We start from the raw sequence: 57,671 nt of genomic DNA, 5'->3' as shown, positions 1-57,671 counted from the left end.
TGTTTGCAATAATTGTTCAATTTGTTCTAATTTTTCGTTATTCATTATTCTCTTTCTCCTCTGTGTTTGAATTATGGAGTCGATTAGGATTGTATCTTCGTGAATCTAGGTATTTAGCGAAGAAATATGTACGTTCAATGATAAGCCCTAATAAATTGGTATTGTTTGCTCGGGCATACCAGACCAATTCTTCAAATTCGGTAAAGTCGTTCTCTTCGATAATATCAACTACTTCATGTATAAAATCCGAGGAGTTCATCTCCATCAAGAATTTTTCTAAATTAAAGCCGCAACCGACTTCAATATCCTCAATGTTGTAGGGGGTCTTATCTGGATTTTCCGCATGGGTAAAGTAGTCAAATAAACCAGTGGGAGACATAACTACCTCCACATGTGCTGGACCGTTTAGTTTGTCACTGATGATATTTGATACTTGTGAATAGCTTTTCAGTGAATCAAAGAAGAAAGCACCGTGTTTGTGCGATTTCTTGAACTCTCCCGTCTGTCTATTAACGTCCTTATCGTGCCAAGGACTAAGAATAAACGGAATATGGAGTTCCTCTAATATATTCAAGTAGTTCTCTGGGGCGCTTTCCTCGTAGAAGAGAAAAGTCCATTTGGTTGAGCGCTGTTCTTTTGCCATAGGCAGTTACCTCATTTCTTTTGGGTTCTATTACTAAGGAGAAATGACAGGTCGTATGCAAAGTTTTTTTGAAAAAATTGAATTTTTTGTGATTATTGATTATTGACCTATTGGGGGTCGTAGTCACCCCAATAGGTCATGATAGAAAAGAATATAAAAAGGGGCTGTCTGGCTTTTGCTTAACGCAAGCCACAGCCCCAAGGGATTAACGTTTTTGTCCAGTGAACCACAATTGGTTACGAACTCGAATAGGAGAGGAGAAATAATAGTCTGCGTGTTGGCTGACGATTTCTTCTTTTAATTGTGCTTCCATCTCTTTTAGGATTTTTTGCCCTTGTTGGTCTCTAGGGACTTTTAGAAAAATAGTGATGGTATCTTTTCGTATATCTACGATACACTTACGAACAGCTCGGTTAAATCCGTTATGGATTGGGTTGATAGTAGTAACCGTCTGATGTTCAAGATTGCTTATCTTCTGTACTCGTTCACGCTGAAACAGGAAGTGTCGCAACAGAAAAGTGTGATAGACAGATTGGATATAGTTCCAAAGACTATCTGTTTTCAACCGTTGTATTATTTCTAATCCAACCAAAAATAAGGCAAGTAGAAGAGAAATAAGTGCAAATCCATGACAAACGGAACTAATGATATCCGTAATACTTTTGACCGTATCTAAATTGACAAACGTGATATTTGTTAATTGAACGGAAAGATAATTGAATAACCATCCAAATGCAGAACAGATAGGTGCAAATAGAAATAAATATAGTATGAGATTAAAACTTCTCATAAAGTAGGTTTTATTGGTCATAGAATACCTCGTTTAGTGTAGTAGGTTGGACAGAGTAAGGGCAGAACTTGGTAGGGATGTTCATTATCGATAACTTGAATGATACCTGTCCCATGTCCTATTGGAATAACAATACCCTCTGGGTCTAGGTCTGGAAATAAAAATTGAGTAGTTTTCTGATTGATATTTCCAATTTGCAACAATACGTTTAGCTGTTCCCTCACTGAAATTGGAATAGTATTGTGGTCAAAACGCTGGCTTACCAAAAACAGATGGATTTTGGTAGCACGTCCTAATAAGGAAATCTGTGAGAGTAGGGAGAAAAAGGCTTCTTTGATATTCTTATTGACTCCCTCTGATAGAGCGAGGACTTCATCAATAACAATAGTTAGATGGGTAAATTGATGATTGGGATTATCATACAAGATAGCTTGTCGTTTCTGAATGAGAGTTGCACACTGACTTAATTGTTCATTGACCTGTGAGACAAAATCTGATTTTGAACGGTTTTCAACAGGGTGTATAACAGCAACGTGATTTTCTCTTGCCCATCGACTTGGGGTATCAAATTTAGGGTCAATGATAATCAAGTCAGACATATGCTTTAGTACACTCAAGAAATAAGTGAGAGCGTACGATTTCCCAGAACCTGAATTTCCAGCAATAGCCCAGTGATTAACCTTATCTAAATTGAGTTCAAAGTACTTCATGATAGGGATTTTCCCCTGTGGCAAGCTAGCTGAAAACTTATCCAAATCTGGAATGACTAAACGTTCTGAAATTCCCTTTTTCCAAGGGAAAAATAATCCACGCTGAGTGTGTAAGTCATCTGTTTCTAGAGGGACAAAATAGGTAGCGTTTTGTTTTAGAAGCGTATATTGTGGATAAAGTGAAGCATTGGCAATCAGAAAGATTTTCTTGTACAAGTCATCATCAAGGATATAAGCACATGGTAGACGAGGGACAAAGATAAAGCCGTCTGCTTGAATAACAATATTAAAAGAATTGGTGTAGCTGGTTTCTCCCTGCATTAAAGCCCCCAGAGCCATGTTTAGGCTCTGGAGCAGGTAAGATTGCAGGTAAGATTGGTTCAGCACATCACGAGATTGTGAAGTCATTACCGAACCTCCTTGATACCATTTGCTTTGAAGTAGATGTTATATTTTACTTCGCAGGCTTGTAGTGTGTCAAATTGAATCATGGATTGAAAAGCTGGAAGCTCAATCGTTTCTTCAAATTTTACTTGGAAAGGGTCTTGCCCTTCCTGTACAAACCATGCTTTATAAGCTACGATTTCTCCGGTTGGTTTTCCTTCTTCAAACCGTTGTTGTGGTTCAAGTTCGGTACTAAGTGAGTAAATCGGTTGTTTTTGACTGATAATTTTATCAGCCAATGTAGTTGTATAACCACCTTTTGTGGTTTTCATTTTAAACGCCATAGGGCAAATCCTCCTTATGAATAAGAGATAGTGTGAATGCGACAGGCTCGGTTTGGGTCATGAGCTGGACTTTGTTTTTTAGGTTATCTGACCACCTCCTCATTACTAAGGAGAATGAGACAGCTAAACGCAAAGTTATTTGTTGAATTTTTAATTTTTTTTTACAAAAAATCCAGTGACAGAGACACTGGATTTGAGGGATTAGCGGTAAGCTTTTAATAAAGGAGCTAATTTTTTTAGCGCTTTACAATAATGGGATTTAACAGTTACATCACTCATTTTCTTATAATGTTCAGTGATATAGCGAGCCGTTTCTTTATAGCTTGAACCTTGTTCCGCTATCATTTCAACAATCTTACTGTCAATTTCTGATAGGGATGCTTTAGCTTCACGAATAGCTTGTCTTAACTCCTCTAGGATTAAAGCTTCTTCGGGATTCAAATCAGAACTTGCAATGACATCATAACGTACAGACTTTTTGGCATTTTTGCTAGCTATTGTTTCGTCTTTGATTCGTCTATTGTGGTATCGGTCACGACGTTCTGCGTTACTTTGTTCTTGTTGAAGCAAACGAGTTACTTCATCCCAATTTTTAGCTTTAATAGCTTCTTTGATTTTACGCTCACGACGTTCTTGTACTTTATTACTCATAATGATGAGCTCCTTTCTGTCCTTTGGACAGAAGGAAACAAAATGAGCAAATATTGAACGCTGAGTATACCAAAAGGCACAACAAAGAAACAGCGAAACAATTCTATGCAAGACATGACCTTTATCGTCATGTCATCATATTTGTTTCAATCTGTCCTTTGATGGCCATCAATTTGGACTATTAAAATTTATATCAAGAGTTTTTCTTGATATATTCAGTATAAGGCGTAATGTTCTTTTATTTTTTACTTCTTTTTTTACTTCAATAGACTAATTTGTAAAACGAGGCGCAAAAAAAGACTAGGCGATTCACCTAGTCTTTAAAGAGCAAATTTTCGTATCTCCTCTTCACTTAATAATTTAATAAAGGCCTGTTGTACGTTATCTAAAGCGTGAGCCATTGACAGCAACTCCTTATTTAATTGTTCTTGGAAATAGTATGTTACTTGGGTGTTATTAGTCAATAACCCCACAATATGGCGATTGACGCTTGTATTGTCTAAATTAATATCATATAGGTCAACTAAATCAATAAGGTCGATTTCGCTTAGTCCTTGAGCTGCAGCTTCTTCAATTCTTTTCTTATCCTCTAGTGAAAATCTTGTTGGCTCTAATTGAATAGTGTGCCTTTCTTGAATTGGTCTTGTTGCATAAGGGTTGGAAACCCAACTGATAATTTCATCAAAAGTTCTTTCCTCAGTCCTTTCTATATCATTGGATTGATAAATATTAATGCCTAGATTTGCCAACTCTTCTTTAGAATATTTTTGATATAACTCTGCGATATCCTTACCTTGACTGAGTAATTTCATATAGTCCTCATATATCTGTGTGAATTTCACTCCATCTATTTGTTGACCACCAGTCATACTAAACGAATAGGTTGTTCTTCCTTTTTGAGAAATAACTAATGGGACGGATGTAAGGTAAGATTTTGGAATATTCTCTTTATACATTCTTTCTAATATATCATTTACCATAAATCCGATATTAAACAAGGGATTTTCTTTGAGTTTTTTTATTAGATTAGGGATAATTTCTGTCGAAACATTATCATACCACCATTTATTGATGAGAGGATCAATGTTTTCTTGCCTAAATGTTGAGGGTATGTCATTTCCGCCTAATTCAAATAGGATACCACAGACATTAACTTCAAATGATTTAATTAAATTATCCCCTAACATCAACCAAAGAATATCAAACATTTCTTCAAAATCAATGACAGTCAATTCATTGATGGTACGGGTTCTAAAACTTCTAGCGGGGTTATAACTTTTTCCACCAACCCATACGTCAATGTCATCTTTCTTGTGAAAAGTATCCATTTCAGTTTCAGTAGAAATCATAAATCTTTTTCTTTGAATATTGAAATTTGCAAATGTCTTGGCAATACTTAGACAACTTGATTGGATTGAAATTAAATCATCACTCATGAAAGAATATAGTTTTTCATCTACAGCCTCTAAATCTCTATATAAAATAGAACTGAAAAAATAATGAAACAGATTCTCAATAAACTCATCTAACTCTCCAAAAACGATATACGTATAGCTCGAAGCGGTTAGAGCATTTAAATAAACTAACATCGAACTCGTAATTGGTCGCTTACCACTTTCAACTTGACTAACTTGACCTGCATTGCCTAGTTCGCTTTGTGTAATATTGTATTTTTTTCTTAAATTTTTGATACGAGTAGGTATTTCTTGTGAATAATTTTCTTCAAAAAATTTCATATATAATCCCCCTATAATCATGGAAAAGTAGAAAGTAGTAGAAATAGTTGTTATCCTAGTTGATTAAAAAAATCTCTGATTTCCTCATCTTTTATAAAATAATATATAATTTTCCCCTCTCTTCTAGTGTCCAAGATGTTTTGATTGGCTAGTTTACGAAGATGGTGGGAGGCAGATGCCATACTGAGATTTAATAAACAGGCTATATCGCAGACACAGAGTTCTTCGACGGCAAGGAGATAAAAGATGATATTTATCTGTTTATTATCGGTAAATTTTGATAAAATGCGAAGTGATTTTTGGACTTTTTCCTTTTCAAGGTAGTTCGTTGCGGTTGTAACATTTTGTTGATTTATAACATCCACTTGACAGATACTATCTTTTTTCATAATTTTTTCTCCTAGCCTAACACAGCCCATAGCATGTCAAAGCTGTTGTTTTCAATCAGGATATACATCCCCAATCCTAAATAGACAACGGCAATAAACCATCTGCTATATTTTTCCAAAGTTTCTCCAACAGAAGGGACTTGTGCTAATTTTTGTGCAGAAAAAACCAAGAGATAAATCATGACTAGAAAAGTAAGTAAAGTCACTATCAAATTCGCTAAATTTAAGGTGGTAAAATATGGGACAAAGACACCAATATTGTCAGCGCCACAACTTGCAAAAGTAATCATAGCGACTAGAAAAATCAGGTTTTTATTGTCTTTTCGCAAACCATCTTTTGCAATAGCTTCTCCATCAGAATCTCCTAAAAGCAAAACTTTTAGGCCTAGGAAAATTGGAATCAAACCGAGTAAACCTAAAATCTCTTTACTAGGAATATAATTTAAGACAAATGCAAAAAGCAAACTTAGGAATATTAGACTAACAGAGCCTAGAAATTGTCCTAAATAGATGTTAATGATGTCTTTTCTGCTTTTTCTTTTGGCAAAAAATAACATTAGGATAATAAGTAAGTCTACGGCTGTCCCAGAATACAGGATTATTGAAGTAACAACATTTTGAATCATAAAATACCTCATTCAAATATATTTTTGAATGTATTCTAACATTAAACTTTGTAGATGTCAACTTAAAATCCACCAAAATATAGATAAGAAGTTAGTGTACAAATATTAAAAAGCCCTGCCATCGAAATGATAGCAGGGCTTAACTTCAATATCCAGATGATATATTTATCTAAAAAAGGTAGAGTAAAAGGTAGAGTTTTTATTGATTTGTAGTGCGATATAATGAGTTTCAAAAAATCAAAAATCGCTTAAAATCAATATTTTGACGTCTATTGATGTGTACTGAAACCCTTACTTAACCTCAGTGAAAACAACGTGTTTACGAAGTTTTGGTGAGTATTTTTTCAATTGAAGACGGTCTGGAGTGTTACGTTTGTTTTTTGAAGTAAGGTACAAGCGTTCACCAGATTCTTTATGTTCAAGTGTAATATTTACGCGCATGGTATCTCCCTTCTATTATTTAGCTTCGTTAGCTTTAGCGATTTTACGTCCTTTGTAGTATCCTTTGAGTGATACACGGTGTGAACGTGAGTAATCTCCAGTAGTTTCGTCGAATTGTACAGATGGAGCTGTCAATTTGTAGTGTGTACGACGTTTGTTTTTCTTCGCTTTTGAAGTGTGACGTGCAGGTACTGCCATTTTCTTATTCTTCCTTTCGATGTGTAAGTTTTGATTTTCATCAACTTCACTATGATAACATATCTTTTTTGTAAAGTAAAGTTACTTGACAAAACTTTTTATTTTTACAATTTCATGGTGAAAATACTATCAAACTAAAGCAAATGATATATGCTTGTTTAAAATATAAGAAAAAATGGTAGAATGTTTAAAGAGAAAACTAATCGAAGAGGTAAACTTATGAAACTTCAAAAACCAAAAGGGACTCAGGATATCTTACCTGGAGAATCAGCAAAGTGGCAATACGTTGAAAATGTTATACGCAATCTCTTTAAACAATATCATTATGATGAAATTCGTACACCAATGTTTGAACATTACGAGGTTATTAGTCGCTCAGTTGGGGATACAACGGATATCGTTACAAAAGAGATGTATGATTTTCATGATAAAGGAGATCGTCACATTACGCTTCGTCCAGAAGGAACAGCACCTGTTGTACGTTCTTATGTTGAAAATAAACTATTTGCACCAGAAGTTCAAAAACCAACCAAAATGTATTATATTGGATCAATGTTCCGATATGAGCGCCCACAGGCTGGTCGTTTACGAGAATTTCATCAAGTAGGCGTTGAGTGCTTTGGATCAAATAATCCAACAACTGATGTTGAAACAATCGCAATGGGACATCATCTATTTGAAGATTTAGGTATCAAAAACGTTAAACTTCATCTTAATAGTTTAGGAAGTCCAGAAAGTCGTCAAGCCTATCGCCAAGCTCTTATTGATTACTTAACACCCATACGTGAACAATTGTCTAAGGATAGTCAACGTCGTTTGAATGAAAATCCATTGCGCGTACTAGACTCTAAGGAGCCAGAAGACAAACTAGCAGTTGAAAATGCTCCTTCTATTTTAGATTATTTAGATGAGTCAAGCCAAGCCCACTTTGATGCTGTGTGTCATATGCTTGATGCTCTAAATATTCCATACATCATTGATACTAATATGGTTCGTGGTCTTGATTATTATAACCATACTATTTTTGAGTTTATCACTGAGATTGAAGATAATGAATTAACGATCTGTGCTGGAGGCCGTTATGACGGCTTAGTATCCTATTTTGGTGGACCAGAAACACCAGCATTTGGTTTTGGATTAGGATTAGAACGCTTGCTCTTAATATTAGATAAGCAAGGGATTTCTTTACCAATAGAAAATACTATAGATCTGTATATAGCTGTATTAGGATCAGAGGCTAATCTAGCTGCCTTAGATTTGGCACAATCAATACGTCATCAAGGTTTTAAAGTAGAGCGTGATTATTTGGGTCGTAAAATCAAAGCACAATTTAAGTCTGCAGATACTTTTAATGCTAAAGTGATTATGACATTAGGTAGCAGTGAAGTAGATTCGAAAGAGGTCGGTTTAAAAAATAATCAAACACGTCAAGAAGTTAAAGTTAGTTTTGAAAACATTAAAACAGATTTTTCATCTGTGCTTAAACAATTAGGATTGTAAAACAGTTCCTAAAAACTCTCCTTAATGGGTGGGGTTTTTAGGTGCTTTTTGTTATAATAGGTTGGAATGAATATTTTAAATGGAGAAAATAGATGAAACGTAGTATGTATGCTGGGCGTGTTCGTAGTGAGCACATAGGAACATCGATTACTTTAAAAGGATGGGTTGGTCGTCGTCGTGACCTTGGAGGCCTTATTTTTATTGATCTTCGCGATCGCGAGGGAATCATGCAATTAGTTATTAATCCTGAAGAAGTAGCAGCCTCAGTTATGGCAACCGCAGAAAGTCTCCGTAGTGAATTTGTTATAGAGGTTAGCGGTGTAGTGACAGCACGAGAACAAGCTAATGATAATTTACCAACAGGAGAAGTTGAATTAAAAGTGCAAGAATTATCGGTTCTTAATACCTCGAAAACAACACCATTTGAAATTAAAGATGGTATTGAGGCAAATGATGATACACGCATGCGTTACCGTTACTTGGATCTTCGTCGTCCGGAAATGCTTGAAAATTTCAAATTACGTGCGAAAGTAACACACTCAATCCGTAATTACCTTGACAACTTAGAGTTTATTGATGTCGAAACTCCGATGCTAACAAAATCAACTCCAGAGGGGGCACGAGACTATTTGGTTCCATCACGTGTCAACCAAGGACATTTTTATGCCCTTCCACAAAGCCCTCAAATTACAAAACAGCTATTGATGAATGCAGGATTTGATCGTTATTATCAAATTGTCAAATGTTTTCGTGATGAGGATTTACGTGGAGATCGTCAACCTGAGTTTACACAAGTTGACTTAGAGACATCATTCCTTAGTGATCAAGAAATTCAAGACATTGTTGAGGGTATGATTGCTAAAGTAATGAAAGACACTAAAGGTTTAGAGGTTTCTTTACCATTCCCAAGGATGGCATATGATGATGCAATGAATAACTACGGGTCTGATAAGCCTGATACAAGGTTTGATATGCTTTTACAAGACTTGACAGAAATTGTAAAAGAAGTTGACTTCAAGGTGTTCTCAGAAGCTTCAGTAGTTAAAGCGATTGTTGTCAAAGACAAGGCGGACAAGTACTCTCGAAAAAATATTGATAAATTAACAGAAATTGCAAAACAATACGGTGCCAAAGGTTTAGCATGGCTAAAATATGTAGATAATACTATTTCAGGTCCGGTTGCTAAGTTCTTGACAGCTATTGAAGGTAGGTTGACAGAAGCTTTGCAGCTAGAGAATAATGACTTAATTCTATTTGTAGCAGATAGTCTTGAAGTAGCTAACGAGACTTTAGGAGCGCTTCGTACACGCATTGCAAAAGAACTTGAACTCATTGATTATTCTAAATTTAATTTCCTATGGGTTGTTGATTGGCCAATGTTTGAGTGGTCAGAAGAAGAGGGACGATATATGTCGGCTCATCATCCATTCACCTTGCCAACAGCGGAGACAGCGCATGAGTTGGAAGGGGATTTGGCTAAAGTACGTGCAGTTGCCTATGATATTGTTTTGAATGGATATGAGTTAGGCGGTGGTAGCCTACGTATTAACCAAAAAGATACACAAGAGCGTATGTTCAAGGCTTTAGGATTTAGCGCTGAATCAGCTCAGGAACAGTTTGGTTTCTTACTTGAAGCTATGGATTACGGCTTCCCACCACATGGTGGATTGGCAATAGGCCTTGACCGCTTTGTTATGTTGTTAGCAGGCAAGGACAATATTCGAGAAGTTATTGCATTCCCTAAAAACAATAAGGCTAGTGATCCAATGACTCAAGCTCCTAGTCTCGTTTCAGAACAACAATTAGAAGAATTATCACTTACTGTAGAAAGTTATGAAAACTAGACGAACCCCTTTAGAAAAAAAGGTAAAATATATTATCAGTGTATGGGCTAAAAAATTTGGTCTCTTACACACTTTAAAAAGTATCTCACGAGAAAAATATGCAGAGAAAATTTCGGCTTCATTACTGTATGGTATTCTATCCAGTGTTGCTGTTAATTTCTTTTTTCAACCTGGACATGTTTATTCAAGTGGAGCAACTGGTTTAGCTCAGGTTATTTCAGCTGTCAGTAAACACTGGTTTTCTTTTGAAATACCAGTTGCTTTAGCTTTTTATGCCATTAATATCCCTTTGCTGATATTATCTTGGCGTAAGATTGGACATAAATTTACTATTTTTACGTTTATCACAGTAACTGTAAGCTCTATCTTCATTCAACTAATGCCTCAAATCACCCTTACAACTGATCCCTTAATCAATGCTATCTTTGGTGGCTTAATTATGGGAGCTGGTGTTGGTTTTAGCTTTAAATCTAGAATTTCTAGTGGGGGAACAGATATTATCAGTTTGACAATTAGAAAGAAAACAGGCAGAGATGTAGGTAGTATTTCTTTTATTATTAATGGTATTATTTTATTATTTGCAGGTCTTTTATTTGGTTGGAAGTACGCTTTGTACTCGATGGTGACAATTTTTGTATCAAGTAGAGTTACAGATGCCATTTTTACAAAGCAAAAAAAGATGCAAGCGATGATTGTTACCAGTAAGCCTGATTGCGTCATTAAACGTATCCATCGTGATTTACATCGTGGTGTAACCTGTATCAATGATGCTGAAGGTACTTATAATCATGAGAAAAAAGCAGTTTTAATAACTATATTAACACGTGAAGAATTTAGTGATTTTAAATATTTAATGCTAAAAGCAGATCCAAAAGCCTTTGTTTCCGTTGCAGAAAATGTTCATATTATTGGACGATTCGTTGATGATGATTAACTGTATATATGACTTTTGGTCAACCGCCACTAAGGAAACATTATGATGTTATTAAGCTAAGTTGTTTAAACAACTTTAGCTTTTTTGAATAAGGAAGGATTAAGCCTATGTTGAAACTGGATTTAAAAACAAAGATAAAAGAAGCTATTTTAATTGCCTTTGGTGTGGCTCTCTATACTTTCGGCTTTGTCAAATTTAATATGGCTAATCATTTGGCTGAAGGAGGTATTTCCGGTGTCACTTTGATTATCCATGCACTTTTCGGAGTTAATCCAGCACTTTCATCACTTCTCCTTAATATCCCGTTATTTATATTAGGGGCTAGGATTTTAGGGAAAAAATCCTTATTATTAACTATATATGGTACAGTGTTAATGTCTTTTTTCATGTGGTTTTGGCAACAAATCCCTGTAACAGTCCCTTTGAAAAACGATATGATGTTAGTTGCAGTAGCTGCTGGAATTTTAGCAGGAACTGGTAGTGGTTTAGTATTTAGATATGGTGCAACTACAGGTGGTGCAGATATTATTGGTCGTATTGTAGAGGAAAAATCTGGAATAAAATTAGGGCAAACCTTATTGTTTATTGATGCTATAGTTCTAACGTCTTCACTTGTTTATATTAATTTACAACAGATGCTATATACGTTAGTAGCTAGCTTTGTATTTAGTCAAGTGTTAACAAATGTTGAAAATGGGGGCTACACTGTTCGTGGAATGATCATTATTACCAAAGAATCAGAATCTGCAGCAGCAACCATTTTGCATGAAATTAATAGGGGTGTAACTTTTTTACGGGGCCAAGGTGCCTACTCAGGTAGAGAGCATGATGTCTTGTACGTAGCTCTTAACCCAAGTGAAGTGCGTGATGTGAAAGAAATCATGGCTGATTTAGACCCAGATGCTTTTATTTCTGTTATAAATGTAGATGAAGTTATTAGCTCAGATTTTAAAATTCGACGAAGAAATTACGATAAATAAAAATACAGGCTGTCTGGCCTGTATTTTTATTTTGGTCCTCCACTTAAGAAACTACCAAGCATAATAGCTGAGATAGCAGTTCCCTTGTAATGGCTAGCTTTTGTTTTTACCAAGCGACTAAGATCAAATATGCTTTTAGGAGCATCAAATTGATGTGTTAAGACGTATTGATTGATAAGTGAGTCAATTTTTGTAGCTAGGAGTGAGTTCATCCCCTCTTTTTCAAGTTGACTAGCGAGCTCGAAAATAGCTTGACGAAAATAATCATCTGCTTGTATTACTTCTTCGCTATAAACTTTACTAAGAGCATCTAATATTTCTTTTTCTGATGGCATGGCATTCTCCTGTAACTTATTGTGCTATTATTATAATATAAAAAATTAAGACTGTCATAAATTTGACAGTCTTAGTAATGTCATTTCTTACATTTCATTCGGAGCATCAACTCCTAGGAGGCGAAGAGATTCTTTTAATACTGTAGCAGTTGCATAGCAAAGTGCTAGACGACTACTGATTTCAGCATCTTCATCTAAAATACGTGTGTGGGCGTAATATTTATTGAAGCACTGAGCTAAATTGATAGCGAATTTTGCAATAATAGAGGGCTCAAAATTATCTGCTGCACGCACAATAATACGAGGAAAATCTTGGATGAGTTTGATGATTTCCCAGCTTTCAACATCGTTGAGACTGTAATTATCGCTATTAGATGGGTTAAAGTTAGCTTTACGTAAGATTGATTGAATACGAGCATGTGCATATTGTACATATGGCCCAGTTTCACCTTCAAATGATACCATTGCTTCTAAGTCAAAGTCATAACCATTTGTACGATCAGTTTTCAAATCGTAAAATTTAATAGCACCTACACCAACTGCTTGAGCAACTTTATCTTTATCTGCTAGGTTAGGGTTTTTAGCTTCAATCTGAGATGCCGCACGATTAATAGCTTCTGCAACAGTAGGTTCAAGGAGAATTACATTTCCTTTACGAGTTGATAATTTTGCTCCTCCTTTTGTTACAAGGCCAAAAGGAACATGAGTCATATCATCGGACCAATCGTAGTCCATTTCTTTAAGAACAGCTTTTAGTTGTTTAAAGTGTGCAGACTGTTCGTTTCCTACAACGTAGATTGATTTTGCAAAATCGTAGGTACGTTTACGGTAAAGTGCAGCAGCTAAGTCACGTGTAATGTAGAGAGTTGCTCCATCGGATTTTTTAATGAGGGCAGGATGTTCAATACCGTATTTTTCTAGGTTAACAACTTGTGCACCTTTAGATTCGACTAGGAGGTTTTTAGATTCTAGCAGTTCAAGCACTTCATCCATTTTGTCGTTGTAGAATGCCTCGCCGTTATAGCTATCAAATGTAACATTCATTTTATCGTAAAGACGGTTGAATTCTAATAATGACTCGTCACGGAACCATTGCCATAATTCAGTTGCTTCAGGATCGTTAGCCTCAAGTTTACGAAACCACTCACGTGCCTCTTCATCAACGCTAGGGTCTATCTCGGCTTCAGCATTAATACGGACATAAAGTTTTAAAAGTTCATCAATGGGATGAGCACGGACAGCCTCTTCATTGCCCCATTTTTTATAGGCAACGATTAACATTCCAAATTGTTTACCCCAGTCGCCAAGGTGATTAATTTTAACAGGATGATAGCCAATTTTATCAAAAATATTAGCTAAACTATCACCAATAACTGTTGAACGAAGGTGTCCAATTGAGAATGGCTTAGCAATATTTGGACTAGACATATCAATGGCAACATTTCGTCCTTCACCAATATTTTGAGTAGCATAGGCAGAACCATCAGATAAGACTTGTTTTAAAACTTGACTTGAGATTGCGGCTTTATCAAGGAAAAAGTTAACGTAAGATCCAACAGCTTCCACCTTTTCAAATTGGTCGCTTTTAATTTGTTCAGCAATGTCACTAGCAATTATTTGAGGTGCTTTGCGTAGAGTTTTAGCCAAAGAGAATGCTGGGAAAGCTAAATCTCCCATGCTCGAATTTTTTGGGGTTTCTAATAAAGAAAGAATGGCCGATTGTTCCATATATGGAACAACTTTTTGAATTTCACTCGCAATTAGATGTTTTGTATCCATGGTATCTCCTATTTTAATTAGTAATATAGTCACCCTATTTTAACATAATTATGAAAAATAGACGAGAACTTGTTGATTAAATTCATAATGCATTCTGTAAAGAACTAGCCTACTTTATAGCTTTTTTACAGAATGATTACGATATCACTACTAAGTGAAAAAGACAATTTTTTTTGATATAATTTGGTAAGCATAATTCTAACTAAAAAGGATTGAATAACATGAATAAAATAGAACGCCAAAAACGTATTAAACGTTTAATCCAATCAGGGCAGATTGGCACACAAGAAGAAATTAAATTACATTTAAAAAATGAAGGAATCGATGTCACGCAAGCGACTCTATCAAGAGACTTGCGTGAGATTGGTCTTTTAAAATTGCGTAGCCCAGAAGGTAAGCTATATTATAGTTTATCAACAGCTACTTCAAATCGATTTAGCCCAGCCTTACGCTCCTATATTTTGAAAGTATCGCGAGCAAGTTTTATGTTAGTTTTAAATACTAATTTAGGGGAGGCTAGCGTTTTAGCAAACTTTATTGATGAGAAAGGGCTGCCAGAGATTTTAGGAACAATGGCAGGAGCAGACACCTTGTTGGTGATTTGTCAAAATGAAGATATTGCCAAAGTTTTTGAAAAAGAACTATCAGTAGGTTTATAAATATAATGATTGAGGAGCTGAGCATGGCAGCCAGCCCCGTTAGTTAGGAGTGAGAAATGGCCAAGCCAACGATATCACCGGGAATGCAACAGTATCTGGATATAAAAGAGAATTATCCAGATGCTTTTTTGCTTTTTAGAATGGGTGATTTTTATGAATTATTTTATGATGATGCGGTAAAAGCAGCACAAATCCTGGAAATTAGCTTGACTAGTCGAAATAAGAACGCAGAAAAGCCAATCCCAATGGCAGGAGTTCCCTATCACTCAGCTCAACAGTATATTGACGTTTTAGTTGAATTAGGTTACAAAGTAGCCATTGCTGAGCAGATGGAAGATCCTAAAAAAGCTGTGGGAGTGGTCAAGCGTGAGGTAGTGCAAGTTGTTACCCCAGGAACGGTTGTGGAGTCAACGAAGCCGGATAGTGCTAATAATTTCTTAGTAGCGATTGATTCGCAAGATCAACAAACACTTGGTCTAGCATATATGGATGTCTCAACTGGAGAGTTTCAGGCAACCCTTTTAACAGATTTTGAGTCCGTCCGTAGTGAAATACTAAATTTAAAAGCTCGTGAGATTGTAGTAGGATATCAATTGACGGACGAAAAAAATCACCTACTGACGAAGCAGATGAACTTGCTTTTATCATACGAAGACGAACGACTTAATGATATTCATTTGATTGATGAGCAGTTAACTGATTTGGAAATATCTGCTGCGGAAAAACTTTTACAATATGTGCATAGAACACAAAAGCGTGAACTTAGTCATTTACAGAAAGTAGTTCATTATGAAATAAAGGACTATTTACAAATGTCATATGCAACGAAAAATAGTCTAGATTTACTGGAGAATGCTAGAACAAGCAAGAAGCACGGAAGTCTTTACTGGTTGTTAGATGAGACTAAAACAGCGATGGGAACTCGAATGCTGAGAACTTGGATTGACAGGCCTTTGGTAAGTATGAATCGAATCAAGGAACGTCAAGATATTATTCAAGTGTTTCTTGATTATTTTTTTGAGAGAAACGATCTCACAGAAAGTTTAAAGGGTGTATATGATATTGAACGCCTAGCAAGTCGAGTATCTTTCGGAAAAGCCAACCCTAAAGATCTATTGCAACTCGGACAGACCTTATCACAAATTCCTCGGATTAAAATGATTTTACAGTCCTTCAATCAACCTGAGCTTGACATCATTGTCAACAAAATTGACACTATGCCTGAATTAGAAAGTTTAATTAATACGGCGATAGCCCCAGAAGCACAGGCTACTATCACTGAGGGAAACATTATCAAGTCTGGATTTGATAAGCAATTGGATAATTATCGAACAGTGATGCGTGAAGGTACAGGTTGGATTGCTGATATTGAAGCTAAGGAAAGAGCAGCAAGTGGTATCGGTACCCTTAAAATTGATTATAATAAAAAAGACGGCTATTACTTCCATGTGACCAATTCCAATTTATCACTAGTACCGGAGCATTTTTTCCGTAAAGCGACATTAAAAAATTCTGAACGCTATGGAACAGCAGAACTAGCCAAAATTGAAGGTGAAATGCTCGAAGCTCGCGAGCAATCTTCAAATTTAGAATATGATATTTTTATGCGTGTTCGTGCTCAAGTAGAATCTTATATTAAACGTCTTCAAGAGTTAGCAAAGACTATTGCAACCGTTGATGTTCTACAGAGTTTGGCAGTAGTTGCAGAAAATCATCACTATGTTCGTCCCAAATTTAATGATGAACATCAGATTAAGATTAAGAATGGGCGTCATGCAACCGTTGAAAAAGTGATGGGAGTGCAAGAATATATTCCCAATAGTATCTATTTTGATAGTCAGACAGATATCCAGTTGATTACAGGACCAAATATGAGTGGTAAGTCGACCTATATGCGCCAGTTAGCTCTGACAGTTATTATGGCACAAATGGGAGGTTTTGTATCGGCAGACGAAGTTGATTTGCCTGTATTTGATGCAATATTTACTAGGATTGGTGCTGCTGATGACTTAATTTCTGGGCAATCAACCTTTATGGTAGAAATGATGGAAGCGAATCAAGCTGTAAAACGAGCCAGTGATAAATCTTTGATTCTTTTTGATGAATTAGGTCGAGGGACAGCCACTTATGATGGTATGGCATTAGCTCAATCGATTATAGAATATATTCATGACCGTGTTAGGGCAAAAACAATGTTTGCAACTCATTACCATGAGTTGACAGATTTATCTGAACAATTGACAAGGCTTGTCAATGTACACGTGGCTACTTTAGAGAGAGATGGAGAAGTTACCTTCTTACATAAAATTGAACCTGGACCTGCGGACAAGTCTTATGGGATACACGTCGCAAAAATAGCTGGTTTACCAATTGACTTATTGGATAGGGCAACTGATATTTTATCACAGTTGGAAGCTGATGCAGTACAGTTGATCGTATCAGCCCCCCAAGAAGCTGTTACTGCTGACTTAAATGAGGAACTAGATCCTGGGAAGCAACAAGGACAATTATCGCTTTTTGAAGAACATTCAAATGCAGGTAGGGTTATTGAGGAGTTAGAAGCGATAGATATAATGAATCTAACTCCAATGCAAGCTATGAATGCTATATTTGATTTAAAGAAATTATTATAAAATAGCCTTTAGGCAACAAAAAAGAGACTAAATAATTCATTTAGGCTCTTTTTTAATTATTTAACAAGATTGATATTTGTTGCTTGTGGTCCACGTTGACCATCTTGAATATCAAATGTTACTTTTTGTCCTTCTTCAAGAGTTTTGAAGCCATCAACTTTAATCTCTGAAAAATGAGCGAAGACGTCTGTTCCAGTTTCGCTAGAAATAAAGCCAAAACCTTTTTCTGAGTTAAACCATTTCACTGTACCTTGTGTCATTTGTTTATTACCTTTCTAAAAATGTTACTGTAAAAAATAAAAAAGGTAAAAATGTTAAACAAAAATACAACTTCAAAACTTATTACGCTCCCTAAGTCTAACAGGTAATAGGAGTGATGTCAACTAAAAATTGTGTTATTGTCAAATTAATATTTTGAATATGGTATAATGGCTAAGATATCACAAAAAAAGTTACAAAAAATCATAAAAAAAGGAGGGATGAACTTGTCTAAAATTATTGAATTACCGGATATATTAGCTAACCAGATTGCTGCTGGTGAGGTTGTTGAAAGGCCTAGTAGCGTCGTTAAAGAATTAGTTGAAAATGCCATAGATGCAGGAAGTAGCCAAATTACCATAGAGGTTGAAGAATCTGGTCTTAAAAAGATTCAAATAACGGATAACGGTGAAGGGATGACTAGTGAGGATGCCGTTCTCAGTTTACGACGTCACGCTACATCCAAAATCAAAAGCCAGAGTGACCTTTTTCGTATTCGGACCTTAGGTTTTCGTGGTGAAGCTCTACCATCAATCGCTTCGATTAGTTTAATGACAATAAAAACAGCTACAGAGCAAGGGAAACAAGGGACGTTACTTGTTGCTAAAGGGGGAAACATTGAAAAACAGGAAGTTGTTTCAAGTCCTCGTGGAACAAAAATTTTAGTTGAAAATTTATTCTTTAATACGCCTGCCAGATTGAAATACATGAAGAGTTTACAGTCTGAACTAGCTCATATTATTGATATTGTTAATAGACTCAGTCTAGCGCATCCGGAAGTTGCTTTTACACTGATAAATGATGGTAAAGAAATGACTAAAACTAGTGGGACTGGCGATTTGAGACAGGCGATTGCAGGTATTTATGGTTTAAATACTGCAAAAAAAATGATTGAGATTTCAAATGCAGATTTAGATTTTGAAATTTCGGGTTATGTAAGTTTGCCTGAATTGACACGAGCTAACCGAAACTATATTACCCTATTAATTAACGGTCGTTACATTAAAAATTTTCTTTTAAACCGCTCAATTCTAGATGGTTATGGTTCAAAGTTGATGGTTGGAAGATTTCCAATTGCTGTCATTGATATTCAGATAGATCCTTATCTAGCAGATGTCAACGTTCATCCGACTAAGCAAGAGGTGAGAATTTCTAAGGAACGAGAATTAATGAGTTTAATAAGCTCAGCAATTTCTGAGAGTCTGAAACAATATGATTTGATTCCGGATGCTTTAGAGAATTTAGCGAAAACTAGTACCCGAAGTGTAGATAAGCCTATACAAACAAGCTTCTCACTAAAACAGTCTGGTTTGTATTACGATAGGACTAAAAATGACTTTTTTATAGATGCAGATACTGTATCTGAACCTATTGCTAACTTTACAAACCTTGACAAAAGTGACGGTTCAGTTGACAATGATGTAAAAAACTCTGTTAATCAAGGAGCAACGCAGTCTCCTAATATAAAGTATGCTAGTAGAGATCAAGCTGATAGTGAGAACTTCATTCATTCTCAGGACTACCTTAGTAGTAAACAGTCACTTAACAAACTTGTTGAAAAATTAGATTCGGAAGAAAGTTCGACTTTTCCAGAGCTCGAATTTTTTGGTCAAATGCATGGGACCTACTTATTTGCTCAAGGGAATGGTGGGTTGTATATTATTGATCAACATGCAGCTCAAGAGCGTGTAAAATACGAGTATTACCGTGAAAAGATAGGTGAGGTTGATAATAGTCTTCAACAATTGTTAGTACCATTTCTATTTGAATTTTCAAGTTCAGATTTTCTTCAATTACAAGAAAAAATGTCATTATTACAAGATGTTGGTATTTTCTTGGAACCGTATGGTAATAATACTTTCATTTTAAGGGAACATCCAATTTGGATGAAAGAAGAAGAGGTAGAGTCTGGCGTTTATGAAATGTGTGATATGTTGTTGCTCACTAATGAAGTATCAGTGAAAAAATATCGCGCAGAGTTGGCTATTATGATGTCTTGCAAGCGATCTATTAAAGCAAACCATACGCTAGACGATTACTCAGCACGTCATTTATTAGATCAGTTAGCGCAATGTAAAAATCCTTATAATTGCCCTCATGGAAGACCTGTTTTAGTTAATTTTACAAAAGCTGATATGGAGAAAATGTTTAAACGAATCCAAGAAAATCATACAAGCCTCAGGGATTTAGGAAAATATTGATAATTACTTGTTAGGGAAGAAGGGAGAAAAAGTGAAAGAGTTTTTTGCTTTGCCAAAACAGCTACAGTTAAGAGAATTATTGCGTTTTATTTCCATTACGGTTGGTTCAGCTATTTTTCCTTTTATGGCAATGTATTATGTTCAATATTTTGGAAATCTAGTTACAGGAATTTTGATCATCATAACTCAACTATCAGGGTTTGTAGCGACCTTATATGGAGGCCATTTGTCAGATGCTATAGGGAGGAAAAAAGTTGTGATTGTAGGTTCACTGCTGGCAACCATTGGTTGGGCTATAACTATAGCTGCAAATGTTCCAAATCATATTACGCCACACTTGACCTTTGTAGGTATCCTTATCATTGAAATAGCTCACCAATTTTATTCCCCTGCCTATGAAGCTATGACCATTGATTTGACGAACGAACAGAATCGTCGCTTTGTTTACACTATAGGTTATTGGTTGGTTAACATCGCTGTAATGCTAGGTTCTGGGATTGCTGGGATTTTCTATGATCACCATTTTTTTGAATTATTAATAGTTCTTCTTATTATTTCAGCGATTTGTTGTTTGGTGGTCTACTTCAAGTTTGATGAGACAAAACCACAGGAGGGAACCTTCAAGCATGATAAGGGAGTTTTAGGAACTTTTAAAAATTATAGTCAGGTTTTAGTGGATAAAGCGTTTGTTGTTTATACTTTAGGAGCAATTGGTTCCAGTGTTGTCTGGCTCCAGGTTGATAATTATTTCTCGGTCAATCTTAAGCAAAATTTTGAAGTAGTGTCTGTGTTAGGACATACAATCACAGGTGCTAAAATGCTTAGTTTAGCAGTCTTTACGAACACTCTATTAATTGTCTTACTAATGACAACTATAAATAAATTCATAGAGAATTGGCCTTTGAAACGTCAACTAATATTAGGAAGCTTGATTTGTGGTTTTGGAATGCTTTTTAATATTTCTCTAAACACTTTTGGAGCTATTTTGATTGCCATGACGTTTTTCACCTTTGGCGAAATGATTTATGTTCCAGCTAGTCAGGTTCTAAGGGCGGAGATGATGGTGGAGGGAAAAATTGGATCATATTCTGGATTTTTAGCTATCGCACAACCTGTTGCAAGTGTATTAGCAGGTGCCATGGTTTCGCTCAGCTATTTTACAGGAAAAATAGGTGTTCAAATAACATTGACCATTTTTATGTTAGCAGGTCTGGTTTTAATCTTATACGCTACCAAAATGAAAAATATTGAGATAGGAAAATAGAATGTACGATTATATTAAAGGAAAATTGAGTAAAATAACGGCTAAATTTATTGTTGTGGAAACAGCTGGATTGGGATACGTGATATATGTGGCAAATCCCTACTCTTTTTCAGGTTACGTTAATCAAGAAGTTACCATCTACTTACATCAAGTCATTCGCGATGATGCACATCTTTTATTTGGTTTTCATACGGAAAATGAAAAAGAAATTTTTCTTAATTTAATTTCAGTATCAGGAATTGGTCCAACGACCGCTTTAGCAATTATTGCAGTCGATGACAATGAAGGTCTCGTAAGTGCCATTGATAATAGTGATATTAAGTATTTGACTAAATTTCCAAAGATAGGAAAAAAAACAGCACAACAGATGATCCTTGATTTGTCAGGGAAGTTTGTAGAAGCTTCTGGTGAGAGTGCGACTAGTCGTAAGGTTAGCTCTGAGCAGAATAGCAATCTTGAAGAAGCTATGGAAGCTTTGTTAGCGTTGGGGTATAAGGCGACTGAATTGAAAAAAGTAAAAGCCTTTTTTGAAGGTACGAACGATACTGTGGAGCAATACATCAAATCTAGTTTGAAGATGTTGATGAAATAATTTAGAAGTAATGAGGTTTCACATGAAACGATGTTCTTGGGTGAATTTAGATAATCCATTATATGTAGCTTACCATGATAAAGAGTGGGGGAGAGCTGTTCATGACGATCATGTACTCTTTGAGTTACTATGTTTAGAAACTTATCAATCGGGTTTATCTTGGGAAACAGTATTAAATAAACGCCAGGAGTTCAGACAAGTTTTTCATCACTATAATATTGAAAAGGTAGCTGCAATGTCAGATGCGGATTTAGAGATAATCTTACAAAATCCTAGGGTTATTCGTCATCGTCTAAAACTTTTCTCAACACGACAAAATGCTAGGTCAATTATATTAATTCAGAAAGAATTCGGAAGTTTTGATCGCTCCATTTGGTCTTTTGTAGATAATAAAGTACAGGTTAACTCAGTTAACAACTACAACGATGTGCCTGCAAGTACTACCTTATCCGAACGCTTATCTAAGGATTTAAAAAAACGCGGTTTTAAATTTGTTGGTCCAACTTGCCTCTATTCTTTTATTCAGGCCGCGGGTATGGTTAATGACCATGAAAATATATGTGATTTCAAGTAATATCAATGTGATATATTTTAAGTAGCACTTCTGCTACTTTTTTTGCTAAAATGTAGTCATTATTTCGAATAGATAAGAGGGTGAAGTTGTGAGGGCTGAAATTATCGCTGTAGGAACAGAAATTTTAACAGGACAGATCGTTAATACAAACGCACAATTTTTGTCGGAGAAAATGGCAGAATTGGGAATTGATATTTATTTCCAGACAGCTGTAGGAGATAATGAGGAACGTTTATTATCGCTTTTAGATATAGCTAGTCAGCGCAGTCAAATGGTTATCCTATGTGGTGGACTTGGACCTACAGAGGATGATTTAACGAAACAAACTTTGGCTAAATTTTTAGGTAAATCATTAACAGTGGATTTATTAGCTAGTCAAAAATTGGATCGTTTTTTTGCAAGTCGTCCTCAGTTTGCTAGAACGCCAAATAATGAACGACAAGCTCAATTGGTTGAAGGCTCAATACCTCTACAAAACCTTACTGGTCTAGCTGTTGGTGGTATCGTTACATCTAAGGGAGTCCAATATATGGTTTTACCAGGTCCGCCTAGTGAATTAAAGCCAATGGTTATGGAGCAGGTGGTACCTATTTTGTCAAATAATGGCACAAAATTATATTCACGTGTATTGAGATTCTTTGGTATCGGTGAGAGTCAGTTAGTCACAATCTTAGAAGACATAATTAAGAATCAGACAGATCCAACTATAGCACCATATGCAAAGATTGGTGAGGTAACTTTAAGGTTATCAACGAAAGCTGAAAATCAGAATGAAGCCGACTTTAAATTAGATAGCTTAGAAAAAGAAATACTTGCTCTTAAGACATTAGATAACCGTAAATTAAAAGATTTATTATATGGCTATGGTGATAATAATAGTATGGCACGTACTGTTTTAGAATTATTGAAAGTACAAAATAAAACGATTACTGCCGCAGAGAGCTTAACAGCAGGGTTATTTCAATCTCAGTTAGCAGAATTTTCTGGTGCTTCGCAAGTTTTTAATGGTGGCTTTACGACCTATAGTATGGAAGCAAAATCACAACTTCTCGGCATCCCTAAGAAAAAATTGCAAGAATATGGAGTTGTCAGTCATTTTACAGCTGAGGCAATGGCTCAGCAAGCTCGCCAGCTTTTAAAAGCAGATTTTGGTATCGGTTTAACGGGAGTTGCTGGTCCTGATGAGTTGGAAGGATACCCTGCAGGTACAGTTTTTATTGGGATTGCAACCCCTGAAGGCGTTTCTTCTATTAAAGTATCGATTGGAGGGAAGAGCCGCTCAGATGTCCGTCATATCAGTACTTTACATGCTTTTGACCTGGTGCGTAGGGCTTTATTAAAGATATAATATTTGTTATAATTAGTAGAACGATTTCTAAATTTGAATCAACCTAGATTCATAGAAATATAAGGAGAAGACATTGGCTAAAAAAACGAAAAAAGCAGAAGAAATTACTAAGAAATTCGGTGATGAACGTCGAAAAGCCTTAGATGATGCTTTGAAAAATATTGAAAAAGATTTTGGTAAGGGCGCAGTGATGCGCTTAGGTGAGCGAGCTGAACAAAAGGTTCAAGTAATGAGTTCAGGTTCTCTTGCTTTAGATATCGCTTTAGGAGCAGGTGGATATCCTAAAGGACGTATCGTCGAAATTTATGGACCAGAGTCATCTGGTAAAACAACGGTTGCCCTTCATGCCGTAGCTCAAGCCCAAAAGGAAGGTGGGATTGCTGCCTTTATTGATGCTGAGCACGCTCTTGACCCAGCCTATGCTGCGGCTCTTGGAGTTAATATTGATGAGTTACTCTTGTCTCAACCTGACTCAGGTGAGCAAGGTCTTGAAATTGCAGGTAAATTGATTGATTCAGGCGCAGTTGATTTAGTTGTTGTCGATTCAGTTGCAGCCCTTGTTCCTCGTGCTGAGATTGATGGTGATATTGGTGACAGCCACGTTGGTTTGCAAGCTCGTATGATGAGTCAAGCAATGCGTAAATTGTCAGCATCCATTAACAAGACAAAGACAATCGCAATTTTTATCAACCAGCTAAGGGAAAAAGTAGGCGTTATGTTTGGTAACCCTGAAACAACACCTGGTGGTCGTGCTTTGAAATTTTATTCATCGGTTCGTCTAGATGTTCGTGGTAATACTCAAATCAAGGGGACTGGTGAGCATAAAGATCATAATGTTGGTAAAGAGACAAAAATCAAAGTTGTTAAAAATAAAGTTGCTCCACCATTCCGTGAAGCTTTTGTCGAAATTATGTATGGTGAAGGTATTTCTCGCACGGGTGAGTTAATTAAAATTGCTAGTGATTTGGATATTATCCAAAAAGCAGGTGCATGGTACTCATATAATGGTGAGAAAATTGGACAAGGTTCTGAAAATGCCAAAAAATATTTAGCAGATAATCCAGCAATTTTTGATGAAATTGACCATAAAGTGCGCGTGCACTTTGGAATGACTGAAGATGATTCGCCAGTTCAGTCTGAGCTCGTTGAAGAAAAAAATGAAGCTGATGATCTTGTTTTAGATTTGGACAATGCTATTGAAATTGAGGAATAAAATAGCAACTATACATCTTGAACTTGAATAAATGTAACTAAAATAAGTTCTGACAGTGGTTGGAACTTATTTTTATACTAAAAATAAGCTTAAAAATCCCTAAAATCTATTTATTTTTATTAGTAAATTGATAAAAAATAGGTCTTAAGTCCCATGTTTGATTTTTGTGACTATGTTAAACTATAACTATCATGGGATAGAAAGTGAGAAGGCACATGATTAAGATTTATACTATTTCAAGTTGCACAAGTTGTAAAAAAGCAAAAACTTGGCTAAATGCTCATCAACTTCCATATAAAGAACAAAACCTAGGTAAAGAATCACTAACACGTGATGAAATTTTAGAAATATTAACAAAAACTGAAAGTGGTATTGAAAGTATCGTTTCTTCTAAAAATCGTTATGCTAAGGCGCTCAATTGTAATATTGAGGAGTTGAGTGTAAATGAAGTTATTGATCTTATTCAAGAAAATCCACGTATTTTAAAGAGTCCAATTCTAATTGATGACAAACGTCTTCAAGTAGGTTATAAGGAAGATGATATTCGTGCTTTTCTACCTCGCTCTATTCGTAACGTTGAAAATGCAGAAGCTCGTCTTCGTGCAGCACTTTGAGCTTTAGATAAGCATAAGTGAGAGTCACATGATAACCTGTAAAAATCACCTATAAGGTAGGGAGTAAAGAAATCAAAGAATCACCTCTTGGTTTCTTGTGCTCCCTTTTTGATTTTCTAATATAGTGTTTATCAATTTCTTGTACAAATACTTTATTTAAGTTATAATAAGTGAAAGAATTAAAGGAAAGAAGGTGTAGGTATGGGATTTACAGATGAAACTGTTCGTTTTAGATTAGATGATAGTAACAAAGTAGAAATTAGTGAAACATTAACAGCTGTTTATCGTTCATTAGAAGAAAAAGGTTACAATCCCATCAATCAAATTGTTGGTTACGTATTGAGTGGGGACCCTGCTTATGTACCTCGTTACAATGATGCTCGCAATCAAATTCGTAAATATGAACGTGATGAGATTGTAGAAGAGCTCGTTCGTTATTATTTACAAGGAAATGGAATAGATTTGTAATGAGAATAATGGGACTTGACGTCGGCTCGAAAACTGTTGGCGTTGCAATTAGTGATCCACTCGGTTTCACTGCACAAGGTCTTGAAATCATTAAGATCGATGAAGAATCTGGAAATTTTGGTTTTGACCGCTTAGCAGAGTTAGTAAAAGAGTACAAAGTTGATAAATTTGTAGTTGGTCTACCTAAAAATATGAATAATACAAGTGGTCCTCGTGTAGAGGCTAGTCAGGTATATGGCGATAAAATCACTGAATTATTCAATCTTCCAGTTGAATATCAAGATGAACGTCTAACGACTGTTCAAGCAGAGCGTATGCTAGTTGAGCAAGCTGATATTAGTCGTGGTAAGCGTAAGAAAGTTATCGATAAATTAGCAGCTCAACTAATCTTACAAAATTATTTAGACCGCATGTTTTAAGCATTCGGCATAAAAAGGAGAAACAATGGCACATAATCATAACCACGGTCATAACCATGAACATCAACATGAAGTAATCACTCTTGTAGATGAGAATGGGAACGAAACACTTTTTGAAATCCTACTAACTATTGATGGACGTGAAGAGTTTGGCAAAAACTATGTTCTCCTCGTTCCTGCAGGTGCAGAAGAAGACGAACAAGGTGAAATTGAGATTCAAGCTTACTCATTTACAGAAAATGCTGATGGAACTGAAGGAGACCTTCAGCCTATACCAGAAGATTCAGATGCAGAATGGGACATGATTGAGGAAGTTTTCAACAGCTTTCTAGATGAAGAATAATATTGAAGCGATTGAGCAATTGTTCAGTCGTTTTTTTTTTCGAATAATAATAGTGATGATGTAGTAAAAGGAGGTGATGTTAATGTCAGATACTCAGCTAACATTAGAAGAACAAGAATTTCTCAAACAATATATGTCTAGAAGATACCACTACTTTAGGGATATTATTCGTTACGGTCAAGTGTTGGCTAAATTGACTAAATAAGGTTTTCTGATATACTGGTAGTATGTAAATATGAGGAGAAAAATAGTGGTAGAAAACCTAGAAAAACCAATTGGAGTGAGCTATAAAAATAGCCCATCAATGAGTAAACGAACGGCTATCAGAATGAAGAAATCTAGTCGATTTTCAATTTTACTATATAGTGTTTTGTCAACTCTCTTAGCAATTGCAAATCCTTTATTGACTTATTTTGCAAATGGTTTGCAGACTCAGAATCTCTATACAGGTTTGATGATGACCAAAGGACAGATCCCTTATAGTGATGTTTTTGCTACAGGAGGATTTTTATACTATGTAACGATTGCTCTAAGTTACCTTTTAGGGTCTAGTATCTGGTTATTTATTGTACAGTTTATTGCTTACTATGTATCTGGAATTTATTTTTATAAATTAGTTTATTATGTGGCACAAAGTGAAATTGTCTCGATAGGCATGACGTTGATTTTCTATATAATGAATATTGTCTTAGGATTCGGTGGTATGTACCCAATACAGTGGGCATTACCTTTTATGCTCATTTCGCTATGGTTTTTAATTAAATTTTGTGTCGATAATATCGTTGATGAAGCATTTATATTTTATGGTATTTTAGCAGCATTCTCACTATTTATAGATCCCCAAACACTGATTTTTTGGCTTTGCTCTTTTGTTCTCTTAACAGCAACCAATATTAAGCAAAAGCAGTCACTACGAGGGTTCTATCAGTTTTTATGCGTTGTTTTTGGTATGATTTTAATTGCTTATACTGTTGGTTACTTTATGTTTAATCTACAGATTATCTCTTCTTATATTGACAAAGCTATTTTTTACCCCTTTACGTATTTCGCTAGGACAAACCACTCATTCCTTCTTAGTTTAGCAATTCAAATTGTTGTCCTTCTAGGGTCAGGTTGCCTCTTTGGACTATGGGATTTTATTCAAAATCGTAAAAAAGCATCTTATCAAATCGGCTTGAACTTTATTGCCTGTATTTTTATTATTTACGCTATAATGGCCATTTTTTCAAGAGATTTTAACCTTTACCACTTTTTACCTGCTTTACCATTTGGTCTTTTGCTAACGAGTAATAAAATTACTATTCTTTACCAAAAAGTGATTGACAGGCGTTCACATAGACGTCAGTATTTCTCTGGTAAATCTCTTATCGTAGACCTTTTTGTAAAGAAAACATATTATTTGCCCCTCTTACTAGTTTCCTTATTGATAGGGTTACTTGTTTATAATACTTATCAAAATGTTACTCTTAGTAAAGAAAGGCGTGACATTTCACATTATTTGACTACAAAAATTGATAGAGATGGTAAGATTTATGTTTGGGACAAAGTTGCTAGCATTTATAGCCAGACTCGGTTAAAATCTGCTTCGCAATTTGTTTTGCCACATATTAATACAGCGCAAAAAAATAATGAGAAAATTTTGAAGGACGAGCTGCTTCAGCATGGGGCTAAATACTTTATCTTAAATAAAAATGAGAAGTTACCAAATGAACTGAAATCTGATATTAAGAAGCACTACCAAGAAGTTCCTCTATCAAATATCACTCATTTTGTTCTATATCGTTTCAAATAGATTAAAAAATCAATATATTGTGTCTGAGCAAAAAACTTGACACAATATATTGATTTTTTTTCTTTGCATGCTATAATTGTCACTGGAGGATATTTCACATGATGGTATTGGAAAGAGAACGATTTATGACAGAATCTGATATCAAAGTGATTAAACGTGACGGGCGTTTGGTCAGCTTTGATAAGTATAAAATCTACACGGCTCTATTAAAAGCTAGTAATAAAGTTATCAAAATGTCTCCTTTAGTTGAGGCTAAACTTGAGATGATTGCAGATCATGTCATCGCTGAGATCTACAATCGTTTTAAAGATAACATCAAGATATATGAAATACAAAATATCGTTGAACATAAATTATTGGAAGCTAATGAGTACGCTATTGCACAAGAATATATCAATTATCGTACCCAACGCGATTTTGAGCGTTCACAGGCTACAGATATCAATTTTTCTATTGGAAAATTAATTAATAAAGATCAAACTGTTGTTAATGAGAATGCTAATAAAGACTCTGATGTGTTTAATACCCAACGTGATTTAACAGCAGGTATTGTAGGGAAATCAATTGGTCTGAAAATGTTACCTTCTCATGTAGCAAATGCACATCAAAAGGGTGATATCCATTACCATGATTTAGATTACAGCCCATACACTCCCATGACAAATTGCTGTTTAATCGATTTTAAGGGAATGCTTGCAAATGGTTTTAAGATTGGTAATGCAGAAGTTGAGAGTCCAAAATCTATTCAGACAGCGACTGCTCAGATTTCACAGATTATTGCGAACGTTGCTTCAAGTCAATATGGTGGCTGTACAGCAGATCGCATTGATGAGTTTTTAGCTCCTTATGCACAGTTAAATTATCAAAAACATTTAAAAGATGCAAAAGAATGGGTTATTGAAGATAAACAAGAGGACTATGCGCGCGCTAAAACACAAAAAGATATATATGATGCCATGCAATCTTTGGAGTATGAGATTAATACTTTATTTACTTCAAATGGGCAAACGCCATTTACTTCGCTTGGTTTTGGATTGGGAACTAATTGGTTTGAACGAGAAATTCAAAAAGCGATTTTGAAAATTCGGATTCAAGGTTTAGGAAGCGAGCATCGTACTGCTATTTTTCCAAAATTAATTTTTACGCTTAAAAAAGGTCTTAATTTAGAAGAAAATAGCCCCAATTATGATATTAAACAATTAGCATTAGAGTGTGCGACAAAACGGATGTATCCAGATGTCCTTTCTTATGATAAAATTATTGACTTAACGGGCTCTTTTAAAGCCCCTATGGGCTGTCGTTCCTTCCTACAAGGGTGGCGAGATGCAAATGGTCAGGATGTAACATCTGGTCGTATGAATCTTGGAGTTGTAACAGTTAATCTACCGCGTGTTGCCATGGAGTCTAACGGTGATATGGATAAATTCTGGGAGATATTTAATGAACGTATGAGTATTGCTAGAGATGCCTTGGTTTATCGTGTGGAACGTGTCAAAGAGGCTATCCCAGCAAATGCGCCCATTCTTTACCAGTATGGAGCATTTGGAGAACGTTTAGGAAAATATGAGAATGTTGATCGACTCTTTAATCACCGCCGTGCAACGGTGTCTCTTGGTTATATTGGTTTATATGAGGTGGCGAGTGTTTTTTATGGTGGTGACTGGGAAGATAATCATCAAGCTAAAGCATTTACTGTAGACATCGTTCGTAAGATGAAGCAGTTATGTGCAGATTGGTCTGATGAGTATGATTATCATTTTTCAGTTTATTCGACACCATCGGAGAGCTTGACTGACCGGTTTTGTCGTTTAGATACTGAAAAATTTGGTATAGTAACTGATATTACTGATAAGGAATACTACACTAATTCATTCCATTATGATGTGCGTAAGAATCCAACACCTTTTGAAAAACTAGATTTTGAGAAAATCTATCCTGAAACGGGTGCATCAGGAGGATTTATTCACTACTGTGAATACCCTGTTTTGCAACAGAATCCAAAAGCTTTAGAAGCAGTTTGGGACTATGCTTATGATCGGGTAGGTTATCTAGGTACTAATACACCAATTGATAAGTGTTACCAATGTCAATTTGAAGGGGATTTTACACCGACAGATCGAGGCTTTACTTGTCCAAATTGTGGTAACAGCGACCCTAAGACAGTAGATGTTGTCAAACGTACATGTGGTTACTTAGGTAATCCACAGGCTCGTCCGATGGTTAATGGTCGTCATAAGGAAATCTCTGCTCGTGTAAAACATATGAACGGATCAAGTATTAAAAATCAAGGTAATTAATTAAAACCTCTATTAAAACCTCTGGTCTATTATATGTTAAAATAAGAAGATAAAATAGAAGGAGTTATTAAGATATGGGGAAATACCAATTAGATTACAAAGGGCAAGCACAAGTACAGAAGTTCCATGAGAAGCACTCTACTGGAGAGAATGCTAATCAAAAATCACGTCTAAAAGATTTAAGGAAACAATTTTTGGAAAAGGCAAAGAAAAAATAGAAGGAGGATGCTATGTTGCAACTTGGAATTGTCGGTTTAGGAGGTATTTCACAGAAAGCTTATCTACCTTATATGCGTCAAGTGACAGGTGTGCACTGGCATCTTTTTACACGCCAAAAACAGATTTTAGAAGAAGTTAATATGCTTTTTGGTTCTTCTACAGCTTATGACAGTTTAGATAGTCTAGCCGAGCATCCTTTGGATGGAGTCTTCATTCATGTCGCGACTAGTGCTCACTTTGATATAGCAAAGCTTTTTTTAAAAAAGGGTATTCCAGTTTTTATGGATAAGCCTTTGACAGAAGATTATACTTCAACTAAAGCATTGTATGATTTGGCGAAGGATCATAAAACATTTTTAATGGCAGGTTTTAATCGTCGCTTTGCACCACGTATTATGGAAATGAAAAAAGTAGAAGATAAAAACCATATTCGCACCTTTAAAAATGCTGTCAATGCACCAGCGGATTTTCAATATAAGCTTTTTGATATGTTTATCCATCCTTTAGATACGGCGCTATTTTTGACAAATAATGTTGTTAAAAGAGGATACTTTGTGACTAAACGTGATGGGAATAAGATATTACAAGTATCAGTAACGCTAGAAACAGACAGTGAGATAATAGAAGCAAGCATGAACCTGCAGTCGGGGTCTCGTCGAGAAATAATTGAAATAGAGTCGCCAGAAGTAACCTATTCATTAGATGATTTGTCAAATCTTTCTGTTATTGATGGCTTTGACCGTCGTGCTATCGGTTTTGGTTCTTGGGCAAGCACTCTAGAGAAACGTGGTTTTGAACCAATGATTGATGCTTTTATTCAAGCTATCACTACAGGTGTCAATCCTATATCACCAAAGTCTAGTTTATTGAGTCATTTTATTTGTGACCAGATTAATAAAGCGAATGCTCCTTTTGGAATGCTTAACTTGAAGATAATGGAATAGGAAACAATATGAAATTACGGCGCCCAGTGTTAGAAGATAAAGAAGAAATTTTAGCCATGTATAAAGAGTTTCAAAAAGAAAGTAGTTCAATGGATGGTGGTTTTTATGAACCAACTACGCATTTTGAAGACTGGCTAGATCATAACCTAAATATGGAGTTAGGGATAGGTGTTCCTGATAATTTTGTTCCATATATTCAGTTTGTGTCTTTTGACAATGACAATAATGCTATAGGTTTCTTAAATTTACGTTTAAGACTAAATGATACTCTTTTAGAAAAAGGTGGACATATTGGTTATTCCATACGACCTCGCCAGCGTGGTAAAGGTTATGCTAAAGAACAGTTGAAGCTAGGAATTGAGCAAGCACATCTAAAAAATATCAATGAAATACTTGTGACATGCCATGTAGACAATGATGCCAGCAAGTCAGTAATATTAGCTAACGGTGGTATTTTAGAAGATTGTCGTCATCAGACAGAGCGTTATTGGATAACCTAAGATAGTACTTTAAGATAATAATAAAAAGACCAGTTAGTTCTGGTTCTTTTCATATCAATAGAGAGGTTAGAAATGTCAGAAGAAGCAAGTTGGAATACTCCAAAGCCTGGGGAGTGGAAAAGCGAAGAATTAAGTCATGGCCATATCATTGATTATAAAGCTTTTAATTTTGTAGATGGTGAAGGTGTTAGAAATTCACTCTACGTAGCTGGATGTATGTTCCACTGTAAAGGGTGTTATAATACTGCTACATGGTCCTTTCGAGCCGGAATCCCTTATACAAAAGAGCTTGAAGATCAAATTATGAAAGATTTGGCACAACCTTACGTCCAAGGTTTAACGTTATTAGGTGGAGAGCCGTTCTTAAATACAGGTATTTTGCTGCCACTTCTTCAGCGTATCCGACGTGAATTGCCAGAAAAAGATATTTGGTCATGGACGGGGTATACTTGGGAAGAAATGATGCTGGAGACTCAAGATAAATTGGAGATGTTATCTTTGATTGATATTTTAGTGGATGGTAGGTTTGATCAAAGTAAGCGAAATTTAATGCTACAATTTAGAGGATCTTCAAATCAAAGAATCATTGATGTACAAAAATCTTTAAAAGAAGGTGAAGTCGTGATTTGGGAAGGATTAAACGATGGTGACAATAGTTATGAACAAGTCAAACGAGATTATTTACTTTAGTGTCAAAAATTAACTTTTAAATAGAAATTGAAAGTTATGTTTATCCACAGCTTGTTTATAAGTATTTGACAGTCTGTGACAAGATGTTGACGTTTATTATTGTTAATTTAACAAGTATTTTTGAAATCTAAAGGTATATACAATGACATTACTGTTAAGTAATCAACTTTATATAAACAGATTATCCTCTGTCTATCCCCATAGTTATCCACAAGTTGTTGATAACAATTATTTTTTGTTAATATTATTTGAAACCTTGATATAGAGAGGTTTTTAGACCTTACAAGTTTGTCAAAAAGCAAGAGATACGATTATCTCTTGCTTTTTGTGTGAATAAATTGTGGATAAATAGTTACTTAAGTCTGTTTTTTAACAAAAGTTAATTGCTTAGAGTCTGAGAGTTCATTATCATAACAGAAGCCATCAAAGCGTAATTGCTTTAAGTGTTCTAGAGTTTGGCAATTATTTTCCATCATAGAAGTTAAACACTTTCCTCTTGCTTTTTTTGATATGGTAGAGTGGGTTTTTAATTGGCCATCTCGATCTTCAATAAAGTTAAGATGTATTAGTTTTTGACGCTCTTTAGGAGAAAAGACGGTTTTAAATTCATTAGAAAGCAAAGAAACCATAATGTCATCTGACTGCATAAAAGTATCGTAATTTTCACGCCAAAAAACTTTAAGAGAGTTATTGTTGATTTTGATTTTAGTGTTAAAATCTAAACGATGAGGGGATATTAGTGTCATAGCAGGAATGATGCCATAAAGAGCACTAGTAATAAAAACAGAATTTTCCATAAATTGTGCTTCACTTGTGGATAAGTTGTGCCTTTTGATATTGCGGTACATAAGACCGTTGAATAACTTAATAGCAGGATTCAGAGTAAGTTGTTTACATTTAAAATCTTGCCATCTTTGAGCCTCACAACGAGCTGCACTTGTATTAATTCTGTAGATATCCTCTAAGTCTGAAACAGTTAAAGTAGAAAAATAATCAATTATAATTTGCGTTTGTGCACTCAGTTTAGGCCTTGCAATGTTTTGACACACTTTCATTTCTTTTGCAGTTGGGATCAAAATTTTTATCATATTGACATTATGTAAAATGAAGAGTCAAAAGTCAAGTGATGGTTAATTCTCTGGTTTTAGAACAACTTTAATTCGGATGCCATCAAAATCTTCAATAATATAATAATGATCTTGTTTTTCAAGGAAAGTCAGTTGGTAAAGTTGCGCTTTTTTTAAGCTATCTCTAAAAAGGTTGTCATCATTGTAAGCAATTGTCAATAAGGAAATTCCGGGTCTATTTTCTTGGTTTTTAGAAAGATTTGGACCAGCCCAATTATTAAAGGCTAGATGATGATGGTAGTTACCGGATGCAATCCAACTAGCTGTCGGGATTGCAAATTTCTCATCAAGGCCAAAAACATTTTGATAGAGTTTTGAGCTAATCTTAGCATCTTTAACACTCAAATGAATATGACCAATACGAGTTTTTTCAGAAAGCTTATAGTTATTAGGAACGTTGACAAGGCTGTCAAGTAAATTGTCAATATCTAGTCTTTCAGTAATACCAATAATTTGTCCACTCTCTCTGATATCCCACATAGAGATATCCTTATCATTATAAATTTCAATTCCATTACCTTCAGGATCACTTAGATAGATAGCATTGCTATAGCCATGGTCAGCTCCACCTTCTAGAGGGATATGCTGAGATAATAAATGATTTAGAGCTAGACTGAGATGGTATTCATCTGGTACTAAAATAGCAGTGTGATAAAGGCCATAGGTACTATGCTTTTCAAGTTCAGTTTTTTCAAGGATAATAAGAGGGATTTTTTGATTTACCCCTAGTAAGGCTCTAGTGCTTGATTTGTCAATAACAGTTAACCCAATGATATCGCTATAGAAGTTTACGAGGTTTTCGAGGTCATTTACTTTTAAGGTGATTGATTCAATGGAATGATTGGCTTTGTATGGATACGGCATAGTTAATCCTCCTATTATTACTATATAGTAACATATTAAACCGTTCATTGAGAGAAATAAACTAATTTGTTTTGAAATATAGCTTATATTAGTAGTCTCATTAGACCAGACGAAGTTTATTTGCGAAACAAAAATTTAAGTGTTAGACTAAAGTAAGCGCGTACAATTATATTTTGGAGGATAATATGGTAAGGCTAATATTTAGTGATATTGATGGTACTTTAATTAACAGTAATTTTAAAGTAACACCTAAGACACGGCAGGGAATTAAACAAATAGTAGCTCAAGGGGCTACTTTCGTTCCCATATCAGCTAGGATGCCTGAGGCAATTACTCCGATTATGGAACAAATTGGAATAGATTCTTATATTATTTCCTATAATGGGGCTTTAATACAAGATATGCAACAAAAAACAATTGCTTCCCACACAATGGATGGTCAAGTTGCCTTACAAGTTTGTTCTTATGTAAGCAAGCATTATTCGAAAATTGCATGGAATGTCTATCGTTATCATGAATGGTATTCCTGTGATAAAGAAAATGAGTGGGTCCAAAAAGAGGAGGAGATTGTTGGTTTACAATCTAAAGAGATGAGTTTGATGGAGTTAGAGAAGCAAGATAGGATTCATAAACTTCTCTTGATGGGAGAACCATCTCTGATGGGAGAATTGGAGAACACTTTGAAAGCTCAATATCCACATTTATCAATCGCACAATCTGCTCCTTACTTTATTGAAATAATGGCTCCAGGTATTGAAAAAGGAAAATCTGCTAAAACTTTAGCAGACTATTTAGATATTTCTCTTGCAGACTCTATTGCGTTTGGTGATAACTATAATGATTTAAATCTGCTTGAAATTGTGGGTAAAGGTTTTGTCATGGGGAATGCTCCTAAAGATTTACAAGAGAGAATTGGAAATGTAACTCAGGATAATGATAACGATGGTATTTATTATGCTTTAGTAGAGTATATGGAAAATTAAGGATAGCAAATCTAAATTTCCTTAAAAGTGTGTTATATCAACGAATGACTATTATTTAAATTATCTATCTAACAAGAATTTTCAAAAAAATCAAATTTAACTATTGACAATTATTTTTAAATGACGTAAACTTATAGGCAACCATAAACAAGGAGAGAATAATATGTTAATCAAATCGTCTATTATTAAACAAACAAATACTTATTATTACTTTAGTTTCTTTAGATAGACGTTTGTAGCCTCAAGGATACAAACGTCACGCAAAGTTTGTATCTATGAAGCTAAAGCATTTTATGATGAAAGCAGAGCCGATTAGATCATTTCAATAATCTAGTTGGTTAAGGCAATATTTTTTCGCCCTCCCGTGCACAGAGGAATTGAGAGAAATAATTAACCAACTAGATGTAGGGTCTAGTTGGTTTTTTGTTTTATGGAAAATTTGATGGTATTACAAGGAGATAGTAATGAAAAAAATAACAAAGATGGTAATTAGCAGCGTTTTAGCATCTGTTCTGATGACAGCTTGTTCACAATCTTCTCAAAATGGTCAATCTGATGTAAAACATATTGGTATTTTACAATATGTAGAACATCCCTCTCTAACTGCCACTAGGAAAGGATTTATAAAAGAATTAGCTAAAGAAGGCTATAAAGATGGCAAAAATATCAAAATTGAGTATAAGAATGCTCAAGGGGATCAGTCAAATATCCAATCAATTTCTGAAAAACTCATTAAAGATAATAAATTAGTATTGGGAATTGCGACTCCGGCGGCTCAATCGTTGACAACGGTGTCAACAGAAACACCTATTTTATTTACAGCAGTGACAGATCCGGTATCAGCCGAATTAGTAAAATCAATGAAAAAACCTGAAGGTTTAGCGACTGGTACAAGTGACATGTCTCCAATTAAAAAGCAAGTATCCCTTTTGAGAAAAGTAATGCCTAAGGTTAAACGTGTTGGTATTATGTATACCACTAGCGAGCGTAACTCAGAAGTTCAGGTAAAACAAGCAAAAAAAATCTTCCAAGAGGCGGGGATTAAAACAAGTGTTAAAGGTATTTCTTCCACTAATGATGTACAAGATACTGCTAAGAGTTTAATGTCTAAAACAGAGGTTCTTTTTGTACCAACAGATAATATTATAGCCAGCTCAGTAACGCTGTTAGGGAATCTATCGAAAGAATTAAAAGTGCCTGTTGTGGGAGGTTCAGCAGATATGGTACCAAGTGGTTTGCTCTTTTCTTATGGGGCTGATTATGAGGCTTTAGGTTGTCAAACGGCAAGACAAGCTGTTAAAATCCTCAAAGGTAAAGACGTCGCTAAAGTTCCTTCAGAATATCCTCAAAATCTAAAAGTAGTAGTTAATGAAGATATGGCAAAAGAGCTTGGAATTGATGTTTCAAGTATTAAAAATAATAAATAATCAGAAAGGTATTGTATGTTAGATATTATCTTATCCGGAATTTCGCAAGGATTACTTTGGTCAATTATGGCAATTGGCGTGTTTATCACTTTTCGTATCTTAGACATAGCCGATCTCTCTGCAGAAGGGGCTTTCCCTATGGGGGCTGCAGTTTGCGCCTTATGTATCGTTAATGATATTAATCCAATTGTGGCAACCATAGCGGGCATGTTAGGTGGTATGTTGGCAGGACTAGTATCGGGTTTTCTTCATACTAAAATGAAAATACCAGCCCTCCTAACAGGTATTATTACGTTGACAGGACTTTACTCTATTAATTTACTTGTTTTAGGAAGATCAAACGTCTCTTTTGCTCTCAAAAATACTTTGGTTACAATGGTAACAAGATTAGGTTTAAATAAACTTTCAGCAGTTTTATTAATTGGAATTGTTTGTGTAGGTTTAGTTATCTTAATTTTGTATCTCTTTTTAAATACCCAACTAGGATTAGCTTTAAGAGCGACAGGTGATAATGAGGCTATGGGACAAGCCAATAGTATTAAAGTAGATCGGATGAAAATGCTAGGATATATGATTGGGAATGGCCTGATTGCTTTATCTGGTGCACTTTTAGCGCAAAATAATGGCTATGCAGATTTGAATATGGGAGTGGGTACAATCGTTATTGGATTGGCTTCAATTATCTTGGCAGAAGTAATGATAAAATACTTACCTCTTGGTAAAAGGTTATGGTCAATTGTATTAGGTTCTGTTTTATACCGTATGATTATTGTTTTCATATTAACAACCGATATTGATGCACAGATGATAAAGTTGGTTTCAGCAATTTTGTTGGCTCTCATTTTGTATGTCCCAGAATTACGAGCTAAACTAGGAGTAAAAGCCTCTAAAACGCTTACAAAGGAAGGATAAGAACATGTCATTACTTGAATTAGTCAATCTGCACAAAACTTTTGAAAAAGGAACTGTCAATGAGAACCATGTTTTACGTGGTTTAGATTTAACGATTGAAGACGGTGATTTTATTTCAGTAATTGGAGGTAACGGTGCGGGAAAATCAACCCTCCTTAACTGTATCGCTGGTCTGATCCCTATTGATCAGGGGACAATCACATTAGACAACCAATCAATTACTAAAGACTCTGTAGAAAAACGATCTAAGGGTATTAGTCGAGTCTTTCAGGATCCTAGAATGGGAACTGCAACAAATTTGACGATTGAAGAAAATATGGCAATTGCACATAAAAGAGGCAATAAGCGTCACATTTTTAGACAGTCAGTGACTGACGATGACCGTCAACTATTTAAAAAGTCTCTATCACAATTAGGTCTAGGCTTAGAAAATCGAATGAAGACTGATGCTGCATTTTTATCTGGCGGTCAGCGTCAAGCCCTCACGTTAGCTATGGCAACTCTTGTTCGTCCCAAATTATTATTACTGGATGAACATACAGCGGCTCTAGATCCCAAAACTAGCGATATGGTTATGGAATTAACACAGAAAGTGATAGAAGAACAACGATTGACAGCCTTAATGATTACACACAATATGGAGCATGCCATTGCTTATGGTAATCGTCTCGTGATGCTCTACCACGGGAAAATTGTTGTTGATGTTAAAGGAGAAGCAAAGAGGAACTTAACAGTTGCAGAACTAATGGAACTTTTCCATAAAAACTCAGGTCAACAGTTGATAGATGATGCCCTTGTCTTAGGTTAAAATATAAATTTCTCTAGTGAATGGACAGGATAACTAGGGAAATTTTTCTTGTTTGAAACGTGCCTTTTCTCTTGACTAATTCTGACCAAGTGATAGAATAGTTTTTGTAGTTAGCACTCTCTTTATAGGAGTGCTAAAAAATCAAAATATATCTCGTATGGAGGTTCGTTTATTATGTTAAAACCATTAGGTGATCGTGTGATCATTTCGTTTGTTGAAACTGAAGAGAAATCTGTCGGTGGTTTTGTTCTTGCAGGAGCAAGCCATGATACGACAAAGACAGCCAAAGTTCTTGCTGTGGGTGACGGTATTCGTACCTTAACAGGGGAATTAGTTGCACCTAGCGTTGCAGAGGGTGATACTGTTTTAGTCGAAAATGGTGCTGGTTTGGAAGTTAAAGACGGTAACGAAAAAGTGACAGTTGTTCGCGAAAGTGACATTGTTGCTGTCGTTAAATAGGTTTTATTAAGCAAGAAAGGATATAGGCCTATTAGAGAAAAGTTGCTTTGTAAAGAAAGTAGACTTTGTTAAATTTTAGGCCTGGGTATTAAATTATGGCAAAAGATATTAAATTTTCAGCAGATGCCCGCTCAGCAATGGTGCGTGGTGTTGATATTTTAGCTGATACAGTCAAAGTAACATTAGGTCCTAAAGGCCGTAATGTTGTTCTTGAAAAAGCATTTGGTTCTCCTTTAATTACAAATGATGGTGTGACAATTGCTAAAGAAATTGAGCTAGAAGATCACTTTGAAAATATGGGAGCTAAACTTGTGTCAGAAGTGGCTTCAAAAACTAATGATATTGCAGGGGATGGCACTACAACTGCTACTGTTTTGACCCAAGCTATTGTACGGGAAGGTCTTAAAAATGTAACTGCAGGGGCAAATCCGATTGGCATTCGTCGTGGTATTGAAACAGCTGTTTCAGCAGCAGTTGAAGAGCTAAAAGAGATTGCACAACCAGTTTCAGGCAAAGAAGCTATTGCTCAAGTTGCGGCTGTGTCTTCACGTTCTGAAAAAGTTGGGGAATACATTTCTGAAGCTATGGAGCGCGTGGGTAATGATGGTGTTATCACTATTGAAGAATCGCGAGGTATGGAAACAGAGCTTGAAGTTGTGGAAGGAATGCAGTTTGACCGTGGGTACTTGTCACAGTATATGGTAACTGATAACGAGAAAATGGTCTCTGAACTTGAGAATCCGTATATCCTTATTACAGATAAGAAAATTTCAAATATCCAAGAAATTTTACCATTATTAGAAGAGGTTCTTAAAACAAATCGTCCGTTGCTAATCATCGCTGATGATGTTGATGGAGAAGCTCTCCCAACGCTTGTTCTTAACAAAATTCGTGGAACTTTCAATGTCGTAGCTGTTAAAGCGCCTGGATTTGGTGATCGTCGTAAAGCCATGCTGGAAGATATTGCTATCCTAACAGGAGGAACTGTCGTTACTGAAGACCTTGGTTTAGACTTAAAAGATGCTACTATGCAAGTTTTAGGACAGTCTGCTAAAGTAACAGTAGATAAAGATTCTACTGTTATTGTCGAAGGTGCCGGTGACTCATCAGCAATTGCTAATCGCGTAGCCATCATTAAGTCACAGATGGAGGCTACAACTTCTGATTTTGATCGTGAAAAATTACAAGAACGACTTGCTAAGTTAGCCGGTGGTGTAGCAGTAATTAAAGTTGGTGCGGCGACTGAAACAGAATTAAAAGAGATGAAACTTCGTATCGAAGATGCGTTAAATGCAACGCGTGCTGCAGTTGAAGAAGGTATTGTTTCAGGTGGAGGTACGGCTCTTGTGAACGTTATTGAAAAAGTAGCGGCACTGAAACTTAATGGTGATGAGGAGACTGGACGTAATATTGTTCTTCGTGCTCTCGAAGAGCCTGTTCGTCAAATTGCTTACAATGCTGGATATGAAGGTTCAGTTATTATTGAACGTTTAAAACAGTCTGAAATTGGTACAGGATTTAATGCGGCTAATGGAGAATGGGTAGATATGGTTACCACAGGTATCATTGATCCTGTCAAAGTAACACGTTCTGCACTTCAAAATGCGGCATCTGTAGCAAGTCTTATCTTGACTACAGAAGCAGTAGTAGCAAATAAACCTGAACCAGAAGCTCCTACAGCTCCTGCAATGGATCCATCTATGATGGGTGGCTTCTAATCACTAACTTATCACAACATAAAACTCCCCTTTAACAAAGGGGAGTTTTATGTTGTGATAATAGAGATATGATAGTCACTACCACTTGCGGTAAGAAGATCATAAGGATAGGCCATCTAATATTTGCCAGTAGTGGGAGGAAAAAAGTAGCAAAACAATGATTGCTATTATCTTAGATTGAGATTGATAAGCTAAGAATTGAATTATAGCTAATAGAATTAAGTAACTAATAAGTATAAATAACATAGAAAAGAGCATTCCGTACCCAGCACCCATTGACGGTTCCTTTGGAGGGGCTAGAAAATAACTTAACTTAAAATAAGCGCCAACTATTAGGCCCATAATTAATTCGGTAAAAGTTATGAAAAAAGCAACTTTTAATAGTCTATTTTGCATAGGCTTGCCTCCTTAATGAGAGGTAATGGACAATTCAAAGTGCTCAATGGGAACGTAATGCTTATTACACATTAGTATTTTCTCTTGGTTAAAAATTGTTTCTTGTATTAATATGAATTGTCCATGATCGGATAGGGTGTATTTAGTTGCTGAAAAATTGCCAGATGTCGCATATCCCAAATGGCTTTGTGAGTGGCTTGATATGCCTTCGTGATAGATACCTTCTTCAATGAAGTTTAACAACTGTTTAGTATCATGTAAAGAAATCTCAGCATCTGAAATAAGTTCGATAGGGATAAAAGAAAGTGTGTAAGCTAATGGTCCATCATCGGTGTGGTACCAACGATCAGCAATAACAACTACAGGGGTTTCTTGTTTAAGTGAAGCTGTGATAGCTTCTGCAGGAACCTCTACACGAAATTCTAATTCCACTTCTGTAATTTTGGAAGTTAGACAAGTTTTAATGGGGTGTTGTCTATTTTCGTAACCGTTTTCAGACAAGTTGCTAGAATTTTCTCTAATGAAATTACCTTTTCCTCTGATATTTTTAACCAAATGGTCTTCTTGTAATAGTGCTAATGACTTTCGTAAAGTAGCTCGACTAACATTAAGTTGCCCTGCTAATTCGGGCTCAGAAGGCAATTGCATTCCAGGAGAATAAGTACCGTCTTGAATCATGTTAAAAATCTTATTGTAGACTTGCACATGCTTTAGTTTATTTAGTTTATTATTTAGTTCATTTTTAGGCATTGTAACCTCCGTATACAAGTTAGTTTAATTGAAAAAATTAGAAAAATCAAGTTAAAAAATAAAACGTTTTCTTTCGATAAAAGCGTTTACAAAGGTTGTCTTGTATGTTATTATACAAGTGTAAAAAAAATAGACAAGACATTAAGGAGGTCTTTATCATGCAGAATTATTCAGGTGAAGTCGGATTGCAATATCACCTACAGATTCGTCCAGGTGATGTAGGTCGTTATGTTATCATGCCAGGTGATCCAAAACGTTGTGCAAAAATTGCAGAACATTTTGATAATGCAGTTCTTGTAGCAGACAGCCGTGAATATGTTACTTATACAGGTACATTAAATGGTGAAAAAGTCAGTGTTACTTCAACTGGTATTGGTGGTCCATCAGCGTCTATTGCGATGGAAGAATTGAAACTCTGTGGCGCTGATACCTTTATCCGTGTTGGAACATGTGGTGGTATTGACCTTGATGTTAAAGGCGGAGACATCGTTATTGCAACTGGAGCTATCCGTATGGAAGGTACAAGTAAAGAATATGCTCCGATTGAATTTCCTGCTGTAGCTGACTTGGAGGTAACGAATGCTCTAGTTAATGCAGCTAAAAAGCTTGGTTACACAAGTCACGCAGGAGTAGTTCAATGTAAAGATGCATTTTATGGACAACATGAGCCAGAACGTATGCCAGTTAGTTATGAATTATTAAATAAATGGGAAGCATGGAAACGTCTGGGAACAAAAGCGTCTGAAATGGAATCTGCAGCTCTTTTTGTAGCAGCAAGTCATCTAGGAGTTCGTTGTGGATCAGATTTCCTTGTTGTTGGTAATCAAGAACGCAACGCTTTGGGTATGGATAACCCAATGGCTCATGACACAGAAGCAGCTATTCAAGTTGCTGTTGAAGCACTCCGCACACTTATTGAAAATGATAAATCACAATAAGCGAGGTTTTGGAAGTCATCATGCAATTTATTTATAGTATTATTGGTATTTTATTGGTATTAGGAATTGTGTATGCAATTTCTTTCAATCGTAAGAGTGTTTCTCTAAGTTTAATTGGAAAAGCTCTTATCGTTCAATTCATTATTGCGCTAATCTTAGTACGTATCCCACTAGGCCAACAAGTTGTTAGTGTTGTTTCAACTGGAGTTACTAAAGTAATCAACTGTGGTCAAGCTGGTTTAAATTTTGTGTTTGGTTCATTAGCAGATAGTGGAACAAAAACTGGTTTTATTTTCGCCATTCAAACGCTTGGTAATATTGTTTTCTTATCTGCCCTAGTTAGTCTACTTTATTATGTAGGAATCCTTGGATTTGTAGTAAAATGGATAGGTAAGGGTGTTGGTAAAATTATGAAATCCTCAGAGGTTGAGAGTTTTGTTGCCGTAGCTAATATGTTTCTTGGTCAAACAGACAGTCCAATTTTGGTTAGCAAATACCTAGGTCGTATGACTGATAGTGAGATAATGGTTGTGTTGGTATCAGGTATGGGAAGTATGTCAGTTTCTATTCTTGGTGGCTACATTGCATTAGGCATTCCAATGGAATATCTCTTGATTGCTTCAACAATGGTTCCTATTGGCAGTATTCTCATTGCTAAAATCTTATTTCCTCAAACAGAACCTGTTCAAAAAATTGATGACATTAAGATGGATAATAAAGGTAATAACGCCAATGTGATTGATGCAATCGCTGAGGGTGCAAGCACAGGTGCACAAATGGCTTTCTCAATTGGTGCTAGTTTGATTGCCTTTGTTGGTTTAGTTTCTTTGATTAATATGATGTTAAGTGGATTGGGAATTCGCTTAGAACAAATCTTCTCATATGTTTTTGCTCCATTTGGTTTTCTTATGGGATTTGACCACAAAAACATTCTTCTAGAAGGAAACCTTCTTGGAAGTAAGTTGATTTTAAATGAGTTTGTTTCGTTCCAACAATTGGGTCACCTAATCAAATCTTTAGATTATCGTACAGCATTGGTAGCAACTATTTCACTCTGTGGTTTTGCTAATTTATCAAGTTTAGGTATTTGTGTTTCAGGTATTGCTGTTCTTTGTCCAGAGAAACGTGGCACCCTAGCTCGACTTGTTTTCCGTGCAATGATTGGTGGTATTGCTGTAAGTATGCTTAGCGCCTTTATCGTCGGTATTGTAACTCTATTCTAAAAGTTGACAAAAGAAAGAAGGATAGTAACGTGGAAGTAAAAGATATTTTAAAAACGGTAGACCATACTTTGCTAGCAACAACAGCAACATGGCCAGAAATCCAAACAATTTTAGATGATGCAATGGCTTATGAAACAGCTTCAGCATGTATTCCAGCCTCTTACGTCAAAAAAGCAGCAGAGTACGTTTCAGGTAAATTAGCTATTTGTACTGTTATTGGGTTCCCAAATGGCTATAGTACAACTGCAGCGAAGGTTTTTGAATGTCAAGATGCTATTAAAAATGGTGCTGATGAAATTGACATGGTCATTAATTTGACAGACGTTAAAAATGGGGATTTTGATACTGTTGAAGAAGAAATTCGTCAAATCAAAGCTGCATGTCAAGACCATATCTTAAAAGTTATCGTTGAGACATGTCAATTAACTAAAGAAGAACTTATCGAACTTTGTGGAGTTGTCACACGTTCAGGTGCAGACTTTATTAAAACCTCTACTGGTTTTTCGACAGCAGGTGCTACATTTGAAGATGTTGAAGTGATGGCAAAATATGTCGACGAAGGTGTTAAAATTAAGGCAGCAGGTGGAATCTCATCATTGGAAGATGCTGAAAAATTTATTGCTTTAGGAGCTTCACGCTTGGGTACTAGCCGTATCATCAAGATTGTTAAGAACCAAAAAGTTGAAGAAGGCACTTATTAAATAATATAAAGGAAATAGGAAGGATGCTGGTCTGACTTCCTATTTTCAATTGATAAAGGAGAAGTTATGTCACAATTTGATCGCATTCACTTAGTTGTCTTAGATTCAGTGGGTATTGGAGCGGCACCAGATGCCAATGATTTTGTCAATGCAGGAGTTCCTGATGGTGCTTCAGACACGCTTGGCCACATTTCAAAAACAGTTGGACTTGCGGTGCCAAATATGGCTAAAATTGGACTTGGTAATATTCCTCGTCCCCAAGCGCTTAAAACCGTTCCTGCAGAAGAAAATCCAAGTGGCTACGCGACGAAGTTACAAGAAGTATCACTTGGTAAAGATACAATGACAGGGCATTGGGAGATCATGGGCTTAAATATTACAGAGCCATTTGATACTTTCTGGAATGGTTTTCCAGAAGATATCATCACAAAGATTGAGGATTTTTCAGGACGTAAAGTTATTCGTGAAGCGAATAAACCTTATTCAGGGACAGCTGTTATTGATGACTTCGGACCACGCCAAATGGAAACTGGTGAGCTCATCATCTATACCTCAGCTGACCCAGTCCTACAAATTGCAGCTCATGAGGATATCATCCCTCTAGAAGAACTTTACCGTATTTGTGAATATGCTCGTAGTATCACAATGGAGCGTCCAGCTCTCCTTGGTCGTATTATCGCTCGTCCATATGTAGGTGACCCAGGCAACTTTACGCGTACAGCCAACCGTCACGACTATGCAGTATCACCATTTGAAGATACCGTATTAAATAAACTAGATCAAGCTGGCATCGATACTTATGCTGTTGGTAAAATCAATGATATTTTCAATGGTTCAGGCATTAATCATGATATGGGACATAACAAATCGAATAGTCATGGTATTGATACTTTGATAAAAACAATGGGGTTATCAGAGTTTGAAAAAGGCTTCTCCTTTACTAATTTGGTTGACTTTGATGCTCTCTATGGTCACCGTCGTGATCCTCATGGCTATCGTGATTGTCTTCATGAGTTTGATGAGCGCCTCCCAGAGATCATTTCAGCAATGCGTGACAAAGACTTACTTTTGATCACTGCCGATCATGGTAATGACCCAACTTATGCAGGTACAGACCATACAAGAGAATACATTCCTCTCTTAGCCTATAGCCCATCTTTCACAGGAAACGGCCTTATCCCAGTAGGGCATTTCGCAGATATTTCAGCAACAGTTGCGGATAACTTTGGTGTTGATACTGCGATGATTGGAGAGAGCTTCTTGCAGGACTTGGTATAATCATAGACAAAAATTTTAGAGGTTGAAATCGGATTATGGTTTCAATCCTTTTTTCGTTTTGTTATAATAGAAAAATAGCGGTTACAAGTACAAATACAGCTGTTTTATCAGTGTTGTAACTTTTCTTTAAGCAATTTACTTTAATATAAAGTGAATGAGAGGATAAGGTATGTTTGATTTTTTTAAGAAAAAAGTTGTTAAAGTGTGCTTAGTTATTTTTGGTATAGTTTTAGTATCACTTCTGAGTCTAGGATTCTTTTATTTTTCAAAGGGACAAGTACTTAGTCGTTTTGTAGCAGCACGTTCTCGTACGTCAGGTCAAGCGTTTGATAATATTAAAGAATACATGGTTTGGTCAGATACGGGAGAATCTATCACAAATGATGAGGCCAATTACGCTAATTTTGAGCCTTTGTCTAAAAGTGAGGCGCGTAAATTAGGGCAGGAAATAAAAGAAGGAAACAAAAATGATTCAATGTATCTAAAGCGTGTAGGTAGTCGCTTAGGTATATTCCCTGATTATCGTATTGCTAATAAGCCTATGTCTTTGACCTTGAAAACCAATGTTCCTAAATTGGATGTTTTGTTGAATCAAAAAAAGGTCGCGACAAGCAATTCAGATCATTTTTCAGTAACGGTGGAACGTTTACCTAGAACCCATTATACTGCTAGCCTTGAAGGGACTAGTGACGGAAAAGAGATTAAACTCAAAAAAGATTATGATGGTAAAAACCAAACTATTGATTTATCGGTCGCTTTTAAATCTTTTACAGTAACAAGTAATCTTATGGATGGTAATCTTTATTTTGGTGATAATCGTATTGCTAAATTAAAAGATGGTAGCTATTCCGTAGAGAATTATCCAGTGACTGATGGTTCAAAAGCTTATATCAAAAAAGTTTTTAATGATGGTGAGATAACCTCTCATAAACAAAAATTAATCTCTATCGCTGATAATCAGACAATCAAATTAGATGTTGATGGTTTATTAAATGAAAAAGAAGCTGGACAGAAATTGATAACTGCTTTCAATCAATTGATACTTTATGTATCAACTGGGCAAGACCCTCAGACTTTAGGAACAGTTTTTGAAAAAGGTGCCGAAAATGATTTTTACAAAGGATTGAAAGAAAGTATTAAAGCAAAATTTGTAACTGATAATCGTAAAGCGAGCCATTTCACTATTCCTAATATTGTCCTTAATAAAATGACACAGGTTGGGAAAGAAAGTTATCAAGTTAATTTTGCTGCCGATTATGATTTTAATTATGATAAATCAACAGATCCTGATAAGAAAACATATGGCCACATTATTCAGAATTTAACTGGTAATTTTATTATGAAAAAATCGGGAAATAGTTACCTTATTTCTAATGATGGTAAAAAAGATATCACAGTAGCTAAGGAAACTAATAAAGTTAAGGCTGATCCCGTTTCTATTTTTCCAGAGAACCTTGTAGGAAGTTGGAAAGGTGAAGTTGAGGACGGTACAGTAACGATGACTTTTGATAAGGATGGTAAAGTTACTCAGAAAAAAGTTTACAAGGATAGTAAATCTAAGGAAAGTAACCATTCTGCTAAAGTTACGAAGTTGGAGGATAAGGGAAATGGGCTCTACCTTTATCAATATGAATCAGGTACTGATACTACAACTTTTGTAACAGGAGGTATCGGTGGTCTTAAAGTTAAATACGCCTATGGAATAAAAATTGAAGGGAATAAGATCATCCCAGTAATCTGGCAGACATCTAGTGATGGAGAATTTGATTACCATAAACCACTACTCAGTAAGCCATTAACTAAGCAATAATGATTAAAAGGAGTTGGATAATTATTATCCAACTCCTTTTTTATAATTGTTTAAAACCTTCTCGAAAGTAGATGAAGGGGCCTCTACGCTAATAGTTTCGCAAGTTAATGGATGGGATAGAGTCAATCGGTGAGCGTGTAGCATTAACCTTTCATTATTAGAAGAAGGGTTGTAGAGGGGATCTCCTATTAAAGGATGTCCGTGATGAGATAAGTGAATGCGAATTTGATGGGTTCTTCCGGTTTCCAGTCGGCATTTTATGAGACTACTATTTTGGATATACTTCAAAACGTCAATGATTGTCATAGCATGTTGACCGTTTTTAGAATCAATGATTCGTTTACGTCTGTCATGACGGTTCCGTCCAATTTTGTCTCTCAAAACTTGATGCTTAGGTGAAAATTTTCCTTCAACTAAAGCCCAATATTCACGCCAAATTTCTTTTCGTTCTAAGCGTTGATTGATAAGGGGAAGTATAAATGGATTTTTAGCAAATAAAACAGCTCCACTGGTCTCCATATCTAGGCGATGAACAACATAGCATGTTTGTCCAGAATAGGCAGATACATGATTTAACAGTGCTATTTCATTTGGTTGGTTACCGTGAGTTTTCATACCTTCAGGTTTATTAACGATAATAAGATGTTCATCCTCATAAAGACAATCAATAAGCTCTGCTCTGCCCAGAGGAATTTTTTTAGTAGGGTAATCCTCATCATCAAAGATTAAGGTAATAGTATCGTTTTCTTGGACGACAGTTTGCCAATTAATGAATTCATTGTTTATAAGTACATGTTTTTTAACACGCAAAAAATGTCTAATCTTACGTGGAATCAAAAAATAATCTTCAAGGAGTTCTTTAACGGTATGTTCACCGTATGGATTTCTAATTTTTAATGAAAATGACATGGTTTTATTATAGCATTTTATTGAAAATTGATATAATAAGTCTATGAAATTATTTGATAAGTTTATAGACTTATTTCGTGTTGATGAAGACAACGACGAAATGACAAGAAAAAATGAACAAGAAACTAGAGAAGAAACTAGCAATTTGGATGGCGAAGAAGTCTATGATATTGATGATATTACCCGACCTAGTAAATCCCAGTATCAGCGAGGCATTCGTCACCAAAAGGAAAATGCTAAATCTCGACTTGAATGGCTACAAAAAGTTGATCGTTACCTCCCTTCTCCTAAGAATCCTATCCGTCGTTTTTGGCGGCGCTATCGTATTGGGAAGTTGCTTTTTATCGCCTTAATGGCTTTTATTCTTATATTTGGTAGCTATCTTTTTTATCTTTCTAAAACTGCTACAGTTAGTGATTTACAGAGTGCTCTAAAAACAACCACCACCATTTATGATAAGAATAAAGAATACGCTGGAAAACTTTCGGGACAAAAGGGAACTTATGTAGAGTTAAATGCTATTTCTGATCATCTCAAAAATGCTGTTATAGCAACTGAAGATAGAACTTTTTATGAAAATAATGGTGTAAACTTTAAGCGATTTTTTTTGGCAGTAGCTACACTTGGGAAATTTGGCGGAGGCTCAACTATTACCCAGCAATTAGCAAAAAATGCTTACTTGTCACAGGACCAAACGATTAAACGCAAGGCGCGTGAATTCTTTTTAGCGCTAGAATTGACTAAGAAATACAGCAAGGCTGAGATTCTGACCATGTATCTTAATAACTCTTATTTTGGTAATGGTGTTTGGGGTGTGGAAGATGCTAGTAGGAAATATTTTGGAACCAGTGCTGCTAATTTGACAGTAGATGAGGCTGCTACACTTGCTGGAATGCTTAAAGGACCAGAAGTTTATAATCCTTATTATTCTGTTGAAAATGCAACTAACCGAAGAGATACTGTTTTGGCAGCGATGGTTGATGCAGGTCAACTAACCAAGTCTCAAGCTAAAGAAGCTGCTTCAATTGGTATGAAAAATAGATTAGCAGATACCTATGCTGGTAAAATTAATGATTACAAGTACCCATCCTATTTTGATGCTGTTGTCAATGAAGCCATTGATACTTATGGTATTTCAGAAAAAGATATTGTCAATAATGGCTATAAGATTTACACTGCATTAGATCAAAATTATCAATCAGGAATGCAAAAAACATTTGATGATACTAGCCTCTTCCCTGTATCTGACTATGATGGTCAATCTGCCCAAGGTGCTAGCGTAGCTCTAGATCCAAAAACTGGTGGTGTAAGAGGTTTAGTTGGACGTGTTCAAAGTACTAAAGATGCACAGTTTAGAAGTTTTAACTACGCGACTCAATCAAAGAGAAGTCCAGCCTCAACCATAAAACCTTTAGTTGTTTATTCACCAGCTATTGCTTCAGGATGGTCAATAGATAAAGAACTTCCTAATAAAGTTCAAGATTTTCATGGTTATAAACCAAGTAACTATGGTGGAATTGAGACTGAAAGTATCCCGATGTATCAAGCACTAGCTAATTCTTATAATATTCCTGCTGTTTATACTTTAGATAAACTAGGAATCAATAAAGCTTTTACTTATGGCAGGAAGTTTGGTCTAAATATGTCATCAGCAAACAAAGAGCTAGGAGTGGCGCTAGGTGGAAGTGTAACTACTAATCCTTTAGAAATGGCACAAGCTTACTCAACTTTTGCAAATGATGGTATAATGCATCGCGCTCATTTGATTACTCGAATTGAGACAGCTAATGGAAAATTAGTAAAGCAATTTACAGATAAGCCTAAGCGAGTTATTAGTCGCTCAGTGGCTAGTAAAATGACTAGTATGATGTTAGGAACATTCTCAAACGGTACAGCTATTAATGCCAATGTTTATGGTTATACAATGGCAGGTAAAACTGGAACAACCGAAACAGATTTTAACCCCAATTTATCTGGAGACCAGTGGGTAGTCGGCTATACGCCTGATGTCGTTATTAGTCAATGGGTTGGCTTTAAGAACACAGATAAACACCATTATTTGACAGATTCTAGTGCAGGTACAGCTTCAAATATATTTAGCACGCAAGCTTCATATATACTACCGTATACTAAGGGGTCTAGTTTTACTCATATTGAGAATGCTTATTTCCAAAACGGTATTGGTTCAGTTTATAATGCACAAGATGCTAGTAATACAACGAACCAAGAATCACGCTCAATTATTAATGATTTAAAAGATTCGGCAAGTAAGGCTGCACAAGATATTTCTAGAGCTGTGGAAGATTCAAATTTCCAAGAGAAGGTAAAAGATGCTTGGAATAGTCTAAAGGACTACTTTAGATAGCTTGCAGGATTATACAAATCATGTTAAAATAACACTTATGGAGGCGTTATGGCACAAAAGAAAGCAAGCCTAGCGTGTACAGAATGCGGAAGCCGAAATTACTCAATCGGAGTAAGTAGCACCCCCAAGCCAACACGACTAGAAGTAAATAAATTTTGTAAATATTGTAAGAAATATACAATACACAAAGAAACGCGTTGATATAGCGTAACAAACTGCAAAAAGGAGAACTGATAATGTTTGTCAAAGGGATTTTTCAAGTATTGCGTGACACTACTTGGCCAAATCGAAAACAACGTTGGAAAGATTTTATTTCCATCTTGGAATACACTGTATTTTTCACAATCGTTATCTACATCTTTGACAAACTGTTAGCTGCAGGAGTCATGGACTTGATTAATCGATTTTAATAATAGATTATTTTAGATAGAAACAACCCAAACCCTTAGATTTTACTAAGGGTTTTTTTGTGTGGAAAATAACATATATATCCGATTAAATTATAAAAAAATAATCTTTTGATTGTTTTTACTAGATTATTAAGCAAATAATATTAAAATAAAAGTTATTCAATTTAATAAAATGTAAATAAATTAAAGAAAAAGTGTTGAAATAAAAAACTCCAAGTTATATAATTAGTTAAGGAACTCAAATTAAATTAAAATAAACGTGGTCCTATCCTAATAAATTAGGATTTTTAACTAACTATATAAGGGAGCGAATATGAATAATAACGAAAAAAAAGTAAAATACTTTTTAAGAAAAACAGCTTATGGTTTGGCTTCAATGTCAGCGGCGTTTATAGTATGTAGTGGTATTGTAAATACTCCTACAGTGTCTGCTGATAGTCCTGATACATTAAAAGTCGAAAAATTAGGCAAATTGAAAGATGTGAAATCAGTTCATGAACTCACACCCATATCAATACCGAACGAATTAAAAGGTGCTAAAGAGCAAGCACTTTCTTCAATAATTTCACATCCTAATATAACTAATTCGGAAGTAGACAAACTAGCTAGTGACTATAGTTTTAGAATTAATACATCTAATGATGTGAACGACGTTAAACGTCTATTAAATGAATTTTATAACGCAGTTGCAAGGAAACAGTTAGATACAAATTCTGCTGACTACCGTAGTAAAATTGATAATATCAGTACTACAGGTCTTGCGATAGCTCTTGAGGCTAAAGAAATTTATGAAGCAAATAAATCTATATTACCTCATCGTTACAAAGATTCTGTTGGAACTTATGTGAACAGTTTTGAGGAAAGACGAAGTCCAGGAAAATTTAATATTTGGAATGGTCAGGAAGGATTTAATGCAGCTCAAAAATTGTTAGAAGATGTTAAAAAATTATTACTTGAGCTACAAAATTTAACAAAAAATAACAAACCAAATATTCAAGTACCTAAACAAGCACCTACAGAAGCTGCAAAACCAGCTTTGTCACCAGAAGCCTTGACAAGATTGACTACATGGTATAATCAAGCTAAAGATCTGCTTAAAGATGATCAAGTAAAGGACAAATACGTAGATATACTTTCAGTTCAAAAAGCTGTTGACCAAGCTTATGATCATGTGGAAGAGGGAAAATTTATTACCACTGATCAAGCAAATCAATTAGCTAACAAGCTACGTGATGCTTTACAAAGTTTAGAATTAAAAGATAAAAAAGTAGCCAAACCAGTAGCTAAAGGTACATACGATGTTAAGTATGTAGACACAGAAGGAAAAGAAGTAGCTAAGTCACGTCACTTCGAAGGAGAAGAAGGCGCAGCTTTTGTCACTTCAGCGAAAGAAGTAGCGGGTTACAAACTTGTTAGAACGGAAGGCGCTGTTTCAAATGTCTTCACAGCAGGAGCACAAGTACGTACATATGTTTACGAAAAAGTAGCCAAACCAGTAGCTAAAGGTACATACGATGTTAAGTATGTAGACACAGAAGGAAAAGAAGTAGCTAAGTCGCGTCACTTCGAAGGAGAAGAAGGCGCAGCTTTTGTCACTTCAGCGAAAGAAGTAGCGGGTTACAAACTTGTTAGAACGGAAGGTGCTGTTTCAAATGTCTTCACAGCAGGAGCACAAGTACGTACATATGTTTACGAAAAAGTTAAACCAGAAGTTAAACCAGACGTTAAGCCAGAGGCCAAACCAGAGGCTAAGCCAGAAGTTAAACCAGACGTTAAGCCAGAGGCCAAACCAGAGGCTAAGCCAGAAGTTAAATCAGACGTTAAGCCAGAGGCTAAGCCAGAAGCCAAACCAGAGGCTAAACCAGAAGTTAAACCAGACGTTAAGCCAGAGGCTAAACCAGAAGCCAAGCCAGCAACCAAAAAATCGGTTAATACTAGCGGAAACTTGGTGGCTAAAAAAGCTATTGAAAACAAAAAGTATAGTAAAAAATTACCATCAACGGGTGAAGCCGCAAGTCCACTCTTAGCAATTGTATCACTAATTGTTATGTTAAGTGCAGGTCTTATTACGATAGTTTTAAAGCATAAAAAAAATTAAATTTATTTTTAAACATAAATCGAAAGGTCTATCCTTTCAAAATCTTAAGGCAAACCTCATCAGAACTTTGCCTTTTTTATTTGAATTTTAGAATGATTTAGTCGGTACTTTAATTGACAGCTTATTTTATTTTCTTTATAATATATATTGAAAATAGCAGTCCAATAAGCCGTAAAAGGCTTTTTTATTAAGGAAAGGAAAACTTATGTTAGATTCTTTTGATAAGGGTTGGTTTGTACTCCAAACCTACTCAGGTTATGAAAATAAAGTAAAGGAAAATCTCTTGCAACGTGCGCAAACTTATAATATGTTAGACAACATTTTGCGTGTGGAAATCCCTACTCAAACTGTAAATGTTGAGAAAAATGGGAAAACAAAAGAAATTGAAGAAAATCGCTTCCCAGGTTATGTACTTGTGGAAATGGTAATGACTGATGAAGCCTGGTTTGTTGTTCGTAATACTCCAAACGTTACTGGATTTGTTGGATCACACGGCAATCGCTCTAAACCAACACCGTTGTTAGAAGAAGAGATTCGTTCAATACTCATCTCAATGGGACAAACCGTTGATGTCTTTGATACTAATATCAAGGAAGGTGATGTTGTTCAAATCATTGATGGTGCTTTCATCGGACAAGAAGGACGTGTAGTTGAGATTGAGAATAACAAAGTTAAATTAATGATCAACATGTTCGGCTCAGAAACACAAGCAGAACTTGAGTTGTACCAAGTTGCAGAATTATAAAACTTCTGAAAAATCCATCTTAAAATAAAGATGGATTTTTGTTAATTTATAATTGATTTAGGTTTAATTCGTTAATTAAAACAACCATATTATCAATAGAATTATGATTAACGATATGTTTGGTTATATTCTCTTGATGAGACGTGTTGTTGAAAGAATAAATTGGCTTTTGTTTCAAATGAACTCTTTGTAAAATATTACCTACTTCTGGACCATGATTAATATCAAGGTATGCAGTGGCTAATGTTATTAATTTTTCAATTCTTGCCTCAATTAATTCAGGGTAAACTAGGACATTTGGATATTGTTCTAGTTTGCTAAGTTTATTTGACACTGTTGTGTAGGCACCAATATGGAATTGAACAGTAGGACATCTACAAATTAGCGATTCAATGTGTTCCAAATTATCGGAAGATGTAAGGGTGAAAAGATGAATATCTGAAACAGAAAGCAATTCCATGGACTTTTCGTAAGAAATCACTTTTCTTTGCTTGCCGGTTAATTGGCAAAAATCAAGTTGGAAGTAATACCACCATAGTTCTCTAAACCTTGCAACGCTATTTTCATTCCAAGGTTTGTCACTAGTTAAAAAATGTATAATATTAGGAGTTCTATTTTCTATGTTTAGATATAAATAAGATCGATGATTATAGCGGCTAACGACATCATAAGTTTGAAAGTTCCATGTTTTGTTCAGAGATAACCAACGATTATGGCAAACAATGTTCAAGATACTTTGATCCCCTGTTTTGACAACTCGGTGGAGTTCTTCAGCTGTTTTTAGTAATGTTTTAGTGAGGCCATCTTCCCGCCATAGTTCTAGATTAGCTAAAAGCATGCCAGCATTAAACCCTCCTTCTTCATTTTTATGGGGATCTTTGACGGCTGCTAAGTAATGACCTTTAAAATCTAGTTCAAATAAGTAATCAAGATTAGTGTTAACGATAATATCTGAATCTAAATAAAGTACACGTGAACTAGGTATATAATCTGCTAAAAATAATCTAAACCATGTACTAACAGTTAGAAAAGTCGTTAGATGAGCAATATCATAGTTATATATTTTAACATTAATCAGTTTTGATCCTAGAGGCTCTAGTTTCCTGTTTATATTACGTACCCATTCAACTGGGGTATCTTGATTGAATAAATAAAAAGTTATATTTCTATTATAAACACAAATAGACTTTATTGTTACTAAGGCTTTATCCAAGTAGTTTGAATCAACTGCAAGTGCAACTGCTTTTTCCATTTAAATTCTCCTAGTTAAGTGTTTAGAATAATGTTGGGTATATAGTGAATGGATGCCAATTTTTTTATATAGACTGAAGATAATTAATTAAATCATCGATAGATGCAAAAACTGTTTCTGGAACAAGCTGGCTATTGCATTCTCTTGTAGTAAGAATTGGTTTTTCAGATTGTGACATTTTCTGTAGAATGCCCTCCATTTTTCCAAAAACATTAATATCAAGATAAATATCAGCTTCTGCTAATAATTTATCAATAATAGGTGGAGTGTAAGTTTTATGAAGGCGGATATTTTCAAAAGCTAATAGGCTTATAAGAATGTCAGACATAACTGTTGGTGCTGCAATGTGAAATAGACAATCTGGAAGGGCAGTGACTAATTCTGAGATAGATGGTATACAATCAGAAGTTGTAACAATAAGGAAATTGAGACGATAATTTTGTGTTTTAATTGGGTGGTCTAAACCAAATACTTTTTTACTAGATATGATACTTGACCATTCAAGTAAATTATAGTGCCACCATACCTCACGGAGTCTCATATTTGATAATGTTTGCCAAGGTTTGATTCCCGAAATGTAGTGAATAATTTTTGGGAGTGGGGTAATTGGGATGTCAAAAATAAATTTATGCCCATCGATAGCAGCTCCCATATCAAAACCAATTTGAAAATTGTAGGTATCATCTAAATAAATTACCTGATTTTCAAACATGCGATTAAGAATTGTTTGATCCCCTTCGTTGGCATTCTCAATTTCCTTTTGATTTTTTTCAATTAATTTAATAGTCATATTTTCTTGTCGCCAACGTTGGTTGTTAATTACCATTACTCCAGCATTAAACCCATATCCAAGCCCAAAAAGAGCTGGAACTGCAGCTAAATATGCATTGTCTAGTGAAATTTGAAAGAGGTTATCTAAATTAGTAGTAACAACTAAGTCAGAGTCAAGATATAAAACTGTATCAGCTGAGATGTACTGAGGTATGAAATAACGAGCATAGGTCATATAATTAATATGATTAAGCTTTTTATTTTCCCATTTTGGGGATAAGTGATCATGGAAGAGCTTTACATCCTGAATTTGATTTCCAGTTTGTCCAACCCTATCTTTCATAGCTAAAAACCATTCTTGAGGAATATCTTGATTAAAAATAAAAATTGAGAGATTCTCATGATAGACACAGAG

General features: G+C 35.4%; 60 protein-coding genes and 1 pseudogene (2 of these 61 cut by a window edge). 40 read left to right on the top strand and 21 right to left on the bottom strand.

Annotated features, from left to right (window positions below):
- The 9 genes from A6J68_RS00605 to A6J68_RS00565 all read right to left on the bottom strand — a co-directional run.
- Positions 1-45 carry the beginning of a MerR family transcriptional regulator gene (locus A6J68_RS00605; RefSeq protein WP_001058391.1) on the bottom strand. It extends 204 nt beyond the left edge of the window, so the window shows 45 of its 249 coding nt (coding positions 1-45); its start codon is at positions 43-45; the stop codon falls past the left edge of the window.
- A complete protein-coding gene (locus A6J68_RS00600; protein ID WP_001040935.1) occupies positions 38-643 on the bottom strand; it encodes a replication protein in 606 nt (201 codons plus the stop codon). The genes A6J68_RS00605 and A6J68_RS00600 overlap by 8 nt, the downstream gene beginning before the upstream one ends.
- Positions 644-848: 205 nt before the next feature.
- The gene (locus A6J68_RS00595; RefSeq protein ID WP_000182709.1) at positions 849-1,454 is read right to left on the bottom strand and encodes a hypothetical protein; all 606 of its coding nucleotides are present in this window, start codon (positions 1,452-1,454) and stop codon (positions 849-851) included.
- Entirely contained in the window at positions 1,451-2,551 is a 1,101-nt protein-coding gene (locus A6J68_RS00590; protein WP_000203865.1) for a type IV secretion system DNA-binding domain-containing protein, read from the bottom strand. Before A6J68_RS00590 ends, A6J68_RS00595 begins: the two co-directional genes overlap by 4 nt.
- Entirely contained in the window at positions 2,551-2,871 is a 321-nt protein-coding gene (locus tag A6J68_RS00585; RefSeq protein WP_000874694.1) for a hypothetical protein, read from the bottom strand. Before A6J68_RS00585 ends, A6J68_RS00590 begins: the two co-directional genes overlap by 1 nt.
- Before the next feature lie 201 nt (positions 2,872-3,072).
- A complete protein-coding gene (locus tag A6J68_RS00580; RefSeq protein ID WP_000066889.1) occupies positions 3,073-3,522 on the bottom strand; it encodes an RNA polymerase sigma factor in 450 nt (149 codons plus the stop codon).
- A 320-nt stretch (positions 3,523-3,842) separates the two neighbouring features.
- On the bottom strand, positions 3,843-5,258 hold the full coding sequence (locus A6J68_RS00575) for a helix-turn-helix domain-containing protein (RefSeq protein WP_000667640.1): 1,416 nt from the start codon (positions 5,256-5,258) through the stop codon (positions 3,843-3,845).
- Positions 5,259-5,308: 50 nt separating this feature from the next.
- Positions 5,309-5,647, bottom strand: a complete 339-nt coding sequence (gene cadX, locus A6J68_RS00570) for a Cd(II)/Zn(II)-sensing metalloregulatory transcriptional regulator CadX (RefSeq protein WP_000711078.1) — start codon at positions 5,645-5,647, stop codon at positions 5,309-5,311.
- 11 nt (positions 5,648-5,658) lie between these two features.
- Positions 5,659-6,273, bottom strand: a complete 615-nt coding sequence (locus A6J68_RS00565) for a CadD family cadmium resistance transporter (RefSeq protein WP_000615736.1) — start codon at positions 6,271-6,273, stop codon at positions 5,659-5,661.
- 28 nt (positions 6,274-6,301) lie between these two features.
- On the opposite strand from A6J68_RS00565, the pseudogene A6J68_RS11540 reads away from it, so the two are divergent.
- Positions 6,302-6,486: pseudogene (locus A6J68_RS11540) on the top strand (FanG protein).
- Positions 6,487-6,564: 78 nt separating this feature from the next.
- Here A6J68_RS11540 and rpmG (A6J68_RS00555) read toward each other — a convergent pair.
- On the bottom strand, positions 6,565-6,714 hold the full coding sequence (gene rpmG, locus A6J68_RS00555) for a 50S ribosomal protein L33 (RefSeq protein WP_001265622.1): 150 nt from the start codon (positions 6,712-6,714) through the stop codon (positions 6,565-6,567).
- A gap of 15 nt (positions 6,715-6,729) precedes the next feature.
- Entirely contained in the window at positions 6,730-6,912 is a 183-nt protein-coding gene (rpmF, locus tag A6J68_RS00550) for a 50S ribosomal protein L32 (protein WP_000290414.1), read from the bottom strand.
- 219 nt (positions 6,913-7,131) lie between these two features.
- Between rpmF and hisS the strand changes: the two genes are divergently transcribed.
- The 4 genes from hisS to A6J68_RS00530 all read left to right on the top strand — a co-directional run bounded on the left by hisS (position 7,132) and on the right by A6J68_RS00530 (position 12,170).
- Positions 7,132-8,412: a histidine--tRNA ligase gene (gene hisS, locus A6J68_RS00545; protein ID WP_000775911.1), complete on the top strand. Its 1,281-nt coding sequence runs from the start codon at positions 7,132-7,134 to the stop codon at positions 8,410-8,412.
- Between the two features lie 92 nt (positions 8,413-8,504).
- Positions 8,505-10,256 (top strand): aspartate--tRNA ligase, encoded by a 1,752-nt coding sequence (gene aspS, locus A6J68_RS00540; RefSeq protein ID WP_000830928.1) that lies wholly within the window; start codon positions 8,505-8,507, stop codon positions 10,254-10,256.
- On the top strand, positions 10,246-11,190 hold the full coding sequence (locus tag A6J68_RS00535; RefSeq protein WP_000857770.1) for a YitT family protein: 945 nt from the start codon (positions 10,246-10,248) through the stop codon (positions 11,188-11,190). The genes aspS and A6J68_RS00535 overlap by 11 nt, the downstream gene beginning before the upstream one ends.
- Positions 11,191-11,297: 107 nt before the next feature.
- Positions 11,298-12,170: a YitT family protein gene (locus tag A6J68_RS00530; protein ID WP_000915474.1), complete on the top strand. Its 873-nt coding sequence runs from the start codon at positions 11,298-11,300 to the stop codon at positions 12,168-12,170.
- Positions 12,171-12,196: 26 nt separating this feature from the next.
- Here the strand turns inward: A6J68_RS00530 and A6J68_RS00525 are convergent, their stop codons facing one another.
- Together A6J68_RS00525 and argS are read right to left on the bottom strand one after the other, a co-directional pair.
- Positions 12,197-12,505 (bottom strand): bacteriocin immunity protein, encoded by a 309-nt coding sequence (locus A6J68_RS00525; RefSeq protein WP_001138859.1) that lies wholly within the window; start codon positions 12,503-12,505, stop codon positions 12,197-12,199.
- A gap of 87 nt (positions 12,506-12,592) precedes the next feature.
- Complete coding sequence (gene argS, locus A6J68_RS00520; protein ID WP_000379872.1) at positions 12,593-14,284, bottom strand: arginine--tRNA ligase; 1,692 nt, start codon at positions 14,282-14,284, stop codon at positions 12,593-12,595.
- Positions 14,285-14,505: 221 nt separating this feature from the next.
- Here argS and argR point away from each other — a divergent pair, with 221 nt between their 5' ends.
- Together argR and mutS are read left to right on the top strand one after the other, a co-directional pair.
- Positions 14,506-14,943: an arginine repressor gene (gene argR, locus A6J68_RS00515; RefSeq protein ID WP_001033152.1), complete on the top strand. Its 438-nt coding sequence runs from the start codon at positions 14,506-14,508 to the stop codon at positions 14,941-14,943.
- A gap of 56 nt (positions 14,944-14,999) precedes the next feature.
- Complete coding sequence (gene mutS, locus A6J68_RS00510) at positions 15,000-17,576, top strand: DNA mismatch repair protein MutS (RefSeq protein ID WP_105253152.1); 2,577 nt, start codon at positions 15,000-15,002, stop codon at positions 17,574-17,576.
- Between the two features lie 56 nt (positions 17,577-17,632).
- On the opposite strand, the gene A6J68_RS00505 is transcribed toward mutS, so the two are convergent.
- The gene (locus A6J68_RS00505) at positions 17,633-17,836 is read right to left on the bottom strand and encodes a cold-shock protein (RefSeq protein WP_000191849.1); all 204 of its coding nucleotides are present in this window, start codon (positions 17,834-17,836) and stop codon (positions 17,633-17,635) included.
- Positions 17,837-18,061: 225 nt separating this feature from the next.
- On the opposite strand from A6J68_RS00505, the gene mutL reads away from it, so the two are divergent.
- The 17 genes from mutL to nrdG all read left to right on the top strand — a co-directional run bounded on the left by mutL (position 18,062) and on the right by nrdG (position 33,312).
- Positions 18,062-20,035 carry a DNA mismatch repair endonuclease MutL gene (gene mutL / locus A6J68_RS00495; RefSeq protein WP_000034615.1) on the top strand — a complete coding sequence of 658 codons (1,974 nt, stop codon included), beginning with the start codon at positions 18,062-18,064 and terminating at the stop codon, positions 20,033-20,035.
- Between the two features lie 31 nt (positions 20,036-20,066).
- On the top strand, positions 20,067-21,299 hold the full coding sequence (locus tag A6J68_RS00490; protein ID WP_000657474.1) for an MDR family MFS transporter: 1,233 nt from the start codon (positions 20,067-20,069) through the stop codon (positions 21,297-21,299).
- Position 21,300: 1 nt separating this feature from the next.
- Positions 21,301-21,891, top strand: coding sequence for a Holliday junction branch migration protein RuvA (gene ruvA, locus A6J68_RS00485; RefSeq protein WP_000272489.1), 591 nt, complete (start codon positions 21,301-21,303; stop codon positions 21,889-21,891).
- 22 nt (positions 21,892-21,913) lie between these two features.
- Entirely contained in the window at positions 21,914-22,465 is a 552-nt protein-coding gene (locus tag A6J68_RS00480; RefSeq protein ID WP_000817340.1) for a DNA-3-methyladenine glycosylase I, read from the top strand.
- 88 nt (positions 22,466-22,553) lie between these two features.
- Positions 22,554-23,813, top strand: a complete 1,260-nt coding sequence (locus A6J68_RS00475; protein WP_001200982.1) for a competence/damage-inducible protein A — start codon at positions 22,554-22,556, stop codon at positions 23,811-23,813.
- A 73-nt stretch (positions 23,814-23,886) separates the two neighbouring features.
- On the top strand, positions 23,887-25,026 hold the full coding sequence (recA, locus tag A6J68_RS00470) for a recombinase RecA (protein WP_001085741.1): 1,140 nt from the start codon (positions 23,887-23,889) through the stop codon (positions 25,024-25,026).
- A gap of 215 nt (positions 25,027-25,241) precedes the next feature.
- The gene (gene spx / locus A6J68_RS00465; protein WP_000591161.1) at positions 25,242-25,640 is read left to right on the top strand and encodes a transcriptional regulator Spx; all 399 of its coding nucleotides are present in this window, start codon (positions 25,242-25,244) and stop codon (positions 25,638-25,640) included.
- Positions 25,641-25,841: 201 nt separating this feature from the next.
- Entirely contained in the window at positions 25,842-26,108 is a 267-nt protein-coding gene (locus tag A6J68_RS00460) for an IreB family regulatory phosphoprotein (RefSeq protein WP_000507056.1), read from the top strand.
- Positions 26,108-26,527, top strand: a complete 420-nt coding sequence (gene ruvX, locus A6J68_RS00455) for a Holliday junction resolvase RuvX (protein ID WP_001873911.1) — start codon at positions 26,108-26,110, stop codon at positions 26,525-26,527. Before A6J68_RS00460 ends, ruvX begins: the two co-directional genes overlap by 1 nt.
- A 25-nt stretch (positions 26,528-26,552) precedes the next feature.
- Entirely contained in the window at positions 26,553-26,870 is a 318-nt protein-coding gene (locus A6J68_RS00450) for a DUF1292 domain-containing protein (protein ID WP_000940933.1), read from the top strand.
- 82 nt (positions 26,871-26,952) lie between these two features.
- A complete protein-coding gene (locus tag A6J68_RS11665; RefSeq protein WP_001285712.1) occupies positions 26,953-27,075 on the top strand; it encodes a hypothetical protein in 123 nt (40 codons plus the stop codon).
- A 45-nt stretch (positions 27,076-27,120) separates the two neighbouring features.
- On the top strand, positions 27,121-28,662 hold the full coding sequence (locus A6J68_RS00440) for a hypothetical protein (RefSeq protein ID WP_000230034.1): 1,542 nt from the start codon (positions 27,121-27,123) through the stop codon (positions 28,660-28,662).
- A 98-nt stretch (positions 28,663-28,760) separates the two neighbouring features.
- Positions 28,761-30,959 carry an anaerobic ribonucleoside-triphosphate reductase gene (nrdD, locus tag A6J68_RS00435; protein WP_000989504.1) on the top strand — a complete coding sequence of 733 codons (2,199 nt, stop codon included), beginning with the start codon at positions 28,761-28,763 and terminating at the stop codon, positions 30,957-30,959.
- A gap of 74 nt (positions 30,960-31,033) precedes the next feature.
- Positions 31,034-31,177, top strand: a complete 144-nt coding sequence (locus A6J68_RS00430; protein ID WP_000521645.1) for a hypothetical protein — start codon at positions 31,034-31,036, stop codon at positions 31,175-31,177.
- Between the two features lie 12 nt (positions 31,178-31,189).
- Complete coding sequence (locus tag A6J68_RS00425; RefSeq protein WP_000939688.1) at positions 31,190-32,122, top strand: Gfo/Idh/MocA family protein; 933 nt, start codon at positions 31,190-31,192, stop codon at positions 32,120-32,122.
- An 8-nt stretch (positions 32,123-32,130) separates the two neighbouring features.
- Positions 32,131-32,622, top strand: coding sequence for a GNAT family N-acetyltransferase (locus A6J68_RS00420; protein ID WP_000776873.1), 492 nt, complete (start codon positions 32,131-32,133; stop codon positions 32,620-32,622).
- 72 nt (positions 32,623-32,694) lie between these two features.
- Entirely contained in the window at positions 32,695-33,312 is a 618-nt protein-coding gene (gene nrdG, locus A6J68_RS00415; protein WP_001287940.1) for an anaerobic ribonucleoside-triphosphate reductase activating protein, read from the top strand.
- Between the two features lie 356 nt (positions 33,313-33,668).
- Here the strand turns inward: nrdG and yaaA are convergent, their stop codons facing one another.
- Complete coding sequence (yaaA, locus tag A6J68_RS00410; protein ID WP_000590611.1) at positions 33,669-34,400, bottom strand: peroxide stress protein YaaA; 732 nt, start codon at positions 34,398-34,400, stop codon at positions 33,669-33,671.
- A gap of 42 nt (positions 34,401-34,442) precedes the next feature.
- Complete coding sequence (locus A6J68_RS00405) at positions 34,443-35,303, bottom strand: VOC family protein (protein ID WP_001146815.1); 861 nt, start codon at positions 35,301-35,303, stop codon at positions 34,443-34,445.
- A gap of 185 nt (positions 35,304-35,488) precedes the next feature.
- Between A6J68_RS00405 and A6J68_RS00400 the strand changes: the two genes are divergently transcribed.
- The 6 genes from A6J68_RS00400 (at position 35,489) to groL (ending at position 41,610) form a co-directional block, all read left to right on the top strand.
- Positions 35,489-36,286, top strand: a complete 798-nt coding sequence (locus A6J68_RS00400) for a Cof-type HAD-IIB family hydrolase (RefSeq protein ID WP_000251908.1) — start codon at positions 35,489-35,491, stop codon at positions 36,284-36,286.
- A 464-nt stretch (positions 36,287-36,750) separates the two neighbouring features.
- Positions 36,751-37,713, top strand: a complete 963-nt coding sequence (locus A6J68_RS11535) for an ABC transporter substrate-binding protein (RefSeq protein ID WP_000724421.1) — start codon at positions 36,751-36,753, stop codon at positions 37,711-37,713.
- Between the two features lie 15 nt (positions 37,714-37,728).
- Entirely contained in the window at positions 37,729-38,625 is an 897-nt protein-coding gene (locus A6J68_RS11530; RefSeq protein WP_000884161.1) for an ABC transporter permease, read from the top strand.
- A 4-nt stretch (positions 38,626-38,629) separates the two neighbouring features.
- A complete protein-coding gene (locus A6J68_RS00390) occupies positions 38,630-39,433 on the top strand; it encodes an ABC transporter ATP-binding protein (protein WP_000054433.1) in 804 nt (267 codons plus the stop codon).
- A gap of 174 nt (positions 39,434-39,607) precedes the next feature.
- Positions 39,608-39,892, top strand: a complete 285-nt coding sequence (gene groES / locus A6J68_RS00385) for a co-chaperone GroES (RefSeq protein WP_000917303.1) — start codon at positions 39,608-39,610, stop codon at positions 39,890-39,892.
- A 95-nt stretch (positions 39,893-39,987) separates the two neighbouring features.
- Positions 39,988-41,610, top strand: a complete 1,623-nt coding sequence (gene groL, locus A6J68_RS00380) for a chaperonin GroEL (RefSeq protein WP_001029978.1) — start codon at positions 39,988-39,990, stop codon at positions 41,608-41,610.
- 99 nt (positions 41,611-41,709) lie between these two features.
- Here the strand turns inward: groL and A6J68_RS00375 are convergent, their stop codons facing one another.
- Together A6J68_RS00375 and A6J68_RS00370 are read right to left on the bottom strand one after the other, a co-directional pair.
- Entirely contained in the window at positions 41,710-42,006 is a 297-nt protein-coding gene (locus tag A6J68_RS00375; RefSeq protein ID WP_001181230.1) for a hypothetical protein, read from the bottom strand.
- A gap of 12 nt (positions 42,007-42,018) precedes the next feature.
- A complete protein-coding gene (locus A6J68_RS00370; protein WP_001125579.1) occupies positions 42,019-42,756 on the bottom strand; it encodes a GntR family transcriptional regulator in 738 nt (245 codons plus the stop codon).
- Positions 42,757-42,914: 158 nt separating this feature from the next.
- Here A6J68_RS00370 and udp point away from each other — a divergent pair, with 158 nt between their 5' ends.
- From udp to A6J68_RS00345, 5 genes are all read left to right on the top strand, one after another.
- Complete coding sequence (gene udp / locus A6J68_RS00365) at positions 42,915-43,694, top strand: uridine phosphorylase (RefSeq protein ID WP_001182060.1); 780 nt, start codon at positions 42,915-42,917, stop codon at positions 43,692-43,694.
- 20 nt (positions 43,695-43,714) lie between these two features.
- Positions 43,715-44,917, top strand: coding sequence for a NupC/NupG family nucleoside CNT transporter (locus A6J68_RS00360; protein ID WP_001159691.1), 1,203 nt, complete (start codon positions 43,715-43,717; stop codon positions 44,915-44,917).
- Between the two features lie 29 nt (positions 44,918-44,946).
- Positions 44,947-45,618, top strand: coding sequence for a deoxyribose-phosphate aldolase (deoC, locus tag A6J68_RS00355; RefSeq protein WP_000453153.1), 672 nt, complete (start codon positions 44,947-44,949; stop codon positions 45,616-45,618).
- A 66-nt stretch (positions 45,619-45,684) separates the two neighbouring features.
- Positions 45,685-46,896: a phosphopentomutase gene (locus A6J68_RS00350; protein WP_000077169.1), complete on the top strand. Its 1,212-nt coding sequence runs from the start codon at positions 45,685-45,687 to the stop codon at positions 46,894-46,896.
- Between the two features lie 169 nt (positions 46,897-47,065).
- The gene (locus tag A6J68_RS00345) at positions 47,066-48,706 is read left to right on the top strand and encodes a zinc ribbon domain-containing protein (protein ID WP_000459240.1); all 1,641 of its coding nucleotides are present in this window, start codon (positions 47,066-47,068) and stop codon (positions 48,704-48,706) included.
- 24 nt (positions 48,707-48,730) lie between these two features.
- On the opposite strand, the gene A6J68_RS00340 is transcribed toward A6J68_RS00345, so the two are convergent.
- Entirely contained in the window at positions 48,731-49,615 is an 885-nt protein-coding gene (locus tag A6J68_RS00340; RefSeq protein WP_000010475.1) for an RluA family pseudouridine synthase, read from the bottom strand.
- 43 nt (positions 49,616-49,658) lie between these two features.
- Between A6J68_RS00340 and pbp2a the strand changes: the two genes are divergently transcribed.
- The 5 genes from pbp2a (at position 49,659) to nusG (ending at position 55,233) form a co-directional block, all read left to right on the top strand.
- On the top strand, positions 49,659-51,980 hold the full coding sequence (gene pbp2a / locus A6J68_RS00335) for a penicillin-binding protein PBP2A (protein ID WP_000764797.1): 2,322 nt from the start codon (positions 49,659-49,661) through the stop codon (positions 51,978-51,980).
- Positions 51,981-52,028: 48 nt separating this feature from the next.
- Positions 52,029-52,181, top strand: a complete 153-nt coding sequence (rpmG, locus tag A6J68_RS00330) for a 50S ribosomal protein L33 (RefSeq protein WP_000057521.1) — start codon at positions 52,029-52,031, stop codon at positions 52,179-52,181.
- Positions 52,182-52,216: 35 nt separating this feature from the next.
- Entirely contained in the window at positions 52,217-52,390 is a 174-nt protein-coding gene (secE, locus tag A6J68_RS00325; RefSeq protein WP_000497678.1) for a preprotein translocase subunit SecE, read from the top strand.
- Positions 52,391-52,703: 313 nt separating this feature from the next.
- Positions 52,704-54,488, top strand: coding sequence for a MucBP domain-containing protein (locus tag A6J68_RS00320; RefSeq protein WP_001063295.1), 1,785 nt, complete (start codon positions 52,704-52,706; stop codon positions 54,486-54,488).
- Between the two features lie 205 nt (positions 54,489-54,693).
- Positions 54,694-55,233: a transcription termination/antitermination protein NusG gene (nusG, locus tag A6J68_RS00315; RefSeq protein ID WP_000887149.1), complete on the top strand. Its 540-nt coding sequence runs from the start codon at positions 54,694-54,696 to the stop codon at positions 55,231-55,233.
- 46 nt (positions 55,234-55,279) lie between these two features.
- Here nusG and A6J68_RS00310 read toward each other — a convergent pair whose 3' ends face one another.
- On the bottom strand, positions 55,280-56,485 hold the full coding sequence (locus A6J68_RS00310) for a glycosyltransferase family 8 protein (protein WP_000409543.1): 1,206 nt from the start codon (positions 56,483-56,485) through the stop codon (positions 55,280-55,282).
- A gap of 64 nt (positions 56,486-56,549) precedes the next feature.
- A protein-coding gene (locus A6J68_RS00305; RefSeq protein WP_000222146.1) for a glycosyltransferase crosses the window boundary here: on the bottom strand, positions 56,550-57,671 show its 3' portion. Its footprint extends 75 nt past the window's final position; only the last 1,122 of its 1,197 coding nucleotides appear in the window; the start codon falls outside the window, past its right edge; its stop codon occupies positions 56,550-56,552.

The sequence above is a fragment of the Streptococcus sp. 'group B' genome, from assembly GCF_002073795.1.
GTDB classification, from domain to species: domain Bacteria; phylum Bacillota; class Bacilli; order Lactobacillales; family Streptococcaceae; genus Streptococcus; species Streptococcus agalactiae.
This window is presented reverse-complemented; position numbering and strand designations above follow the sequence as displayed.

Excerpts from the sequence above, each read along its gene's own strand:
- A6J68_RS00590 (WP_000203865.1), bottom strand. The coding sequence starts at position 2,551 with ATGACTTCACAATCTCGTGATGTGCTGAACCAATCTTACCTGCAATCT.
- A6J68_RS00505 (WP_000191849.1), bottom strand. The coding sequence starts at position 17,836 with ATGACACAAGGTACAGTGAAATGGTTTAACTCAGAAAAAGGTTTTGGC.
- spx (WP_000591161.1), top strand. The coding sequence starts at position 25,242 with ATGATTAAGATTTATACTATTTCAAGTTGCACAAGTTGTAAAAAAGCA.
- A6J68_RS00530 (WP_000915474.1), top strand. The coding sequence starts at position 11,298 with ATGTTGAAACTGGATTTAAAAACAAAGATAAAAGAAGCTATTTTAATT.
- A6J68_RS00565 (WP_000615736.1), bottom strand. The coding sequence starts at position 6,273 with ATGATTCAAAATGTTGTTACTTCAATAATCCTGTATTCTGGGACAGCC.
- pbp2a (WP_000764797.1), top strand. The coding sequence starts at position 49,659 with ATGAAATTATTTGATAAGTTTATAGACTTATTTCGTGTTGATGAAGAC.
- aspS (WP_000830928.1), top strand. The coding sequence starts at position 8,505 with ATGAAACGTAGTATGTATGCTGGGCGTGTTCGTAGTGAGCACATAGGA.
- A6J68_RS11665 (WP_001285712.1), top strand. The coding sequence starts at position 26,953 with ATGTCAGATACTCAGCTAACATTAGAAGAACAAGAATTTCTCAAACAA.
- A6J68_RS00340 (WP_000010475.1), bottom strand. The coding sequence starts at position 49,615 with ATGTCATTTTCATTAAAAATTAGAAATCCATACGGTGAACATACCGTT.
- nrdG (WP_001287940.1), top strand. The coding sequence starts at position 32,695 with ATGTCAGAAGAAGCAAGTTGGAATACTCCAAAGCCTGGGGAGTGGAAA.
- A6J68_RS00580 (WP_000066889.1), bottom strand. The coding sequence starts at position 3,522 with ATGAGTAATAAAGTACAAGAACGTCGTGAGCGTAAAATCAAAGAAGCT.
- A6J68_RS00360 (WP_001159691.1), top strand. The coding sequence starts at position 43,715 with ATGCAATTTATTTATAGTATTATTGGTATTTTATTGGTATTAGGAATT.
- A6J68_RS00535 (WP_000857770.1), top strand. The coding sequence starts at position 10,246 with ATGAAAACTAGACGAACCCCTTTAGAAAAAAAGGTAAAATATATTATC.
- A6J68_RS00400 (WP_000251908.1), top strand. The coding sequence starts at position 35,489 with ATGGTAAGGCTAATATTTAGTGATATTGATGGTACTTTAATTAACAGT.
- argR (WP_001033152.1), top strand. The coding sequence starts at position 14,506 with ATGAATAAAATAGAACGCCAAAAACGTATTAAACGTTTAATCCAATCA.
- A6J68_RS00575 (WP_000667640.1), bottom strand. The coding sequence starts at position 5,258 with ATGAAATTTTTTGAAGAAAATTATTCACAAGAAATACCTACTCGTATC.
- A6J68_RS00430 (WP_000521645.1), top strand. The coding sequence starts at position 31,034 with ATGGGGAAATACCAATTAGATTACAAAGGGCAAGCACAAGTACAGAAG.
- A6J68_RS00375 (WP_001181230.1), bottom strand. The coding sequence starts at position 42,006 with ATGCAAAATAGACTATTAAAAGTTGCTTTTTTCATAACTTTTACCGAA.
- secE (WP_000497678.1), top strand. The coding sequence starts at position 52,217 with ATGTTTGTCAAAGGGATTTTTCAAGTATTGCGTGACACTACTTGGCCA.
- groL (WP_001029978.1), top strand. The coding sequence starts at position 39,988 with ATGGCAAAAGATATTAAATTTTCAGCAGATGCCCGCTCAGCAATGGTG.
- nrdD (WP_000989504.1), top strand. The coding sequence starts at position 28,761 with ATGATGGTATTGGAAAGAGAACGATTTATGACAGAATCTGATATCAAA.
- groES (WP_000917303.1), top strand. The coding sequence starts at position 39,608 with ATGTTAAAACCATTAGGTGATCGTGTGATCATTTCGTTTGTTGAAACT.
- A6J68_RS11535 (WP_000724421.1), top strand. The coding sequence starts at position 36,751 with ATGAAAAAAATAACAAAGATGGTAATTAGCAGCGTTTTAGCATCTGTT.
- A6J68_RS00350 (WP_000077169.1), top strand. The coding sequence starts at position 45,685 with ATGTCACAATTTGATCGCATTCACTTAGTTGTCTTAGATTCAGTGGGT.
- udp (WP_001182060.1), top strand. The coding sequence starts at position 42,915 with ATGCAGAATTATTCAGGTGAAGTCGGATTGCAATATCACCTACAGATT.
- A6J68_RS00405 (WP_001146815.1), bottom strand. The coding sequence starts at position 35,303 with ATGCCGTATCCATACAAAGCCAATCATTCCATTGAATCAATCACCTTA.
- A6J68_RS00585 (WP_000874694.1), bottom strand. The coding sequence starts at position 2,871 with ATGGCGTTTAAAATGAAAACCACAAAAGGTGGTTATACAACTACATTG.
- rpmG (WP_000057521.1), top strand. The coding sequence starts at position 52,029 with ATGGCACAAAAGAAAGCAAGCCTAGCGTGTACAGAATGCGGAAGCCGA.
- nusG (WP_000887149.1), top strand. The coding sequence starts at position 54,694 with ATGTTAGATTCTTTTGATAAGGGTTGGTTTGTACTCCAAACCTACTCA.
- A6J68_RS00370 (WP_001125579.1), bottom strand. The coding sequence starts at position 42,756 with ATGCCTAAAAATGAACTAAATAATAAACTAAATAAACTAAAGCATGTG.
- rpmF (WP_000290414.1), bottom strand. The coding sequence starts at position 6,912 with ATGGCAGTACCTGCACGTCACACTTCAAAAGCGAAGAAAAACAAACGT.
- cadX (WP_000711078.1), bottom strand. The coding sequence starts at position 5,647 with ATGAAAAAAGATAGTATCTGTCAAGTGGATGTTATAAATCAACAAAAT.
- rpmG (WP_001265622.1), bottom strand. The coding sequence starts at position 6,714 with ATGCGCGTAAATATTACACTTGAACATAAAGAATCTGGTGAACGCTTG.
- mutS (WP_105253152.1), top strand. The coding sequence starts at position 15,000 with ATGGCCAAGCCAACGATATCACCGGGAATGCAACAGTATCTGGATATA.
- A6J68_RS00425 (WP_000939688.1), top strand. The coding sequence starts at position 31,190 with ATGTTGCAACTTGGAATTGTCGGTTTAGGAGGTATTTCACAGAAAGCT.
- A6J68_RS00345 (WP_000459240.1), top strand. The coding sequence starts at position 47,066 with ATGTTTGATTTTTTTAAGAAAAAAGTTGTTAAAGTGTGCTTAGTTATT.
- ruvX (WP_001873911.1), top strand. The coding sequence starts at position 26,108 with ATGAGAATAATGGGACTTGACGTCGGCTCGAAAACTGTTGGCGTTGCA.
- A6J68_RS00460 (WP_000507056.1), top strand. The coding sequence starts at position 25,842 with ATGGGATTTACAGATGAAACTGTTCGTTTTAGATTAGATGATAGTAAC.
- A6J68_RS00320 (WP_001063295.1), top strand. The coding sequence starts at position 52,704 with ATGAATAATAACGAAAAAAAAGTAAAATACTTTTTAAGAAAAACAGCT.
- A6J68_RS00480 (WP_000817340.1), top strand. The coding sequence starts at position 21,914 with ATGAAACGATGTTCTTGGGTGAATTTAGATAATCCATTATATGTAGCT.
- A6J68_RS00450 (WP_000940933.1), top strand. The coding sequence starts at position 26,553 with ATGGCACATAATCATAACCACGGTCATAACCATGAACATCAACATGAA.
- A6J68_RS11530 (WP_000884161.1), top strand. The coding sequence starts at position 37,729 with ATGTTAGATATTATCTTATCCGGAATTTCGCAAGGATTACTTTGGTCA.
- A6J68_RS00390 (WP_000054433.1), top strand. The coding sequence starts at position 38,630 with ATGTCATTACTTGAATTAGTCAATCTGCACAAAACTTTTGAAAAAGGA.
- hisS (WP_000775911.1), top strand. The coding sequence starts at position 7,132 with ATGAAACTTCAAAAACCAAAAGGGACTCAGGATATCTTACCTGGAGAA.
- A6J68_RS00600 (WP_001040935.1), bottom strand. The coding sequence starts at position 643 with ATGGCAAAAGAACAGCGCTCAACCAAATGGACTTTTCTCTTCTACGAG.
- A6J68_RS00525 (WP_001138859.1), bottom strand. The coding sequence starts at position 12,505 with ATGCCATCAGAAAAAGAAATATTAGATGCTCTTAGTAAAGTTTATAGC.
- ruvA (WP_000272489.1), top strand. The coding sequence starts at position 21,301 with ATGTACGATTATATTAAAGGAAAATTGAGTAAAATAACGGCTAAATTT.
- yaaA (WP_000590611.1), bottom strand. The coding sequence starts at position 34,400 with ATGATAAAAATTTTGATCCCAACTGCAAAAGAAATGAAAGTGTGTCAA.
- A6J68_RS00310 (WP_000409543.1), bottom strand. The coding sequence starts at position 56,485 with ATGGAAAAAGCAGTTGCACTTGCAGTTGATTCAAACTACTTGGATAAA.
- argS (WP_000379872.1), bottom strand. The coding sequence starts at position 14,284 with ATGGATACAAAACATCTAATTGCGAGTGAAATTCAAAAAGTTGTTCCA.
- A6J68_RS00595 (WP_000182709.1), bottom strand. The coding sequence starts at position 1,454 with ATGACCAATAAAACCTACTTTATGAGAAGTTTTAATCTCATACTATAT.
- A6J68_RS00420 (WP_000776873.1), top strand. The coding sequence starts at position 32,131 with ATGAAATTACGGCGCCCAGTGTTAGAAGATAAAGAAGAAATTTTAGCC.